Consider the following 44,873-nt stretch of genomic DNA (forward strand, 5'->3'; position numbering starts at 1 on the left):
GCGCATCCCGGAGGCGATCAGCAGCTTCAGCCGGGGCAGCCGTGCGAGGAGGGAGGCCGGGAAGGCGACCCGTTCACGGAGGGTGACGACGATCTCGGCGTCGGCGAGGGCGGCGGCCAGCTCGTCCTCGTCCGTGAAGTGCTGCGGGAAGGAGACCACCTCGACCCGGTCGGCCAGGGGTGACCAGTCGGCGGCGGTGGCCGCGGCGGACTGGAAGTCGTCGAGTACGGCACAGCGGTGGACGGTCATGGCGCGCGGCTCTCCCCTCGTGGGCGGATGCGGTGACCCGGTGCGGCACCGGCCGGACCCGGACACTGGGCAAGGATCATCCCTCCCGGGGCCCGGCGAGGGGCGACCGGGGTGCCCTTGCCCCTGCTTCGGGACCGTCACCGCAGGTCAGCGGCGTTGGCGGGCTGTGGGCGCGGGGGATGGCGGGCGCCTACAGTGGAGAGACGGCCCCGGCGGGCCGAATCCGGGACGGCCCCGGTCGTCCCGCCCCGGCAACCGCACATCCCGTCTTCCCGTCCGCCCGCCCCCGCCCGGCGGCGACCGGGGACCCGGGAGGGACGGAGCGGCCATGGACCCCAAGGCCTTCCTCAGAACGACCCGGCGTCCCCTCCCCCGCCGCCCGGCCCGGGAGCGGCTGGGCGACTGGCACGAGGTGGGGCCGTCGCTCTCCGGCCCCGGCGCGGCGCGCGGGGACCGGCCGCTGCTGCCGCTGGTACGGGAGCAGGCGGGGCGCTGCATGGACTGCGGGGTCCCCTTCTGCCACAGCGGCTGTCCGCTGGGCAATCTCATCCCCGAGTGGAACGCCTACGCCCACGCGGACGACTGGGTACGGGCATCCGAGCGGCTGCACGCGACGAACAACTTCCCCGAGTTCACCGGGCTGCTCTGCCCGGCGCCCTGTGAGCCCTCCTGTGTGCTGGCGCTGGACGACGTACCGGTGACGATCAAGAACATCGAGGCGGCCATCGCCGACCGGGCGTGGGAGCTGGGCTGTGTCCGGCCGCTGCCGCCGGCCCGGCGGAACGGACTGCGGGTCGCGGTGATCGGCTCCGGGCCCGCCGGTCTGGCGGCCGCCCAGCAGCTGACCCGGGCGGGGTACCGGGTCACCGTCTATGAGCGGGACGAGCTGCCGGGCGGGCTGCTCCGCTACGGCATCCCGGACTTCAAGCTGGCCAAGGAGCGGGTCGACCGCAGGCTGGAGCAGATGCGGGCGGAGGGGACGGAGTTCCTGACCTCGCTCGCGGTGGGCCGGGACCTCGACGCGGCGGCGGTACGGGACGGTCATGACGCGGTGATCGTCGCGGTCGGCGCCACCCTCCCCCGGGAGCTGCCCGTACCCGGCCGGGATCTGGCCGGGATCCATCAGGCGATGGCCTATCTGACCCGGTGCAACCGGGGCGGGGCCCCGGACCCGGCCCTGCGGCTGGGTCCCGATCCGCTCAGCGCCGAGGGCAAGGATGTGATCGTCGTGGGCGGCGGCGACACGGCGTCGGACTGTCTCGGCACCGCCCTGCGGCAGCGCGCCGCCTCGGTCACCCAGCTGGACATCAACCCGCTGCCGGACACCCGGCGCGGCCCGGACCAGCCCTGGCCCTCGGCGGTCCGGCTCCATCAGCTGTCGCACGCGCACGAGGAGGCCAGGGCGACCACGGGGAGCGACCCCCGGATGTTCCGGGCCACTACCCTCGGCTTCGAGGACGACGGCCGGGGCGCGGTGGCGGGGCTGCGGCTGGCCGAGGCGGACCCGCTGGACCGCCGCCGGGGCCGGCCCGGGACCGAGCGGGTGCTCCCGGCGCAGCTGGTCCTGCTGGCGCTGGGGTTCTCCGGGCCCGACCCGGGGGACGGGCTGCGGGACCAGCTCGGGCTGGGGGTCGACCCGTCGGGCGCCTTCCGCCGGGATCGCCGCTTCGGTGCGGGGGCGGACGGGGTCTTCGTGGCCGGGGACGCGGGCCGGGGCCAGTCACTGGTGGTCTGGGCCATCGCCGAGGGCCGCTCGGCCGCGGCGGCGGTGGACACCGCGCTGACCGGCGCCACGGCCCTCCCCGCACCGGTCTCCCCGGACGACGGCCCCCTGCGGGCGGCGGGCTGACCCGCTCCGCCGACGCCCCCCGACGGCCGGGTGCCGAAGCCGGTGAAGGGGCCGCCGGTACCCCGGTGCGCGGGCCCGGGAGCGGGTCCGGATGGCTCTTGTTGCACATCATGTGCAGTTACACTGTGTCAGCGAAAACAGTGCGAGGGAGTGGCCATGCCGAACGGGCGGATCGTGCTCGGGATCGAGTCGTCGTGCGACGAGACCGGGGCCGGAATCGTGTCGGACGGGCGGCTGCTGGCCCATGCCGTGGCGTCGAGCATGGACGAGCACGCGCGCTTCGGCGGCGTGGTGCCCGAGATCGCCGCCCGGGCCCATCTGCACTCCTTCACCCCCGTGGTCCAGGAGGCCCTGTCCCAGGCGGGGCTGCGGCTGTCGGACCTCGACGCCGTCGCCGTCACCACCGGCCCGGGTCTGGCGGGAGCGCTCCAGGTGGGGCTGGCGGGGGCGAAGACCCTCGCCTACGCCGCCGGGGTGCCGCTGTACGGGGTGCACCACCTGGCCGGGCATGTCGCGGCCGACACCCTGGAGCACGGCCCGCTGCCCGATCCCTGCATGGTCCTGATCGTCTCCGGCGGGCACACCTCGCTGCTGCTCGTCCGCGATCTGGTGCGGGATCCGATCATCCATCTGGGTGACACGGTGGACGACGCGGCGGGCGAGTGCTTCGACAAGGTGGCCCGGGTCTTCGGGCTGCCGTATCCGGGCGGTCCGGCGATCGACCGGGCCGCCCGGGCGGGGAATCCGTGCGCGGTGGCGTTCCCGCGCCCGCTGACCGGCGCGAAGGACGATCCGTACGCCTTCTCGTTCTCCGGTCTGAAGACCGCCGCCGCGCGGTGGGCCGAGAAGCACCGCATCGCCGGTGCGGAGCTGCCCGTGGCCGACGGGGCCGCCGCGCTCCAGGAGGCCGTCGCCGATGTGCTCACCCGCAAGGCCCTGGCCGCCTGCCGTGCGTACGAGGTGGGAACGCTGGTGGTCGTCGGCGGTGTGGCGGCCAACTCCCGGGTGCGGTCCCTGGCCGAGGAGCGCTGCGCCGCCGCCGGGGTCGAGCTGCGGGTGCCGCCGCTGACCCTCTGCACCGACAATGGCGCCATGATCGCCGCCGTCGGTGATCTGCTGGTCCGCGCGGGTGCCGCCCCCGCCCAGCTCAGCGTCTCGATCGACCCCTCCGCCCCGCTGGAGTACGCCGCGCTGCACCCGGCCGCCGTCCCCGCCCCGGCCCGCGCGGCCTGAGCCCCGCGCGGCCCGGGCCCTCGTACTGCGGCCGGTACGGGTCAGGCGCCGACGTACTCCGCGAGGTGCTCACCCGTGAGGGTGGCGCGGCCGGCGACCAGCTCGGCGGGGGTGCCCTCGAAGACGACGCTGCCACCGTCGTGACCGGCGCCGGGACCGAGGTCGACGATCCAGTCGGCGTGGGCCATCACCGCCTGGTGGTGCTCCACCACGATCACCGACTTGCCGGAGTCGACCAGCCGGTCCAGCAGCCCGAGCAGCTGCTCGACATCGGCGAGGTGCAGACCGGTGGTCGGCTCGTCCAGCACATAGACCCCGCCCTTGTCGGCCATATGGGTGGCCAGCTTGAGCCGCTGCCGCTCGCCGCCGGAGAGCGTGGTGAGGGGCTGCCCGAGGGTGAGATAGCCCAGGCCGACATCGGCGAGCCGGACCAGGATCCGGTGGGCGGCCGGGGTGTGCGCCTCACCGGAGCCGAAGAACTCCTCGGCCTCGGCGACCGACATCGCCAGCACCTCGCTGATGTCCCGCCCGCCGAGGTGGTACTCCAGTACCGACGCCTGGTAGCGCTTCCCCTCGCACTCCTCGCAGGGGGTGGCGACACCGGCCATCACCGCAAGGTCGGTGTAGATCACACCGACACCGTTGCACTGGGGGCAGGCCCCCTCGGAGTTGGCGCTGAACAGCGCCGGCTTGACGCCGTTGACCTTGGCGAACGCCTTGCGGATCGGTTCGAGGAGCCCGGTGTAGGTCGCCGGGTTGCTCCGCCGTGAGCCGCGGATCGGGCTCTGGTCGACGGAGATGACCCCCTCGTCGGCCGGGACCGAGGTGTGGACCAGCGAACTCTTGCCGGAGCCCGCGACACCGGTGATCACGGTCAGCACCCCGAGCGGGATGTCGACATCGACCTCGCGCAGATTGTTGGCGGTCGCCCCGCGGATCTCCAGCGCGCCGGTGGGCTTCCGTACGGTCTCCTTGACGGCGGCCCGGTCGTCCAGATGGCGGCCCGTGACGGTGTCACCGGCCCGCAGTCCGTCGACGGAGCCCTCGAAGCAGACGGTGCCGCCCTCCGTACCGGCCCCGGGACCGAGGTCCACGACATGGTCGGCGATGGCGATGACCTCGGGCTTGTGCTCCACGACCAGGACGGTGTTGCCCTTGTCCCGCAGCCTCAGGAGGAGATCGTTCATCCGCTGGATGTCATGCGGGTGGAGGCCCGTGGTGGGCTCGTCGAAGACATAGGTGACATCGGTGAGGCTGGAGCCGAGATGGCGGACCATCTTCACCCGCTGGGCCTCACCGCCCGACAGGGTGCCCGAGGGCCGGTCGAGCGCCAGATAGCCGAGGCCGATCTCCACAAAGGAGTCCAGGGTCTCCCCCAGCGCGGTGAGCAGCGGCGCGACCGACGGCTCGTCGAGTCCGCGCACCCACTCGGCCAGATCGCTGATCTGCATCGCACAGGCGTCGGCGATGTTGATCCCCTGGATCCGTGACGACCGGGGCGCCTCGCCGAGCCGGGTGCCGTCGCACTCGGGGCAGACGGTGAAGGTGACCGCACGCTCCACGAAGGCACGGATATGCGGCTGCATCGCCTCGCGGTCCTTGGCGAGGAACGACTTCTGGATCTTGGGGATCAGGCCCTCGTAGGTGAGGTTCACCCCCTCGACCTTCACCTTGGTCGGCTCCCGGTAGAGGAAGTCCTGCATCTCCTTCTTGGTGAACCGGCGGATCGGCTTGTCCGGGTCGAGGAAGCCCGACTCGGCGTAGAGCCGCACGGTCCACCAGCTGTCGGACTTCCAGCCGGGGATGGTGAACGCGCCCTCGGAGATCGACTTGGTGTCGTCGTAGAGCTGGGTGAGATCGATGTCGGAGACCGAGCCCCGGCCCTCGCAGCGCGGACACATGCCGCCGGTGCGGGAGAAGGTCTGCTTCACGGTCTTCCGGTCACCCCGCTCGACGGTGATCGCACCGCTGGCACGGACCGAGGGGACATTGAAGGCGAACGCACCGGGCGGGCCGATGTGCGGCGCTCCGAGCCGGCTGAAGAGGATCCGCAGCATCGCGTTGGCGTCGGTGGCGGTGCCGACGGTGGAGCGCGGGTCGGCGCCCAGACGCTGCTGGTCCACGATGATCGCGGTGGTCAGCCCGTCCAGCACATCGACCTCGGGCCGGGCCGGGGTCGGCATGAAACCCTGGACGAAGGTGCTGTACGTCTCGTTGATCAGCCGCCGGGACTCGGCGGCGATCGTGTCGAAGACCAGCGAGCTCTTGCCCGAGCCGGAGACTCCGGTGAACACCGTCAGACGGCGCTTGGGGATCTCGATGCTGATGTCCTTGAGGTTGTTCTCGCGGGCGCCGTGCACACGGATCACCGCATGGCTGTCGGCGGCGTGCGGCAGGGACGACCGTGTGTCCGTCTTCCTGGCCTTGCTCATGGTGTCTCCATCTGTCGGCTCACGGTCGGTCGGGCCGGGCACCCGCTCCGGCGGCGGCGAACAAGTATCGCAATTCCGCCTATGCCGACAAAATTCCACCGGTCCGGGCCGCGCCGTCGTCTTCCGTCACCCTAGGCGCACCCCGGTGACCAGGACTTCTCCATTCCTGACCGTCCCGACCGTCCTGACCGTCCCGCCCATTCCCGCAGGGGGCGGGTCAGACCTCCGCGCCGCCCCGGCGGTAGCCATGGGCCACGACCCGCAGCGCCGACGCACGGTAGTGGTCCACCTCCGGCACCGTGGTCGCCAGACCGCTGACATAGCGGTTGTACATACAGAACGACGCGGCGATCAGCACCGTGTCATGGATCTCGGTGTCCCCCGCGCCCGCCGCGCGGGCCGCCGCCAGGGTCTCCTCCGCCACCGGCGCCGCCGCGGACCGCACCTCGGCGGCGATCCGCAGCAGGGCCCGCAGCAAGGGGGTGATCGGCGCGGTGTCGGGGTCGGCGAGGACCGAGGCGACCAGGGTCTCGCCGCCCGGGAGCTGGGCCGCCGCGAAGGCTCCGTGCGAGCCGGCGCAGAACGGTGTGGCGTTGAGCTGCGAGACATAGGCGGCGATCAGCTCCCGATCCCCGCGACTGATCGGGGAGGGGCCCCGCAGCAGCACATCGGCGAGATGCCCCAGCGGCTCCGCCGTGTCCGGTCGGTGCGCCATCAGCCCGCTGATGCCGGGCAGGTCGTTGTCGAGGGCGATATGGGCCACGCGTACTCCTGTTCCAGGGTGGACGGGGGACGGCGCCATCGTCCGCCCGCCCCGTACCGCGACCCAACTCCCACCGTGCTCAGTCGTCACGCGATCCCGGGGGTATCATCGAGGAAGTTTTTGAACCCGTTCAAAAACATTCGCAGAAGGGGGACGCATTCACCATGCCCGCATCCACCGCACCGGGACGGGACGCCACACCCGCCACCCTGCTGGGCCCCACCGCGCTCGTCCTCGGCACCCTCGCCCTCTGCACGACCTGGCTGCCCCTGCTGATGGAAGATCTCGTGTGGCTATGGGCCCCGTTCCCCTTCATCATGCTCGCCGGGGCGTTCTCCGTCACCGCCGGAGCGGCGGGCATCCACTACGCCCGCCGGGGCGAGTGCCGGCTCTGGGACTCCGTGGTGGGCACCGTCTTCGGGGCGGCGGGATTCGCCGGCTGCCTCACCCTGGTCATGGCGATGTTCAGCGGCTGACCGCCCACACCCGACCGGCCCACCCTGTGCGGGTACTCAGTTCATCACGTGAGTAGCTGTGCGGATGTTGTCGATTCCCCATGGAGGAAGGGTGGACACTCATGGACGGGGCAGCCGCTTCACCGCGCGCCGTCCCGGATCCGCCTTACCACATCGTCTTCCGGAGGTATGTCATGCGACTCTTAGGACAAGCGGCCACCGCACTCACCCTCGCGGGTCTCACCCTCGTCGGATCGGCGGGAGCGGCCTGGGCCTCCTGCGGCCAGGTGGACAAGCCCCTCCCGGCCGCCGGATGTTCCACCCCCTGGGGAAGCGGAACCGAATCGGCCGCCGACTCGGACGCCGCGCCGCTGAAGAACATCAGGACCGGTACGCACGCCTGCTTCGACCGGGTGGTCTTCGACATCACCGAGGCCACCGGCAGGACCGGTTACCACGTCGGCTATGTCGACGCCTTCCACCAGGACGGTACCGGCGACCACATCCCCGTCAAGGGCGGTGCCATTCTCCAGATCTTTGTCAACGCCCCCAGTTACGACACGGCCACCGGACGGCCGGTCTATCCCGGAGTCGGCGGCCGGACCCTGCCCGGGGTGAACATATCCGGCTACCGGACCTTCAAGGACACCAAGTTCGGCGCGAGCTTCGAAGGACAGACCCAGGTGGCCCTGGGGCTGCGCGCCAAACTGCCCTTCCGGGTGCTCCAGACCGCCGACCAGGTGATCGTGGACGTGGCCCACAGCTGGTAGCCATCGCATGCGCCACAGCGGCGGACGGGCCGTCCGGGGCACTCCCGGCGGCCCGTTCGCCCGCGAGCGGCACCGCCGCTCCGGGACGGGGCACAGCACCCCTGGCCCGCCCTTGACGCTCCCCGCGCAGGGCTGATTGGCTGCTCACATGAGGACGCAGCGTCGGCTGTCCACCGCCGAGGAGCGACGGCAGACCGTGCTGCGCACCGCCATCGGGGCCTTCGCGGCCAAGGGGTACTTCGGCACCACCACCACCGAGGTGGCCAAGGCGGCGGGTATCTCACAGGCCTATGTCTACCGGCTCTTCCCCACCAAGGAAGCGCTGTTCGTCGCCGTCGTGGAGCACTGTTTCGTCCGGGTGCGCGCCTCGCTGGAGGAGGGCGCGGCACGGGCCACGAGCAGTGAGCCGTCGGCGGTCCTCGCCTCGATGGGCGATCACTACGCCAAGCTGATCAGCGACAACTCCCTGATGCTGGTCCAGTTGCACGCCCAGGCCGCCGCCGTGTCCGAGCCCGCGGTCCGGGAGACCGTACGGGCCGGGTACGCGCGCACCGTCGAGTATGTACGGGGGGTGTCGGGCGCCCCGGACGCGGAGGTGCAGCAGTTCTTCGCCGTCGGCATGCTCTGCCATCTCATCGTCTCCATCGACGCCGGGTCGGTGGACGCGCCCTGGACCCGTACCCTCGCGGCGGGCATCACCCACTACTGAGCCCACCGGGGACACCCGCCACGGGCAGTTGAGCAATCGACCACACACCCCACCGGGGGATGAAGGGACCCAGCGTGACGGACGACCACAGCGGCCACCAGGACGACACGGCCGGCGGGAACGGCACAGTCGGCGGGAAGGGCGGGGGCCGCGACGGTACCGACGCCGCGACCGTGTTCGACGCCCTGGGCGCGGAGTACGAGCGGGCCTTCGGTGAACTGCCCGCCCATCACGCGTCGCTGGACCGGCTGCTGGCCGGACTGCCGCCCGGCAGCCGGATCCTGGATGTGGGCAGCGGGACGGGCCGGCCGGCCGCCGCACGGCTGAGCGGGGCGGGCCATACCGTACTCGGCGTCGACGCCTCCCCGGTGATGGTGGATCTCGCGACCCGCCAGGTGCCCGGTGCGACCTTCCGTCATGTGGACATCCGCGAACTGCCCCTGGAGGAAGGGGAATTCGACGCCGTCTGTGTGTACTTCTCCCTCCTCCAGATGGACCGGACGGAGCAGGCGGCGCTGCTGCGGCGGCTCGCTCTGGCGCTGCGGCCCGGAGGGTATCTGGCGGTCGCCACCATCCCTCTGGACGTCGAGGGCCTGGAGGTGGACTTCATGGGGCAGCCGGTGCGGCTGACCAGCTTCGGGGCGGAGGAGTTCACCGCCCTGATCGAGGAGTCCGGGCTGACCGTGGAGTGGCGGCAGAGCGATGTGTTCGTCCCGGACCACCCCGAGGCGACTCCCGAGCCGCAGCTGTTCCTGCACGCGCGACGACCCGGCGGAAGGGTTCCCGCCGGGCCGTCCTGAGCCGGAGCCGTCCGGCGACCGCCCCCGGGGCGGCGGTCAGGCGATGTCGTCGGCGACGATCTCCGCCACCCGGGCCGGGGGGATCCGGGTGGTGTCGATGACCCTGGCCTCCTGACGGAGCCAGGGCAGGGCCTCCTCATAGGCGGCCAGATGGTCGAGGCGCCACTGCCGGGCCCCGGCGCTCTCCTCCTTGGTGTCGGTCTCGATCCGGTGCACCAGGGTGTCGCGGTCGGTGTGGAGCAGGACATGGTGGACGGGGACACCGGCCGCGGCCAGGCCGGCATGGATCTCCTGCCAGTACTCCCGCCGGAGCACGGTCTGGGTGACGACCAGGGTGCCGCCGACCTCGTCGAGGACCTGCCGGGCCGTCTCCACCACCAGTCCACGCCAGGCGCGGAAGTCCTGGAAGTCCCGCTCGGGGACCCCCAGTACATGCCAGAGCATCTCGCCGACCTTCTCCGTGTCGAGAACTCTGGAACCGCTGATACGGGAGACCAGCTCCTGCGCGGTGGTCGTTTTACCGGCGCCGAATGTTCCGTTCAACCAGACGATCATCCGGCAACCCTACCCAGGGCCACGCCGACCGGACGGCCCTGAAAGGTCTTCAGGCCACCACGGCCTCTTCGACCAGCAGTTTCACCCCGGCCACGATGGACTCGGCGTCGATGCCCGCATGCTGGAGCTGCTGGGCGGGGGTGGCCGACGAGGGCATGTTCCGTACGGCGAGACGGATCAGCCTCGGCACCGGGCGGCCGTCGGCGAAGGCGGCGGCGACCGCGTCCCCGAGACCGCCCTCGGGCCGGTGGTCCTCCACCGTCATCAGACACCCGGTGGCGTCCGCCGCCTCCTGGAGGGTCTCCAGGTCGACGGGCTTCACCGAGTAGAGGTCGATCACCCGCACCGGGATGGACGCGGCGGCCAGCAGATCGGCGGCGCGCAGCGCCTCGTGCACGGTGATCCCGGCCGCGACGAGGGTGATCCGGTCCGCCGCGCTCGCCCGCAGCACCCGGGAGCCGCCCACCGGGAAGTCCTCGTCCGGGCCGTACAGGACGGGGGTGGCGCCCCGGCTGGTGCGCAGATAGCCGATACCGGGCAGCCGGGCCATCTTGGGGACCAGCCGTGCGGTCTGGTTGGCGTCACAGGGGTAGAGGACGGTGGAGCCGTGCACGGCGCGCATCATGGCGAGGTCCTCCAGGCCCATCTGGGAGGGCCCGTCCTCGCCGATGGAGACCCCCGCGTGGGAGCCGCAGAGCTGGATCCCGGTGCCGCTGACGGCGGCCATGCGGATGAAGTCGTGCGCCCGGGTGAGGAAGGCGGCGAAGGTCGCGGCGAAGGGGAGATAGCCCCGGGCCCGCATGCCGACGGCGGCGGCGACGAGCTGCTGTTCGGCGATGTACACCTCGAAGTAGCGGTCGGGGTGGGCGCGTGCGAACGCCTCGGTCCGGGTGGAGTTGCCGACCTCGCCGTCGAGGGCGACCACATCGCGGCGTTCCGAGCCGAGGGCGGCGAGCGCGGCCCCGAAGGCGTCCCGGGTGGCGACCCGCTCGCCGATCCGGTAGCGGGGCGGCTCGACCGGTCCGGCCTCGTCGGCGGGGGGCGCGGTCAGCACGGCGTCGGGCGGCTGGGCGACCTTGACCCGGAGGGAGCGGACTCCGCCCAGTTCCTCGACGGCCCGCTCGGGATGGGGCAGCGGCACGCCGTGGAAGCCCTCCTTGTCCTCCACCTCGGCGACCCCCCGGCCCTTGTGGGTCCGGGCGAGGATCACCAGGGGCCGGCCGTGGGCGGCGGCGGCCCGCCGGTAGGCGGCGTCGATGGCGGCGATGTCATGGCCGTCGATCTCGACGGTGTACCAGCCGAAGGCGCCGAAGCGCGCGGCGTAGGCGTCGAGGTCCCAGCCCTCCCGGGTGGGGCCGCGCTGGCCGAGGCGGTTCACGTCCACGATCAGGGTGAGGTTGTCGAGCCGTTCGTACCCGGCGTGCTCGGCGGCCTCCCAGATGGATCCCTCGGCCATCTCGCTGTCCCCGCAGAGCACCCAGACGCGGTACGGAAGGTGGTCGAGGCGCTTTCCGGCGAGCGCCATGCCGACACCGACGGGCAGCCCCTGGCCCAGGGAGCCGGTGGCGACGTCCACCCAGGGCAGCCGGGGGGTGGGGTGCCCTTCCAGCGGGCTGCCGTCATGGCGGAAGGTGAGCAGCTCCGCCTCGTCGATCACACCCGCCGCCCGGTAGAGGGCGTACAGCAGGGGTGAGGCATGACCCTTGGAGAGGATCAGCCGGTCATTGCCGGGATGGTCGGGCAGGTCGAAGTCATAGCGCAGATGGCGGGCGAGCAGGACCGCGCCGAGGTCGGCCGCGGACATGGAGGAGGTGGGGTGGCCGGATCCGGCCGCCTCGGCCGCGCGGACCGCGTCCACCCGAAGCTGCTGGCCCAGCTCCGCCAGCATCGCCCGGTCCGCCTGGTCCAGCCCGTGTCCCTTGGCCGTCCCGTCCGCCCCGTCCGCCCCGTCCGTCGTGTTCGCCCTGTGGGTCTCGTCCATCTCGCTCCTCCTCGCTGACGGTGCCGCCGGGCGGGCGCGGGGCACGACCGCGTGCCCCGGGCGCACGGAACACCCGGGGGCTCCTCGCGGGACACCGGGGGCTCCTCGCGGGCGCCCTCCGGGTGCCCCCGCTCCCCCGCCGCAAACCCCGTCCGGGGCCGGGCCGGGCAGCGAAGAGGGTCACGGGCGGTCACTCCGTGTGTACGGATCACCCCTCGTGGGTACGGGAGGAGCCGCGCTCGTCGATCACCGGGGTCGCTCCCGGGACGACGACCCGGCGGCGGCGGGCGACGCTCGCGAAGACCACCGTGCCCAGCAGTCCGACCGCCATGAGGATCAGTCCGATCACATCGAGGTTGGCCCCTTCCACCTCCCAGTCGGTCGCGAACGTCAGGATCGCGCCGACGCCGATCAGGATGATGCAGCCTCCCAGACCCATCGTCTCCACCTTCCTGTGGTTGTGGGTTCTTCCGTGGACGCGCCTACCCGGGCCCCGCCGGACCATACGGCCGGTTCCCGGACCCCGGGGCCTCGGCCCGCCGGTCGGGGCCGTGACCTGCGGCGCCCGGCGGCGGGCGGTGCCGCGACGGGACATAGGCTGGAGCGGCGGACCGTCCTCGGCCCGCCGGTCGGGGCCTCGCCCGGTCGTGGCCCCTCGTACTGGAGCAGCACCATGGCCCCGCTCACCTACGGCGACATCACGACGGCCGCCGACCGGATCTCGGGCCGGATCCGTCCGGTCACCCTGGCCCCGCTGGACATCGACGTCCTGCGGCCGGCGCCCGGCACCGGATCCGTCGCCGGACCGGGCGTCGGCGAGGGAGCCCAGGAGCCGTACCGGCTGCACGCGGCGCTGGAGTTCCTCCAGCACACGGGCTCCTTCAAGGCGCGGGGCGCGGCGAACTTCGTCCGCGCCCACCGGGACGCCGGGACCCTGCCGGAAGCCGGAGTGGCCATCGCCTCCGGTGGCAACGCCGGTCTCGCCTGCGCCTGGGCGGCCCGCCTGCACGGGGCACGGGCCACCGTCTTCCTGCCGGGGACCGCCCCGGAGGTGAAACGGGCCGGGCTCCTCCGCTACGGGGCCGATGTCCGGCTGGTCGGTACGGAGTACGCCGAGGCGCTCGCCGCCTGTGAGGAGTTCACCGCCCGGACCGGGGCGCTGGCCTCGCACGCCTATGACCACCCGCTGATCGCCGCCGGGGCCGGAACCCTCCTGGAGGAGATCCACCGGCGCCTCCCCGACCTGGACACCGTGATCGTCGCGGTCGGCGGCGGCGGGCTCTTCGCCGGGGTCGCCACCGCCGCGCGGCACCATGGCGTCCGTACCGTCGCCGTCGAGCCGGAGGGCTGTCGTGCCCTGAACGCGGCGGTCGAGGCGGGCCGCCCCGTCGATGTCACCGTCCGGTCGGTCGCCTCCGACTCCCTCGGGGCCCGAAGGGTCTCCGCCATGGCGCTGGAGGCGGCCCTGCGGGACGGTGTCCGCTCGGTACTGGTCCCCGACGAGGAGATCGTCCGCGCCCGCCGGGGCCTCTGGGAGGAGTACCGCATCGCCGTGGAGCACGGCGCCGCGACCGCGCTCGCCGCGCTGACCGGCCCGGACCCCGCCTACCGGCCGGGCCCCGGCGAGCGGGTGTGTGTCGTCCTGTGCGGCTCCAACACCGGTCTCGGGAGCCTGGAACAGCCCGCGGGCCAGCAGCTCTGATCCGCGTCAGGGCGCAGGGCGCCGGGTCCTGAGCCCGCCCCCGTACGGCTCAGGACCCGGAGCGTGTCGCGCCCCCGGGGCGCGGTCAGGGGCGGATCCCCGGCGGGAGGATCATCGCCCGCAGCGGGGCGAGCAGTCGGTTGGCCTTCGCCACCCCTTCGAAGGTGCCGAGGTGGTACGACTGCTCCTCCACCGCCTTCACCGGCTCCCCCTCACAGCGGTCGCTGAAGAACACCACGGCGTGGTACGGGCGGTTGCGCCGCGACTGCCACACCATGCCCTGCGCGGCCGGCGCGTACCGCCGGATCTCCTGCGCCCAGTAGCGGGTGGCGCCGTACCGGTCGCTCTCGCCCTCCAGCAGCCAGGCGTCCTGGAACACGGCGGCGAGGTCGGCCTGGGAGACCAGCCGTACCAGCTTCAGATCCTCGGTGACCCGCAGCCGGGTCAGGGAGCGCTGGACGGCGGAGACCCAGGGCACCACCCGTGTCCCGGCGGCCGAGTAGGGGACATCGCGCAGCAGGGTCTCGGCGAGCGCGGTGAGCGGTTCCGGGGCGGCGTACAGAAAGCGGTACGCGTCGTCGGCGGTGCCGTCGAACCGGCCGCCGTCGAAGTACCGGTGGGAGAGGACCGGATTGAACCCCGCCGCCGGACACCCGGTGGGGTGGCAGCGCCACAGCCCGCTCCCGGCCGGCAGATCGGTCAGCACGGGCTCCATCGGCACCCGGGGCGGGACATGGGTCACCATGCGAACTCCCCCTGGTCCGTGAGGGCGCGGGCGGCGGCGGACAGGGCCTCGTCCGGGGCCCGGCCGATGAGGTCGGCGGGGATCCCGGCCAGCAGGATGTTCTCCCCCAGCCACCAGCCGGCCGCCCCCCAGGGGTCCTGGTCGGCGAGGAGCATCCGGTTGATCTTCGTGACCAGGTAGCGGGGTGCTCCGGTGCCCGGGTCGAACTGGAAGTCCGGATACCGTGCCCGTCCGTCCGGATCGGTCAATCGGATCAGCCCGGCCCCGGCCGGGTCGGCCGCCGTGGCCGTGTCGAGCCGGTCCGGTCCCCGCGCGGGGGCGGCCAGCAGGACCTGCTGGATCTCACGGAAGAGGGCCGCGCTCTCCGGGGCGAGGACGGGCCACTCGACCGAGTCCAGCAGCCGGACCAGCGCGGTCAGTTCGTCCTCGTCCGGCAGGACCCTGTCCGCCACGCCCGGAACCCGGAACTGCTCCAGCAGCCTGCTCAGTTCGCTGCCCGGCGGGAGGGGGCGCAGGCTCACCCGTACCCGGCGGAGCGCGGTCCGTACGGCGCGCGGATCGCCACCCGCCGCCCGGACCCCGAGCACCGCCCGGTGGTAGCGGGTGAACTGGTCGGCGGTGAGGGACGCGTGGATCTCGGGCTGATGTGCCCGCAGCAGTCCGAGGAGCTCATCGGTGCTCATGTCGGTCCTTCGGTGGTCCGGTCCCGAGGGGAGGGGATCGCCCCCGGCCGGCCCTGGGCACGGTGGCCCGGGCCGGCGCGGGGTGGGCGGGCCCGGCCCCCGTGTCGTCGCCCGGGGCCCGCCTCCTCCATCATCGGCACACCGGGCGGGACCGGAAGGGCGAAGGGCCGCCGGACCGGAAGGCGACCGGAAGACATCCGTGAACGGACCCGGTTCCAGCGCCCCTTGGCCACCGGGGGACACCGGAGCACCGGAGAGGGCCGGAGGGAACGGGCGGCGCCGGAGCCGGGCCGGGGCTCCGGCGGACGCGGATCCGCCACGGGTTCCGAAACCTCCCGCCCGCGACCGGAGGACATGTGATGCTGGACGGGCCGATCGCCCGGGAGCGGTATCACCCCGCGATCCGTGCGTCCGGTGTCATCGCCGAACAGGTCGGCACCCGGGGAGGAATGTGTGGAGAAGGCCATGCCGGAGGAGCCCGGGGACGGCGCACGGTCCGGTCCCGGCAGGGGATCACGTGCGGTGCGGCCCGCGCCGGACCACCTCCGTTCCCATGTCATCAGCTACACCGGGTACGAGGGGCAGGCGACCACCCGGCTGCATGTCCCCTCGGCCTCCGTCTCCCTCTGTCTGGCGTGGGAGGAACCGATCCTGCTCACCCCCTTCCGGGCGCGCCCGGCGCAGGGCGGCGACTGGCTGTCGGTGGTGGTCGGCTCCCGTACCCGCGCGGCGCTCAGCGAGACCCGCCGGCAGGGCATGGGCATCGTGGTGGACCTCACACCGCTGGGCGCCTTCGCCCTGCTGCGGACGCCGCTGCGGCACCTCGCCCAGGAGATGACCGCGACGGACGAGGTGATCGGCGCCGGCTGGAGCGAGCGGGTGACCGAGCGCCTGGCCACCGCCACGGACTGGGCGACCCGGTGGGAGGTGCTGGACCGGGCGATCGAGGACCGCTGTCTGACGGCACCCCGGCCGTCCCCGGTGGTCCTGGAGGCATGGAGCCTGCTGCGCGCCTCACGGGGCAGGACCCGGGTGGAGGAGCTGGCCCGCGCGACCGGGTGCGGCCGCCGGCGTCTGGAGGTCCTCTTCGGCGAGCAGATCGGTCTCCCGCCGAAGAGCGTGGCCCGGATACTGCGCTTCCAGCACGCCCTCGCCCATGGCCCGGCCCATGGCATGACCTGGGCCGAGACCGCCGCCCGCTGCGGCTATCACGACCAGGCCCATCTCAGCCGTGACTTCCGTGACCTCACCGGGCTCACCCCCACCGGGTCGCACACCCTGCTCACCGGCAGTCCGGTCATGGAGCGGACCCCGGTCGACGGGCGCATCAGCGCGCTCTCCGTCGCCCCGTCCGGCCCAGCGGCCCCCTGGGTGGCGCCGACCGGGCCGGTGCGGACGTGATAGCGGGGAGTGCGCATTCGTACAAGACTCCGCCAGGTCTCTTTGGCAGCCTGTTCGTCATACGGCGACAGCACCACCGGGCCCCAGCGGCCCGGACCGGGACCGGAGCCGTTACCGAGTGTTCGGTCTCGTAACGGATCGGGGTCCGGTACGGGACCGAACGCTCGCGGTTCCGGCGCGGAGTCGACACGACGGGAGCCCGCGCCGGAAGCGGGGGTCGCGGCCCGAGCCTCATCTCTCGGGGCTCGGGCCGTGGCCGCCCGACACTCCTCCCGCTCAGCCCGGCACTCCTCCCGCTCAGCCCGGCGCTCCGCCGGTCACGGCGGTACCGCGCCGTGCCCCGGCCGGGTGACGGGATGCGAGGATGGCCCGTATGGACATCCCGCGCAGGAACAACGTCAGGGTCATCGGTGACCCGGAGGGGCCTGCGGTGGTGCTGGCCCACGGCTTCGGCTGTGACCAGAACCTGTGGCGGCTGACCGCGCCGGCCCTGGCGGAGCGCCACCGGGTGGTGCTCTTCGACTATGTGGGCTGCGGCCGTTCCGACCTGGGGGCGTGGGACGAGGAGCGCTACTCCCGCCTCGACGGCTACGCCACCGATGTGGTGGAGGTCTGCGAGGCGCTGGACCTGCGGGACGCGGTGTTCGTGGGCCACTCCGTCAGCGCCATGGTCGGGGTGCTCGCCGCCCGTGCGGCACGGGAGCGGATACGCGCGCTGGTGATGGTGGCGCCCTCGCCGCGCTATCTGGACGACGAGGGCTATCGCGGTGGCTTCGGCGCCGGGGACATCGAGGAGCTGCTGGAGTCGCTGGACTCCAACTTCCTCGGCTGGTCCTCCGCGATGGCGCCGGTGATCATGGGCAATCCGGACCGGCCGGAGCTGGGCACGGAGCTGGCCGACAGCTTCTGCGCGACCGATCCCGACATCGCCCGGGTCTTCGCCCGCACCACCTTCCTGAGCGACTCCCGCGCGGATCTCCCGGGGGTCACGGTGCCCACCCTGATCCTGGAGTGCGTCCAGGATGTCATCGCGCCCCGCGAGGTCGGCGCCTATGTCCATGCGGCCGTCCCCGGATCCCGGCTGGTCACGCTGGACGCCACCGGTCACTGCCCGCAGCTCAGCGCCCCCGAGGCCACCTCGGCGGCGATTCTCGGCTTCCTCCAGGATCTTGGGTGATGTCCCGCACCGAGGAGGCCGGCGGCGATCCCGGCGCCGAGCACGACGGCTCGACCGGCGCCCGGTTCACGGCGCTGCTGGAGGACGACGCCGAGGATCTCTACGACGCGGCGCCCTGCGGATTTCTGTCCACCCTGATGGACGGCACCATCGCCAAGATCAACACCACGCTGCTCGACTGGCTCGGGCTCCGGCGGCAGGACGTGGTGGGCCGGATGCTCTTCACCGATCTGCTCACCGTCGGCGGCAAGCTGTACCACGAGACACACTTCGCCCCGCTGCTGCGGATGCGGGGCGAGATCAGCGGAATCGCGCTGGAGCTGCGGACCTCGGCGGGCGAGCGGCTGCCGGTGCTGGTCTCCTCCGTCCTCAAGCACAGCGGGGACGGGGAACCGCTCCTCGCGCGCACCACCGTCTTCGACGCCTCCGACCGGCGGGCGTACGAGGAGGAGCTGCTCCGCCGTCAGCAGGCGGCGGACCGGGCACGCGAGGAGGCGGAGGCCGACCGGCGGCAGGCGGAGGCCGACCGGGCCCGGCTGACCGACGCGCTCGCGGTGCTCCAGCGCAGTCTGCTGCCGGATGTGCTGCCGGCCGTCCCGGGGCTGGAGACCGCCACGTACTACCACACGGCGTCGCCGGTGCAGGTCGGCGGGGACTTCTACGATCTCTTCGCCCTCGACGGCTCGCGCTGGGCCTTCTTCCTCGGCGATGTGTGCGGCAAGGGGCCGCAGGCCGCCGCCTTCACCTCGCTGACCCGGTACACCCTGCGTGCGGCGGTGCTCCACGACCCCGATCCGGTGGCCGCGCTGACCACCCTGAACACGGTGCTCCACGAGCACGGCGCGGGGACGGAACCCCGGTACTGCACCGTCGTCTTCGGGGTGCTGGAGCCGGATCCGGCGACCGGTCGGGTCACCGTCCGGCTGGCCTCCGGAGGGCACCCTCCGGCGCTGGTGCTCCGGGCCGACGGCGGCGCGGAGTATCTGCGGACGCCCGGGGGCATGCTGGTCGGCATCCTGCCCGAGGCCCGCTTCGTCACGGCGGAGGTCACCCTGGAGCCCGGTGACACCCTGCTGCTGTACACCGACGGGCTCACCGAGGCACGGACCGGACCCGAGCGGAGACTGTACGGGGAAGAGGCCCTGCACGCCTTCGCGACGGCCCGCGCCCCCGCCCCTCCCGCGACCCTGATCGCGGCCCTGACCGGTCTCCTCGACTCCTTCGGCACCGGTCTGGACGACGACACCGCCCTCCTGGCACTGGGGCCGCCCGCCCGGTGAGGCGCGGAGCGCGCCGGGACCGGCACCCCGCCCCGCCCGGCCCCGCTCCGGAACGGGGCCGGAGCGCGGGCACGGGTCAGCGGGGGTCAGCGGGTCAGATGCCGAACTCCGTCGGGGAGAGGTTGAGCGCCGCGCAGACCTCGCGCAGGACCTGCTCCTCGGCCGGCTGGATGTAGCCGTCCGCGCCAGCGATGACAATGCCCGTCTGCACGACCGCACGCGCCTCCGACGCCTTCTTCGCGGCCTTGGCGACCTCCTGGAGCGCCTCGGAACGGCCCCGGGCGTAGTCGGTCAGCATCAGGTCGACATGCTTGTTGAAACGGCTCCGCAGCTGGTCCGCCGGGAAGTTCTGGAGGACATGGTTGGAGAGGATGAGCGACTCCACATGCTGCCGCTCGGCCTGGTCGACATGGCCGTCGGCGGCCGCCACCAGCGCACAGGTCGCCATGCTCGCGTCGCGGAAGGCACCGCTCTTCAGCTCGTTCTTGAGGGAGTCGAGCTGGGTCTTCAGCAGACCGACGAGCTGCGCCTTGTTGGCCCCGCCCGAGGAGCTGCCGCCGTGCCCACCGTGCCCGCCGTGCGCTCCCGGTGCGCCATGGCCACCGTGCCCGCCGGGCGCACCGTGTCCCCCCGGGCGGGACGACCCCGACCCCTGGGCCTGCTGCTGGATCGCCTTGGCCGCCTGGTCCTTGATTCGGTCCCACATCGCCACTGGAGTGCCACCTCGGATTTGCGTGTCGTTCGTCGCCGGACGCGTGAGAATACGCGTCGACCGTGCAACGCGTATGGTCTCCCCGGAGTTCCACCGGGATCAAGTCCCGGCCACTCACTCCCCGTACCGGACACCCCCCACCGGGATGAGTACGCGCACTCAGGCGGGCCCCCGGCCGCCGCGGCCAGCATGGGAGGCACCACCAGCCGCCCACTCCCCGAGGCCCTCATGCTCAGCCGTATCGCCGCCACCGTCGTCCCCGTCCTCGGCCGTCTCACCGTCAGCAGTGACGAGGGGACACCCCCCGGGCCGGGCACGATCGTCGTCGCCAACCACACCTCCCTCGCCGACCCCGGGGTGGTCCTCGCCGCGCTGCGGAGCCTGGGGATCGAGCCGGCCGTCCTGGCCGCGGCCGGGCTGTGGCGGATCCCCGTCCTGGGGAGCCTGCTCGAACGGGACGGCCACATACCGGTCCGCCGGGGCACCGAGCGGGCCGCGGAGGCACTGGACGCCGCCGCCGCCGTGCTCCGGGCGGGCCGCCCCGTCCTGGTCTACGGGGAGGGCGGCATCCCCGACCGCCGGGACGCCGCCGAGGCCGCGCCCGAGGCCTTCCGTACCGGACCCGCCCGGCTGGCAGCGGCCACCGGCGCGCGGGTGGTGCCCCTCGGACAGGCGGGCGCCCGGCGCGTCAGCTCCGGCGGTACGCCCAAGCAACTGGCCGGATTTCTGACCGCGCCCGTGCGGAGGCCCCGGCTCCATGTCCATCTGGGGCCGGCCCTGCGCCCCTCCGCCGATCTCCGGGCGGCCACCGCCGAACTCCACCGCGCCGTCACCGAGGCCTGGCGCGGCGCCGCCCGCCGCCTCGGTGAGCCGGCCGCCTCGGCGGGGTGAACGGGTGCGGCGCCGGGGGTATCGTTTCGGCCATGCACCGCCGTCGGGGGCGGAGTTCCGCCACGGGGACGTGCGGAGATCTACAGGGCGACGACAGGGGCGGGACACCATGAGAAGACTGGCTCCGCTTCTGCTGATCCCCGTCCTGGTGGGCTACTCGTCCTCGCCCGAGGATGTCGCGATATGCACCCAGAAGGGCGGCTCCTCGGGGGTGACCGTGGGCTGGGACCGTGACGACTTCCCCCGGGCCGCCACCTTCCGGGTGTGCGCGGGCGAGCGCTGCGAGCAAGCGGAGTGGACCGCCGGGGCGGACATGCCGATGGACGCGCTGCTGGTGGAGATGGACGAGGACATCGGCGGAATCACGGTGCCGGTGCGGCTGACGGTGACCTCGCCCCGGGGTGAGCGGATCGTCGAGGACAGCGCACGGGTCCGGCTGCGCGAGGACCACATCAACGGCCGGGGCTGCGATCCGGTGCTGTGGACGGCGGGGCTGACGGCCCATCCGGAAAAGGGGCTGGTCCCGGCGGACGGCCCTGCCGAACGGGGATAGGCCGTCTCTTTCGGATCTTGCTGGGCCCGCCTCAGGGGCGGGTGCCGCCGGTCTCCTTGATGAAGAAGCCCGCCAGCGCGCCGAGGACCAGCAGGATCGGCATCATCAGCAGCGCGTGACCGTAGTCGGCGAGGTCCGGCACATCGGGCAGCAGCCGGCCGGGGACGGCCTGGAGGATGCCGCCGACGATGAAGCAGATCCCGTTGACGATGGCGGCGGAGCTGCCGACCAGGGCCCGGGGGACGGACTCCCCGGCGACGGTGAAGCCGAGCATATGGGCGCCCGCGAAGAGACCGACACAGAACATGGTCACCACGGAGACGCTGTTGGTCTCCGTCGGCAGATAGATGAGCAGGGTGACGGCGACCGCCTGGAGCAGCACCCCGATGACGGCCGGGAGCCGGCGGTTGTTCCAGTGGTCGGAGAGCAGGTTGAACAGGGGCGCGCCGATGGCGAGGCCGAGCCAGGACATGGCGGTGAGGACCGCGGCGAGTGAGGACTCGGCGCCCCTGGCCTCCATCACCCGGGGCCCCCAGAGGACTCCCATGGCCAGCATCGACCCGAAGGAGACACCCGCCAGCAGCGCGGAGAGGACGACATTGCGGTTGCGGAAGCAGCTGCCGAGGTCCCGGAAGATGCTGGAGACCAGCGGGGGCCGGGGGGCGGTGGTGGCGCGCGCGAGCTGTTCGGGGCCGGGCGCGGGATTGCGGACCAGCAGCGCGAAGAGAACGATCAGTACGACGCCCGCCGCGCCGAAGCCGTTGAGCAGCTGCTGCCAGCTGACCAGGGTGAGCTGCCAGGAGATCGCGGGCTGGCCGAAGGCGGAGCCGAGCGAGGCGAGACACTGCACCAGGCCGAACATCAGGCCGTAGCGGGCGGCGGGGAACCACTGGCCGCCGATGTATCCCGCGCCGACGAAGCCGAAGGAGGAGCCGATCGCCAGGACGATCTGGGCGGCGATGAGCGTCCCCATGCTGTCGGTCTGCGCGTACAGAAAGGCTCCGGCGGTGACCAGGGCGACGGCGATCGTCAGCAGGGGTCGGGAGCCGAAGCGGTCGAGCAGCGCGCCGGAGAAGAACTGGCAGAGGGCGAAGGCCCAGGTGTAGATGGAGCCCGCGAGACCGATCTGGGCCACGCTGAGGGCGGCGGTCCGCTGGATCTCCGGGGAGACGACGGCGTACCCGGTCTGGATGGCGAAGAGCCAGACCACGAAGGTGGTGCACAGGCCCCAGACGATCCATGCCTCGACGCCGCCGATCCGCCGGTGCGGACCGTGCAGAAAGCGGGCGCCCGGGTGTTTGCGGTACTCGGTCCCGCCGCCGTGGGCGGCGGGTGCGGTGCTCGCCATGGCAGGTCTCCTGTCGTCGGCTCAGACGGCGGCGGTGTCGCGGTCGTGCGCCCGCTCCCCCGCCACATAGGTGGCCCGTACCGTGCGGTCGTCCCCCATCACCGCCAGTACGAAGAGCAGTTCCTCGATGCTTTCGGTCCGGGCGGTGCGCCGGGCGAGCAGCGGGGTGGCCCGGGGGTCGAGGACCACGAAGTCGGCCTCGTGGCCGGGTTCGAGGGAGCCGACCCGGTCGTCGATGCCCATCGCCTGGGCGCCGCCGAGGGTGGCGAGGTAGAACGCCTTGACCGAGTCGAGCGGGTAGTTGCTCAACTCGGCGACCTTGTACGCCTCGTTCATGGTGGCGAGCAGGGAGAAGCTGGTGCCCGCGCCGATATCGGTACCGAGGCCGACCCGGAGGGGCCGCCGGGGGTCCTTGGCGTCATGGACATGGAAGAGGCCGCTGCCGAGGAAGAGGTTGGAGGTGGGGCAGTGGGCGATGGCGGTGTCCGTCTCGGCGCAGCGGGCGCGTTCGGAGGCGGTGAGGTGGACCCCGTGGGCGAGGACCGCGCCGGGGCCGAGCAGTCCGTAGTGGTCGTAGACGTCGAGATAGCCGCGCCGGTCGGGGAAGAGGGAGCGCACCCAGGAGATCTCTCCGGTGTTCTCGGAGACATGGGTGTGCAGCAGGGCCCCGGGGTGCTCCCGGCGGAGGGTTCCCGCCGCCTCCAGCTGCTCGGGGGTGCTGGTGGGGGCGAAGCGCGGGGTGATGGCGTAGAGGTTGCGGCCGGTGCCGTGCCAGCGTTCCAGCAGCGCCTTGGAGTCCTCGTAGCCGGTCCGCGCGGTGTCGAGCAGCGCGTCGGGGGCGTTGCGGTCCATCAGGACCTTGCCGGCGGCCATGCGCATATTGCGGCGGGTGGTCTCCTCGAAGAGGGCGTCGACCGACTGCGGGTACACCGCGCAGAAGGTGAGGGCGGTCGTCGTGCCGTTGCGCAGGAGTTCGTCGCAGAAGACGGCGGCGGCCTCGCGGGCGTAGGCGGCGTCGGCGAAGCGCTGCTCCTCCACGAAGGTGTAGTGATTCAGCCAGTCGATGAGCTGGGAGCCGAAGGCGGCGATGATCCCGGTCTGGACGTAGTGGACATGGGTGTCGATGAAGCCGGGGGTGATCACATGCTCCGGGTAGTGGACGGGCTCCACTCCGGCGGGGATCCTCTCGCGCAGCTCTCCGTAGTCACCGGCGGCGGTGACCAGACCGTCCTCGCAGATCAGCAGGCCGTCGTCGACATGGACAAAGGCGTGGCCGGGGTCGGTGAGGAACGGGTCGTCCCGGAACCAGACGAGTTGGCCCCGGACGGCGGAGCGCTGTGCGGGCATGGCACCTCCTGAGCGGTGCCCCGCGCTCCGCGATCCGGTCGTGGCCGGGGCCGGGGCCGGGGGCTCCTGCCTCGGTGTGGGAGGCCCGGTCGTGGCGGATCCCGTACCGGGCGGGGCACGGACACCGCTCCCAGTCGACGCCGCTGTCGCCGCCGTCGCACGCGGGGTTGGGCCGCCTGGGTGAGTCATGCCGGGCCGGCGCGGTACGGAGAACCGAGCACAGTCATCCGTTCGTGTGACTTCGGGGTTGGTGGTATGGCCGGTGGGCAGCCCGTCTGCGGACGATGTGCGGCAGGGGATTCGACGGTGTGGGGGGCGGGACATGGCGGAGCAACGCGCGGGCCTGGGGTCCGAGGAGACGGTGCTGCTGATGGCGGGGGCCGTGGACATGGTGCTGGAGCAGGCGGAGGGCGCGCTGCGCCGGGCGCGCTCGCTGCTCAGCAGGTCCGATCTGACCGAGCTGGCGGCCGACGCCCGGCGGGACCTGGTGGCCCGTGGGCGGCACAGCGGGCTGCGGACCTCGCTGGTCACCCCCGGTGAGCCGCACCTGGAGCAGCTGGCGCGGCGGGCCGCGGAGCGGGCGGCACGGTCGGCGCGGGCAGCTCCGTCGGCGCGGCCCGCGGGGGCGCCCCCGGGGCCGGGCGGGGCGGGCGGTCCGGATCCGGCGGGTTCCGGGGCATCCGGCCGATGAGTCGCGCCATGGCCGGGGCGCGGGTCCCGGGACCGCCCGGCGCCGGAGCGGCGCCGCCGGCCGGGTCCGCGCCGGAGGGGTCCGGTGTGCTCGGGGAGCTGGCCGTGCTCAAGGAGCGCGTCGACGCTGTGCTGCGGGTCTTCGCCGAGGGCGAGTCCGCCCTCCTCGAAGCGGTGGACCCGGAGCTGAAGCCGGTCGGGGAGCAGTTGCGGGGTGCGGTCGCGGAGGGGAAGCGGCTGCGGGCCGCGTTCTGCTACTGGGGCTGGCGGGCGGCGGGGCGGGACGACGGGGAGGACATCGTCCGGGCCGCCGCGGCGATGGAGCTGGTGCACGCCGCCGCCGTCGTCCATGACGACCTCATCGACCGCAGCCCGGTGCGGCACGGGCGGCCCACCGCGCACCGGGCGCTGGCGCCGGGTCCGGCGGGCGGGAGCGGTGCGGCGGGGGCCTCGGCGGGCCGGTCGCTGGCGCTGCTCGTGGGGGATCTGCTGATCTCCTGGTCGGGGCAGCTGTTCGCCGACTGCGGGCTGCCCGCCGCCTATCTCCGGCGGGCCGGTCCGCTGTGGGCGACGCTCGCCCGTGAGCTGGTCGCCGGGGAGTGCCTGGAGGTGCTGCGCACCCGTCCGCCGGGCGACGGGCGGGCGGATCCGGAGAGTTCGTTCCAGATCATCCGGTACAAGACGGCGAAGTACACCGTCGAGCATCCGCTTCAGATAGGTGTGCTGCTCGGGGGCGGGCCGGTGGCGCTGCGGGAGACCTTCACCGCCTATGGGGTGCCGCTCGGGGAGGCGTTCCAACTGCGGGACGACCTGCTGGGGACCTTCGGGACGCCGGAGACGACCGGCAAGTCCAATCTGGACGATCTGGCCGGGGCCAAGCCGACGGTTCTGCTGGCGCTGGCCCGGCAGCGGGCGACGGCGGCGGAGCGGAGCGAGCTGCGGCGGCTGCTCACGTCCCCGGCGGCGGGGCCGGAGGCAGGGGCGGGAGCCGATGCGGGGCCGGGGCGGCTCGACCGGTTCCGGGAGATCGCCGAGCGGACCGGGGCGCGTCGCCGGGTCGAGGAGCTGATCGCCCTCCGTGCCGAGGCGGCGGCCGACGCCCTGGACCGCGCGCTGCTGGCGGGGGTGCTGCCGTCGCACGCCGCCGAGACCCTGCACGCCCTGGCCGGGCGCTCACTCGCCCGCGCCGCCTGATCCGCACCCGTCTCCCCCGTGCCCGTACCTGTATCCGTATCCGCGGCACCGCCGCCCGGCCCCCGCATCCGTCGTCGTCCCATGGCGCCCGAGAGGAACGAGGAAGAAGCGTATGACCACCACTGGAGCCGACGGGACGACCGGACCGACGGCCGCGCCCGCCTCCCCCGTCTCCCCTGCCTATACCGAGCACTCCCTCGACGCCCTGCGCGGGCTCGGCGACGAGCTGGCGGACGCCACCGTCGAGGCCCTGTTCTCCCGGGGCGAGGCCGGCCGGTTCAACACGCTGATGCGGTGGTTCTCCACGGCGGGCCAGGAGCTGCCCCGGGGGCTCCCGGAGGTGGCGCGGGAGTATCTGGAGGCGACCGCGATGCCGCCCTCCTGGGTCGACTGGGGCGAGATGGAGAAGGCCCGGCTCTTCTTCATCGACAACAATGTGCACATCTCGACCGCGCTCTCCTTCGCGTCGATGCCGGCCTGCTATGTGGTGCCGCATGTGGCGAAGCTGCTCAGCGCGACCCACGCACTGGAGTACCCCTCCCGGCGGATGGCGGAGACCGGGCAGTTCACCGTCTATCTGATGCAGCCGGGGGCCTTCGAGGCGGGGAGCCGGTTCATCCCCGCCGCGCAGAAGGTCCGGCTGCTGCATGCGTCGATCCGCTATCACCTGCGGCAGGAGAACCGCTGGGATGTGGCCGCGCTGGGGACGCCGATCTGTCAGGAGGACATGATCGGCGGGCAGATGATGTTCTCGATCCAGGTGCTCGACGCACTGCACCGGCTCGGCATCCATATGTCCAACGAGGGCGCGGACGCCTACTTCTACGCCTGGCGGGTGGTGGGGGCGATGCTCGGCATCGACCTCGCCGCTATGCCGAAGGACCTGGCGGAGGCGCGTCTCTTCTCCGACCTGTACATGAGCCGGCACATGGCCCCCTCCGAGGAGGGGGTACGGCTCACCCGGCAGCTGATGGACCTGTACGAGGAGGTGGTGCCCGGGACCGTCTTCGACCCGGTGGTCCCGGCCATGATCCGGTATCTCGTCGGGGACACGGCGGCGGACTGGCTCGATGTCCCCCGCTCCGCGCTCTGGGACTCGGCGATCCGTACCGCGCCCGCGCTGCTGGGTGTGCTGGAGACCCTGGAGGACCGCTCCCCGCTGGCCGCCTGGGCGCTGGACCGGGTGGGGCACTACACCAGTGTCCTGGAGCTGAGTTCACTCACCCGGGGCCGGATCATGCAGTACGCCATTCCGGAACAGCTGAAGAGCGAGTACGGGGTCACCTCGGCCAAACCCCGGCTGGACCGCTGGACCCCGCCGCCGCTGACCCCCGACCCCCGTGCGAGGGTCTGAGGCCGCTCCGAAGGGGTGCCCGGGGGCCGGACCGGCTCCCGGGGGTGTCCCCGGGAGCCGGTACCGGATCCGGCGGGGCCACCGGGCGGGCGGCGGCCCCGGTGGGCTCACTCGTTGAAGGTCCAGCCCAGCTGGGCCCTGATCGCGGGCATCCCGAGTTTCCCGGCGCCGAAGGTCCAGGAGCCGTTCACGGTGGGACCGGCGGCGCTGTCCGGGAGGACCCACACCGAGCCGTTGCCCGCGTTCTCGTCGACCGCCGCCGCCAGGAGTTCGGCGCGGCCGTCGCCGTCGGTGTCGGCCAGCGAGGTCGCGGAGCCGAAGTGGTCGGCCCGCTCCGCCGCCCCCGGCACTCCCTGGGTGTCCTGGGTGAAGACCTTGGCACCGGTGCCGGTGGGGCCGGTGCGGGTGCCCCGCAGGACCACGGTGGCTCCGGCGTCCTTGAGGGTGCCGAGATCCTCGCCGGGGACCCCGACCGAGATATCGGGGTAGCCGTCGCCATTGGTGTCCCCGACCGACACACCCCGGCCGAAGAAGTCGCCGTCCTCGGCGGTTCCGGGCACCCCCGCGCTGTCCTGGTTGAGGGAGCGGGTACGGGACTTCTCCGGCCCCCGGGCGGAGCCGGGGATCCAGCTGACCATGCCGCCCTTGGCGGTGGGGATGGTGTGGTCGCCCTCGTTGCCGTCGATCGAGCGGCCCACGACCAGATCGTCGTAGCCGTCCCGGTCCAGGTCGCCGATGTCGACATTGTCGCCGCCCTGCGGCTCGGCGCCGACGGCGGTGACGGGACCCGGGCCCTGCGGGGTGCCCATCAGCACCCCGGTGGTGCCCGCCTCGTCCACATCGCCGTTGCGGTACCAGGTCGCCGCGATGTCGCTGCGCCCGTCCTTGTTCAGATCCCCGGCGGCGAGGTCCCGGACCTCGGTGTCGGGAAGGGTCGCGACCGTGGTGGAGGCGGTGGGGGCGCCGGCCCGGGTGAACGGGCCGGAGAGCACCCGCAGTTCGTCCGCCTCCATGCTCGCCACGTCCTGGTCGCCGTCGCCGTCGAAGTCCCCGGCGGCGATCTGCTCACCGAGCTGCCCCTGGGCGACGGTGCCGTCCCGCAGCACGGCGGCGGAGTTGAGCCCTCCCGGGCTGCCCCAGAACACATACAGCGCCCCTGTGTCACGGGTCTGGCCGATGTCCTCGTGGGAGGCGCCGACGACAAGGTCGGTGTGGCCGTCGGCGTCCAGGTCGGTGGCGGTCACCGCGGATCCGAAGCGGTCGCCGTACTCGGAGGAGCCCGGCACGTACAGCATGTCCTGATAGACCATGTGCTGGTGGTCGGTCAGCTTGCCGCCGCCGCTGCCGTACAGGATCCCGACATAGCCGGTCTCCCAGACACCCGGGATCCGTGACGTGGGCGCGGTGACCACCACGTCCCCGAAGCCGTCACCGTTGAAGTCCGCCTTCGGCGCCTTCGCGGACGCGGCGCGCGGCTGCCGGTCCTGACCGCTCGCGGGCGCGGCGAGCGCCATCGGTGCGGTGAGGCCGCAGACGACCGCGACCGCGACGGCCAGCGCCGGGACACGGGCGACTCCACGTGCGTTGATCATCAGTAACTCCCCTGGGAGGAACGCCCCGGTGCCCGGGGCGGCTGCGGGACGCCCACTACTGGTTGAAGCTGTTGCCGAAGTAGTCCGACGCGTTGGGGTAGAGGCCGAGGGTCGACTGGCTGATGGCGACCGAGCCCTTGGCGGTGGCTCCGGTGGCGGTCGGCTTGAAGACCCAGACCGATCCGGCGTGCCAGTTCTCGCCCACGGCGGAGACCAGGAGTTCGCCCCGGCCGTCGCGGTTGGTGTCGACGACCTTGGCGGTGCCGCCGAAGCCGTCCCTGGCCTCGGCGGTGCCGGGGACTCCGGCGGTGTTCTGGCTGAACGCCTGGGCGCCGGTCCCGGTGGGGCCGCTCTTCGTGCCCCGCAGCACGACGACCGCACCCGCCTCGTCCCGGCCGTCCAGCTCCTCGCCGGGGACACCCACGACGATTTCGGCGTAGCCGTCGCCGTTGATGTCGCCGACGGTGACCCCGGTGCCGAAGCGGTCGCCGTGACGGCGCTGGTCCAGCCCTTCGGCGGCGCCCGGGATCCCGGGGCTGTCCTGGTTGAAGGCACGGCCCTTGGCCACCACCGGCCCCTGGGCGGAGCCGGGGATCCAGGTGACCTTGCCGCCCTTGTCGATGGGCTGGTCGCCCTGGTAGCGCTCCTCGGGACGGCCGAGGACGAGATCCTCGTACCCGTCCTTGTTCACATCGCCGACGGTGACCTGGTCCGCCTGGGTGTTCCGGCCCTCGACATAGCTCCCGGTGGCGCCCAGGCCCTGGGCGGTGCCGCGCCGGACCATCAGCATATGGGTCCGGCCCTCGACGGATTCGTCGTCCCGCCACTCCTGCTGGATGGTGACGAGGTCGTCCTTGCGGTCCCCGTTCACATCACCGGCGGCCAGGTCGCGGAGGTAGATGGCGTTGTCGTCCTGGAGGACGGCGGAGGCGGCGGGGGTGCCGTTCCTGCGGAAGGGGCCGGAGAGGGTGTGGAGCACCGAGCCGGACGCCTCGCTGAGGACGAGGTCGGCGTCGCCGTCGCCGTCGAAGTCGCCGACCGCCATCTGGGCGCCGAGTTCACCGCGCTCGCGGACTCCGTTCTTCAGGGTGGCCCCGCTCGTGAGCCCCTTGGGACCGCCCCAGAGGACGGCGACGGTGCCCGCGTCCCTCACCGCGCCGACGTCCTCGGAGCCGGCGGAGACGACCAGATCGGTGTAGCCGTCCCGGTCGAGGTCGCCGGTGGCCGAGGTGCTGCCGAAGGAGTCACCGGTCTCGGCCGTCCCGGGGACCCCGGGGCTGTCCTGGTGGATGAGCGTGCGCCGCTCGTGGAGGGGGCCGGAGCGGCCGCCGTAGAAGACGGCGAGGTACCCCGGCTTCAGGGTGTCCTCCATATTCGCCCCGGGGGCGGAGACGACGACATCGCGATAGCCGTCGCCGTTGAAGTCCTCCGGCTTCGCCTGGGGCTTGGCCTTCGCCGGCACGGGGGCGGCGACGGGGGCCGTGGCGGGCGCCCGCTCGGGGACGGCGTGCGCCACGGGTGCGGTCAGGGCGGCCACCACCGCGACGGCGGCGGCCTGACCCAGACCACGGGTCACTCGGCGTGAAGTCATGAATCGGTCCTTCTGTGATGTACGAGCGGTTACGAGGGCGGTCGCGCGGCGGGAGCGGTCAGCGGGTCAGCGGGGGAAGCCGCCGCCGAGGACGCCCTTGGCCGCATGGGTGCCGAGCGATCCGGCGCCGAAGGTGACCGCCCCCTTCGCGGTGGTGCCGGAGGCGGTGCCGTCCAGCACGGTCACCGCGCCGGAGCGGCGGTTCTCGTTCGGGGCACCCACGAACAGCTCGCCGCGCCGGTCACCGTCGATGTCGACGATCGTGGTGGCCCAGCCCATGCCGTCCTCGGCCTCGGCGACGCCCGGCACTCCGGGGGTGTCCTGGCTGAAGACCCGCGCGCCCTTGCCGGTGGGGCCGTCCTTGGTGCCCCGCAGCACGACGACCGCGCCCGCGTCCCGGATGCCGTCGAAGCTCTCGCCGGGAACCCCGGCCGCGATGTCCCCGTACCCGTCGCCGTCGACATCGCCGATGGAGACCCCGGCGCCGAAGTTGTCGCTGTAGTCCGGGCCGCCGGGGCCCTCGGCGGCCCCGGGGACGCCCGGGGAGTCCTGGTTGAAGTGGCGGGCCCGCGCCGGGATCGGCCCCTTGGCGGCGCCGGGGATGTAGGTGATCATCCCGCCCTTGATGTACGGCAGTCCGACGGACGCGTCGCTGCCGTCGTCGTTACGGCCGATGACGACATCGGCGTAGCCGTCCTTGTTGATGTCGCCGATGTCGACGCTGCTGCCGCCGAACTTGTGGTCGCCGAAGCCCTTGGCGGCGCCCAGTCCGCGCGAGGTGCCCATGCGGTAGACGGAGCCCACCCCGTCGAAGTCGCCGAAGTAGTACTGGTTGGCGACCAGGTCGGTCCTGCCGTCGGCGTTCAGGTCACCGGCCGCGAGGTCGCTGATGCCGAAGTCCTTGAACTCGTTCTCCTCGATCACCGTCCCGGCGGTGGCGCCGTCGCGTCCGAACGGCCCGAAGATCTGGCGCAGATCCCTGTTCCGCTCCGCGACGACCAGATCCTGGTCGCCGTCGCCGTCGAAGTCGCCCGCGACCCCGATCGAGCCGAGGCGGTCGGCCGCCGTGGCCCCGTTCATCACGGTGGTGGCGCCGGAGAGCCCCTTCGGGCCGCCCCAGACCACCGCGACCGTCCCGGCGTCGGCGGTGGTGCCGATGTCCTCGCCGGGCGCCGCGACCGCCAGATCGGTGTAGCCGTCGCCGTCGAAGTCGCCCGTGGTGGTGGCGGCGCCGAAGCCGTCACCCGCCTCGACCTGGTCCGGGACGCCCGCCGAGTCCTGGTGGACGATCTGCTTCTTCGCCAGCGGGCCGCCCGACCGGGAGCCGTAGAGGACAGCGACATATCCGGCGCCCTCCCGGCCGTTCACCGTCGCCCCGGTCGCGGGGACGACGACATCGCGGTACCCGTCGCCGTTGAAGTCCTCCGGCTTCGCCTTCTTGGCCTTCGCCGGTACGGGCGCCACCGCCGGGGCACCGGCGGGCAGGGCATGGGCGACGGGCGCGGTGAGGGCACCGGCCACCGCTATCGCCACGGCCACTCCCGAAGCACGACGGGTACGGCTTGCCTTCATGATCAGATCTCCCCTGTCTCCGCTGGTCCACTACGCGGCGGCCCTCGGGCGCGCCCTGCGGCCACACCGGTGCGGATCGTTCCGGTGTGCCCCTGCTTGACCCATGAGGCGGCCGAAGGGTTGCACCGTCCGGAGGAATTCCCGGAGATGGTTCCGCGCCCCCGTTCACGGAGGGGCGCGCGGGGTCCCGTACCGGACAGTGAGCGGCTTTCGCGACACCGTCGAGCGTGTTTCGTTACCCAACGGCAGGTCGTCCGTGAGGTTTCCGCCCTACCGTCCGGTAGTCACCGGGGACGCACCGCGGCGTGCCCTCCCGTACCACCGCCCAGAAGGCAGGAACTCCCATGCGCCCGCGCACCGTCGGCCCGCGCCGCTGCCCGCGGCCGGGACGTGCCCCCCGGTCCGCGCCCACCGGCCGGGCCCGGACCGGACAGGACGGGCGGGCGGGCCGTCTCGTCCGGAAGCGGGTCCGTCACTACAGTGGCCCCGGGGACCGGAGGGGCGACGGGGGCCCGGCGGCGAAGGGGGCACATGGCGAGGTCACTCGGCGAGGGGCCGCACGGGCGGCGGTCGCGGGGGATCGTCGGGGCGCTGGCGGTGGCGCTGGCCCTGCTGGTGGGGGTGGGAACGCTCACGGGGTACGGAGGCGGGTCCCCGGACATCGTCCACCACGGCCCGCTCCCCGACGACCTGCCGTCCTATCTGCCGGAGCCGGAGACCCTGTGGGGCTTCCTCGCCACTCCGGACAGCGCGGACGCGGACGAGGAGGACCCCACGGCCTCGATGACCGACCGTCCGGCGGCCGTACCGGGTGTCCTCCTCCCCCCGGGCTCGGACCCCCGGGTCACCGTCGACCCCCGGAAGGTGATCGCCCGGGACCCGGGCATCCGCCCCGATCTGCGGGAGTCCGCCCAGGGGTGCTGGGTGGGGTGTGAGCGCAGTCGGCTGCTCTGGCGGGACATCACCGGCGACAGCCGCCATGAGCTGCTGGTCTTTCTCGCACCGCGCCCGGAGCGGATGCGGGAGGGCCGGCTGCCGCCCAGCGGTCTCTATGTCTACTGGGTGCACCGGCAGCGGATCCACCAGATCCTGGACATCCCCCTGACCCACGGCAGCCGGGTGGACCACCAGCCCTCCTCGGCGCTGCTCGTCCGGGCACCGGCACCCCGGGACCGGCGGAACGGCCCGCAGATCCGATCCGACCGCTACACCTGGAACGCGAAGACCTGGCGGCTCGAACTGACCTCCCGGTTCATCCGTCCGGCCAACTCCGTCCTGCCACCCCGGATACCGCATGGCGAAAGGTGACATGAGCCAGCCCCCCGCCCCCGAACCGCGTGTGCTCGTCGTCGAGGACGACGATGTGATCCGCGAGGCGACCTCGGTCTCCCTGTCCCGGCTCGGCTTCGCCGTGACCGCCGCCGCCGACGGGGCGTCCGCCCTGAACAGCTTCCGGCAGGAGCCGGTGGACGCGGTGATCACCGATGTGATGCTGCCCGAGCTGGACGGGGTGAGCCTCACCCGGGCGATCCGGGAGAGAAGCACCGTACCCATCCTGATGATCTCCGCACGGGGCGACGACATCGATGTGATCGCCGGCCTGGAGGCGGGCGCCGACGACTATGTCACCAAGCCGTTCCGGTCGAATGTCCTCGCCGCCCGGCTGCGCGCGCTGATGCGCCGGGCCGCCCTCGGCACCCCGCCCGACCCCGTACCCGTACGGGACATCAGAACCGTCGGCGACCTGACGGTCGACCTCGACGCCCGGGAGGTCAGGGTCGCCGGGACGCTGCTCTCCATCACCCCCACCGAACTGCGGCTGCTGATCGAGCTGACCGCCGCGCCCGGTGTGGTCCTCAGCCGCGAGAGCCTGCTCAGGGAGGTCTGGGACTACGCGTGGGGCGGGGACACCCGGGTGGTCGACGTCCATGTCCAGCGGCTGCGGGCCAAGATAGGCGCCGAACGGATCGTCACCGTCCGCGGCTTCGGCTACAAGATCGTGCGATGACCCCCCGTACCCCCCGCGCCTCCCTGCCTCCCCCGGGTCCCACGGATCCCTCGGGCACCTCGGGCACCTCGGATCCCCCAGCCTCCCGGACCGGCGCGCCCCTGCGCCGGCTGATGGAGGGACTGCCGCTCCAGCTCGCGGCCGTCGTCGCCATCGCCGCCTTTCTGCTCGCCGGCGGTCTCGGCCTGCTCACCGTCACCGCCTCCGGCGACCAGCGGCTCGAACTCAACCGCGCGCTCCTCGCCGAGCAGTTGGAGAGCGCGGCCTACACCTACGCCCGGGTGATGGTCGTGACGGAGACCCAGGTGGCGATCGACGACCCCCGGCTGCCGGCCGGGCTGCGCCGGGAGACCGCGCACCGCCAAGAGCTGTTCACCCAGCTGGTCGAGGGGGACCGGGGACCGGTCCTGTGGGCGGTCACCTATGTCGGCGGGCACAGCCTCTCCATCCGCTCCGACTACCGGCGCGAGCGCGCCGCCGACGAGCGGTTCGCCCGCACGGTGCTGTGGCTGGCGACCGGCAGCGCGACCGTGGTCTCCCTGGCCGGGCTGCTCCTCGCACGGCCGATGAGCGCACGGCTGCGCCGGGTGGCACGGACCGCGCGGCGGATCGCGGACGGGCATCTCGACGCCCGGATCGGCCCGGTGCCCGGGGCGCGGGAGATCACCGAACTCGCCGCGTCCGTCGACAAGATGGCCGCGACCCTCCAGGACCGGCTCCGGATCGAGCAGCGGTTCGCCGCCGATGTCACCCATGAGCTGCGCACCCCGGCGGCCGGGCTGCTCGCCGCCGCCGAGATCCTGCCCGAGTCCCATGAGACGGATCTGGTACGGGGCAGGGTCGAGGCGCTCTGCGAGCTGGTGGAGGATCTGCTGGAGGTCTCCCGGCTGGGGGCGGGCGTCGACTCGGTGACGCTGGAACCGCACCGGCTGGCGGAGCCGCTGCACCGGGTGGTGCTCTCCACGGGGCTGCCCTGCACGGTGGTGGTGGACGACGACTCCACCGTGCTCACCGACCCCCGGCGGCTGGCCCGCATCGTCGCCAATCTGCTGGCCAACGCGCACCGGCACGGGGCGCCGCCGGTGGTGCTCGGTCTCGACCGGGGCACGATCACGGTACGGGACCACGGCCCCGGCTATCCGCCGGATCTGCTCGCCGAGGGGCCCCGGCCCTTCCGTACGGGGACGGCGGGCCGGGGCCGGGGCAGTGGGCTCGGGCTGACCATCGCCGAGGGGCACGCCCGGCTGATCCGGGCGGAGCTGGCGTTCGACGGGGCGCCGGGCGGCGGTGCGCGGGCCGTGCTGCGGCTGCCGCTGGACGCCGAGCCGCCCCCGCCGCCGAGCGCGCGGCGACCCTGAGCGCGGGCCCGGGCCGGGCGGCCGGCCCGTCCGTCGGTCGGTCGGTCGGTGGCGGATGACCGCGGGCCCGGCGGTCAGTCGCGGACGACCACCTCCCGGAACGGCCCCGGGACGGCGGTCAGCTCCGCCCAGGTGCCCTGCTGGACCACCCGCCCGTCCGCGAGATGGGCGATCCGGTCGGCGTGCCGGATGGTGGCCGGGCGGTGCGCGACGATGAGGGTGGTACAGCGCGGCAGCGCCGCCCGGACCTCCGCGTCGCCGACGCCGTCGAGCTGGGCGGTGGTCTCGTCCAGGATCAGCACCCTCGGGCGGGTCAGCAGCGCGCGGGCGAGCGCGACCCGGGCCCGCTGGCCGCCGGAGAGGGTCGTCCCCCGCTCCCCGAGGAGCGTGGCGTACCCGTCGGGCAGCGCGGCGGCGATCCGGTCGACCCCGGTGGCGGCGGCGACGGCGCGCAGCTCGGTGTCGTCGGCCCCGGGAGCGCCGAGGCGCAGATTGTCCGCGAGGGTGCCGTGGAAGAGGGGGGTCTCCTGCCCCACCAGGGCGATGGTGCGCCGCAGTTCGGGGTCGGCCACCTCGCGGAGGTCCACGGCGCCGCCGTCGGCGCCGACGAGTTCGATCCGGCCCCGCTCGGGGTCCCAGAACCGGGCCAGCAGATGGGCGCAGGTGGACTTGCCCGCGCCGGACGCCCCGGTGAGGGCGAGCGAGCGGCCCGCGGGGATCTCCAGGTCCAGACCGTCGAGGACGGGTCCGGAACCGTACGAGAACCGTATGCCCCGCAGCCGTACCGTCAACGGGCCCTCGGGGACGGGCAGCGGCCGGGCGGGCCCGGGGGCGAGCGCGGGGGCGCGGACCGCGGACCGTACCCGGGCCGCCGCCGCGCGCAGCCCGTTCGCCTGGCCGGCGGCGGCGGTCGCGTCGGCCACCGGGGCGAGGGTGCCCAGGGCCAGCGCCATCGCGGCGGGGGCCCATGCCCCGGCGACCTCGTGCGCGGCGACGGCGACCACGCCGACGACCGCGGCGGAGACCAGCAGATCGCGGACGGCACCGGAGCGGGCCTCCCCCGCGCCCTCGGCGAGCTGGGCCCGCCCCAGCTCCCCGCCCTCCGCGCGGAGCCGTTCCCGGGCCCGGTCCAGGGCGCCGAAGGCGAGGAGTTCACGGAGCCCGTCGACGGTCTCGACGGTCCGGGCGGAGAGCCGGGCGGTGCTCCGGCGGGTACGGGCGGCGCGCGCGGCCCGGGTCCGCCCCTCCGCGAGCGGCACCAGGACCAGCAGGCCGGCGGCGGCCAGGACGGGGGGCAGCAGCCCCGGTTCGACCGCGCCGAGCACGGCGGCACCCGCGCCGAAGACCGTTCCCGCGGCGACGACCTGGGCGACGGCGTGCGCGTAGAAGAACTCCAGCGCCTCCACATCGGTGAGCGCGGCGGCGGCGAGATCACCGCTCTCCCGGCCCTCGACCCGGGCCGGGGCGCTGCGGGCGAGCCCGTCGAAGACCCGCACCCGGAGCGCGGCGAGCACCCGGTAGGCGAGGTCGTGCGAGAGATCCATCTCCCACCAGGTGACCACCGCCCGCACCACCACCAGCCCGGCGAGCCCGGCGACCGTACCGGCCCCGGGCGCGGCGCCCCGGACGACGGCGGTGCCGACGGTGTACGCGGCGAGGGTGACCAGAGCGACGAGCGAGAGCTGCCCGAGGAGGGCGGCGACGAACGTCCGGCCGGTGATGCCCCGGTGCTCGACCAGCACCGGCATGAGCGAACGGAGCGCGCCCCGCTGCTCGGTGACCTCATGTGTACGTCCGGGCCTCATCCGCCGCTCCTCGTCGTGCCGGTGCCGTTCGTCTCCGCCCCGCAGCCGCGCGCGGGGCGGTGGGCCCCTGCGGCGGCGGCCCGGGAATCCGGGCGCCGTACCGTGCGGACCGGTCCCGGTCCCGGTCCCGGCCCCGGCGCGCGGAGCCGTCCGTCCGCAGAGCCCCACTCGGTGCCCCGGAATCCGGGTGGCCGCGACCGCCGTGCACCCCGGGCCGACACCCCGCCCCGGCCCACCGGGCGACCACCTGTCAGGAACGGCACCGGTACGGGCGTACGGCACCCGGTACGTACCGGGCCACGTACCCCACCGAGCGGGCTGCCCCGGCGCGGGGACAACGCGGCGCCGTCAGGCACCGGAAGGCGGAAGCCACCGGCGACAGGCCGACACGCACACCGGCCCGGCACGACAACCGGGCGGACCCGCGGACCGGATGGTCGCGACGGCCGTACACCATGGCCGGCGACCTTCCGGCGGGGACGGTGAACGGGCACCCCGGCCGCCGGGCGGCCACCTGCCAGAAACGGCACCGGCAGCAAGCGCCCGGTGCGGAAGGGGGCACGCGCGAGGACGCCGACAGCAGGTGGACGGGCGCGCCGGCCCCATGCGTCGGCCCACGTGGTCGAAGGAGCGGCCGGCATCGGCGGGCGCGCACCACATCCGGCGGGGAAACGGCCCCGCGCCGGGAGACGTACCCCGACGGTGGCGCACCGAACCCGTACACCTGCCCGGAGGGCGGACGGCGGGGGAAGGGTGGCGTGCGCGGAGGTAACGGAGGAAGGGGTCATGCCGCGGGCCCCGCCTTCGCGAGGCGGGCGTAGACGCCGTCGGCGGCGAGGAGTTCCGGGTGGAGGCCGGTGGCCTCGACCCGGCCCCCGTCCAGGACCACGATCCGGTCGGCGTGCCGGACCGAGGCGAGGCGGTGGGCGACGACGAGGCAGGTCCGGCCCCGGGCGGCGGTCGCCAGTTCGCGGACGATACGGGCCTCACCCCGTTCGTCCACCGCGCTGGTGGCCTCGTCCAGGATGAGCACGGGGGCGTCGGCGAGCAGGGCGCGGGCGAGCGCGACCCGTTGCCGCTGGCCCCCGGAGAGGGTGGCGCCCCGTTCGCCGAGGACCGTCCCGTACCCCTGCGGCAGACGCAGGATCTCCTCGTGGACCCCGGCCGCCCGCGCCGCCGCGCGCAGTTCGGTGTCGGTGGCGTCCGGCCGGGCCAGCCGCAGATTGTCGGCGACGGACGCGGGGAAGAGGTAGGTCTCCTGGGAGACGACGGCGATGCCCCGGCGGAGCGCGGCGAGGGTGTACGCGGTGGTGGGCGCGGCGTCCACCAGGATCCTCCCCCGGTCGGGGTCGGCATGGCGCAGCAGCAGCCCGAGGAGGGTGGACTTGCCCGCCCCCGAGGGGCCGACGATCGCGGTGGTGCGTCCGGCGGGAGCGGTGAAGGTGACCCCGGTGAGGGCGGGTCCGGCCGCGCCCGGGTGGGTGTGGTGGACGTTCTCGAAGCGGATGGCGGGGGCGCCGGGCCAGGTCCCGTCCCGGGTGCCGGTGTCCGGGACGGCCGGGTCCGCGGTTCGCAGCGCGGCGATGCCGTCGGCGGCGGAGAGGCCGAGGTGTCCGGCGTGCCATTCGCGGGCCAGGTCGCGGATGGGGCGGAAGCATTCGGAGGTCAGCATGAGCAGGAGATAGGTCTCGGTTCCGGTGGTGGTGCCGCCGGTCGCGGAGGCGCAGGCGACCAGGACGGCGGCGACGGTGCCGCCCTGGACGGCGAGGTCGGTGAGGCCGGTGTCGACCAGGGAGACCCTGAGTTTGGCGACGGTGGCGCGGTGCAGGGCGTGGGAGCGTTCGGCGAGCCGGGCGCGGGTACGGCCGGTGGCCCCGGCGGCCCGGAGCGCGGCCATGCCCTGGAGGGCCTCCAGATAGTCGGCGGCGAGGGCCTCGTACGCACCCCAGTGCTGTGCGCCGCGACGCGCGAGCAGCCGGTCCCACCAGCGGGGGGCGAGCAGCGCGAGGAGCAGCGCGGGGGCGAGGACGGCGACCGCGAGGGGTTCGACGGTGGCGACGGCGGCCAGCAGGAGGGGCGGCAGCAGGCAGGTGACGGCGAGTTGGGGCAGATAGCGGGAGACATACGCGTCGACGCCTTCGACGCCGTCCACGAGGACGGCGCGGAGGGCTCCGGCGCGGTCCGCCCGGTCGCGTACCGGGCCGGTCGCGCCGAGGCGTTCCAGCAGCCGGTCGCGGAGGCGGGCGCGGACGGTGGCGCCGGCCGTGACGGCGTGGTGCCGCCCGGCGACCGTGAGGAGCGCGCGGATCAGGACGGTCGCGGCGACGGCGGTGAGCAGGGCGGGCAGCGGGCCGGTGGCGCCCCGGGCGAGGGCGGCGAGCGCGTGGGCGAGCAGCACGGCCTGGCCGAGGTGGGTCAGGGCGACGGCGAACAGGAGCGCGGTGGCGACGGTGAGGGGCCGGCGCGCGGTGCGGGCGGCCCGGGCGAGTTCGGGGTGGACCATCATGCGGGGTCTCGTTCCTTCGGGGTCCCGGCGTCCGGTGCCGGGGGGTGTGCGGGGCGGGCCCGGTGGCGGGGCGGGGCGCCGAGGGCGAGTCCGTGGACGATCCACTCCCGGCCGGGTTCGCCGCCCAGGGCCGCGCCGAGGTCGGCGTTCTGCCAGCAGCCGACGGGGCGGGCGGCGAGGCCGAGGGCCGTGGCCATGAGGTGGGCGTGGCCGGCTCCGTAGCCGGCGAGGAGGTGGTCCCGGCGGATCCGGGCGGGTCCGGCGTCGCCGGGGCAGCCGACGGAGAGGAGGACGGCGCCGGTGGTGGCGAGCCAGCCCTGTCCGGCGGCCCAGGCGGCGAGGGTCGGCAGGACGGGGCCGGTGGCCCCGGTGGCGAGCCGGCCGGCCCGGAGGACCCGCAGGGCGGGGCGGGTACCGCCGGTGGCGAGCCACCAGCGGGGGCCGCCGGGCGTGGCCGCGTGGGCCGCGCCGATCACCCGCAGCAGGTCGGTTTCGGAGGGCCGTTCGGCGGCGGCGAGGGTCTCCAGAGGGGCGCTGCGGCGGTCCCGGATCACGGACCGGGGGGTGCGGGCGGGGGCGGTGTGCCAGGTGCCGTGGGGGGTTCCGGCCGCCGCGAGCAGCCGCAGGATCCGCCGGGCGTGGACGAGGTCGGGGTGGTCCCCGGGGGCGGGCTCGGTGTCCGCCGTGGTCGCCGTGGTCGCCGGCCAGTCGGCGAGGCGGGCGGCCCCGGTGAGCCGTACGGCCGCGAGCGGCACCCCGCCGTCATGGCCCGGTCCGGCCAGGACGGCATCCGGGGTGTGGGCCGCCGCGCCGGCCGCGACGAGTGCGGCGGCGGTGTGTCCGGTGTCGAGCAGGACGAGCGGCCAGGCCCGGTGCCGGTAGTGGGCGACGGTCCGCTCCGGCGCGGCGATGAGCAGGGCGAGGGTTCCGGGGGGCGCGGGCAGGGCGCGGGGGCGGTGGAGATGGAGTCGGTGGGCGCCGGGTTCATAGGTGTACTCGCCCGGGGGCAGCCCGGAGTCGGCGCCGGCCAGGATCCGTACGGTCACGGGGTGGAGCGCCCCGGCGGACGCGGCGGGCCGCAGCCGCCCGCCCGCGACGGAGTGGCGCAGCAGCGGATCGAGTACGGCGGGTACGGCCACCCCCGCCGCCTGGCTCGGCCGGGCCCTCTCCGGCCACGGCAGATCGGGACCGGGCACCTCGCCGGAACGGGCCCTGGCGAGGGCGGCGGTGACCGGTGACGGCCGTGATCGCATCGGTGCGTTCGTCCTCTCATGGGGTCGGCGGAGGGGCGGCGGTATCGGGTGGGCGGTGGCTCGGTGCGCTCCCGGACACCGGTGTCCCACCGGTTCGGTGGCTTCGGGTACGCGGCCGGCGCGGGCGGCGTCGCATGAGGGCGGCCCGGGGCGCCGATGGGGTCGCCGGCGCTCGGGCCCACGCGGGGGCCGACGCCCAACAGCCGCGGCACGGGCGGCCGTCCCACCGACCCGGTCGGGGTCATCACCCTCTGGCGCATGACCATGGGCCGTCGGCCCCGCCCCCGAGGTGGCCGAGGCCAGGAATCCGGGACGCGCGGCCGTTCACCGTGCTCCGCTCCCGGGCGGCACCCCGGGGAACGCCTCCGGCGCGGCGGCACCGGCCGGGCGGCTCACATGTGCGGGGGTGGGGCGAGGGTGAAGTCCGCCGCATCCGCCGGGGGCCGGGTGCGCCAGCCGCGGGCGAGGGCGGCGTGGGCGAAGCGCGGGCAGCCGAAGTGGCCGAAGGCGGCGGGGGCGTTGGGGATCAGCCCGGTGACCAGGACCCGGGCGACCCGGAGCGTGGTCAGGGCCACGTCCTCGGTGGTCAGGTCGAGGGTGAGGACCCGGTGCCCGCCCGCCGCGAGGGCGGTGTCGAGCCGGGCGCGGCTGCCGGGCTCGATCGCGTCGACCGGGACGGTTCCCCCGGCGGGGTGGGTGAAGCGGCGGGCGAGCGGCGCCATGCGCGGGTCCAGCCAGACCTGGACATGGGCGCCGAGGTCGCGCACCGCGGCGAAGTCGTCGCCGCTGGAGTCGAGATAGCGCCGGTCGGGCCGGTGGTCGAGGTAGAGGCCGCGGGCGAGCAGACCCGCGTCGACAGCGCGGAAGACCCAGCCGTCGGGGTCGGTGGTGCCCTGGGTGAAGACCCAGGTGTGGACGGCTTCGAGGACGGCCTTGCGGACCGCTTCGGCGGGGTCGTACCGGCAGGCGAACCCGGCCGCGTACAGTCCGCGCGCCGGGTCGTGGACGAGGGCGGCGGCGCAGGGGGCGAACTCGGAGGGCAGTTCGACGGCGCTGACCTCCAGGGCGCAGCCGGCGAGGTCCTCGGCGAGCCCGGGGACGGTGGCGAGGTCGATGCCGCGGGTGGGTCCGTCGAGGTGCCACCACAGCCCCAGCGCGTCCCGTTCGACGACTTCGAGGAGTCCGCGTTCGACGGCGTCGTCGAGGCCCTGCCCGGTGGCGATGCCCGCGTAGTTGAGGTGGTGGGTACGGGGCAGGCCGCGCCAGGGGCCCTGCCGCCAGTTGAGGTGGCTGAGGGCGACCGGCACCCAGTGGGGACCGTCGTCGGCGGTGGCGCGGGCCCAGAGCGCGGGGGTGTCGGGGGTGAGCGGCCGGTAGGGGAAGCCGGGCCGGCGGTACTGCCAGGGGGCGTACGAGGGGACCTCGCCGGGGCCGTACACCCGCTCGCCCTCGGCGCGGAGTTCGGCGGCGGTGGCCCGGCGGGGGGCCGCCGGGTGGCCGGGGGGCGGGAGCCGGTTGCCGCAGTAGCGTTCCACGGCCTCGGCGACGGCGGCGGTCCGGGCGCCCGCGGGGTCGGCGAAGGTGGTGCCGAGGGAGACCCGGTCGGCGGGCCAGGCGCCGAAGCGGCGGGCGTCGGCGACCTCGGCGGTCATGGCGGTGTAGCGGGGCGGCGCCCCCTCGGGGTGGGGTACGGGTCCCACCCGGCGGACGATGCCGCAGACGGGGTCCACGAGGTGGTCGAGCGGGAGGGGTGCCGGGGCGGCGGTCGTCATGCGCAGATCTCCTCGTAGAGGTCGGGCAGGGCGTCGGCGGGGCGCAGCCGGGTGGTGGGCAGCAGCAGGGCGCCCCGGTCGGCGCGGACCGTACGGCGGGACGGCAGGAGCCGGGTCGCGGTGACGGGGTCCTGGCCGGTGTGGGGGTTGCGGGCGTGGGCGGGGAAGTGGTGGCCGCTGATCTCGATCCGCAGCCGGGTGCCCGCGCGGAGTCTGCGGGCGAGGAGTCCGAGGTCGACCTGGACGGTGTGTTCGGTGCCGGGTGGACGGGTGGTGCGGGCGGTGCCGAGGGCGAGGGGTTCGGCCCGGCCGCCGGGGTCGAGGGCGACGAGCCGGACGAACCAGTCGGCGGCCGGGGTGTCGGCGGTGACGGTCAGCCGTGCGGCGGCGGGCCCGAAGAGGTCCTCGGGGCGTTTCAGCGGCGGGGTGAGCAGCAGGGCCCGGTCGGTGCGGTGGGGGTCGGCCGTCAGATCGTCGGAGCGTACGGGGCGGTCGGGGTCGGCGAGGAAGCCGGCGCCGTGCAGCAGCCGGGGTCCGTGGGGCGTGCCGAAGGGGAGCCCGCGGACGGCGGCGGGGGCGACGGTGGCACCGGCCGGGTACCAGTGGGGGGCGCCGCCGAGGGCGATGGCGCCGCGTGTTCCGCCCTCGGCGCGGCCTTCGCAGACGGCGCGGGCCCAGCGGGCGGTGAGGTCGCCGAGGTCGATGCGGTGGCCGGGGCGGGCCCCGGCGCCGGGGTCGTGGGTGAGCCGGTGGCCCCAGGGGCCGAGGACGAGCCGGGCGGGGCCGCCCCAGGCGCGCCAGAGGGCGAGGGTGTCGGCGGCGAAGGGGTCGTGGACGCCTCCGACGGCGAGCAGTGGTATCCGTGCGAGGGCGGCGCGTTCGGGGAGGCGGCCGGTGCGGCGGGCGTGCCAGACGGCGGGCCAGGAGGGCAGCGGGCGGCCGAGGCGGGCCGGGAGCGCGGCCACGGGGAGGTGGGTGAGGAGGCCGGGGTCGGTGGCGAGGCGGCGGTCGAGGGCGGTGGGGTCGGAGTCGGGGCGGTCGCCGTGGGCGGCCCACCATCCGGCGCGGCCGAGGAGGCGTTCCACTCCGGAGGGTTCGCGGGCGGTCTCGGCGGTGCCGAGGGCGGGTACGGCGGCGATGACGGCGTCGGGGCCGTCGGCGGGCCGGGGCGCGGGGGTCGCGGTGTCGCCGGTGGCGGCGGTGAGGGCGCAGTACGCGGCGTAGGAGGCACCGGCGGTGACGATCCGTCCGTCGCTCCAGCCGCGGCCCCGGATCCAGCGGAGGGTGGCGACGGCGTCGGCGGCCTCCTGGGCGTAGGGGCGCCAGGGGCCCGCGGAACCGTACCGTCCGCGGACGTCCTGGACGGCGACGGCGAAGCCCCGGGCGGCCCAGGCGCGGGCCTCGTGGTGGTGGGCGCGGCGGCCGTAGGGGGTGCGGATGACGACGGTGGGGTACGGCCCGGGGGCGTGGTCCCGCCCGGTGCCCGGGAGGTGGATGTCGGTGGCGAGCCGGGTGCCGTCGGCGGGGATGCGGACGGTGGTGGTCATGGTGTCTCCCGGGCGGTGGGCAGCGGCAGACAGCCGGGGACCGGCAGGACGGGGTGTTCGGTGAGGCGGAGGTCGCGGAGGTCGAGCCGGCGCAGCAGGGGGCGGTCGGGGGTGCGGCCGGGGTGCGCGATCAGCTCTCCGAGCAGCAGGGCGGCGGTGTACGCGGCGGTGAGCGGGGTGTGTGCGGGGGTGTCGTCGGGGGTGCCGGATCCCGCCCAGTAGGCGGTGAGTTCGCGGTGGGCGGGGGTCGCGGCGAGCCGGCGCAGCCGGATGTCGGCGGCGGTGACGCCGTGGGGGCCCCGGGCGAGGGGTTCCAGCCAGGCGTGGGCGCCCTCGCGGTGGCAGCGCAGCCAGCCGGGGCCGTCGCCGTGGCGGGAGAGCAGGTCGGGGAGGTCCCACAGGCCGGGGGGTACGGGGCCGTCGAGGCACCAGACGACGGTGGTCCCGGGTCCGGCCCCGGTGGTCCGGGCGGCGAGGGTGGCGGGGGCCACGGGGCGGGCGAGGGCTCCGGCGGCGCGGGCGAAGCGGGCGAGGGGTTCGGTGAGGACCGGGTCGCCGAGGAGGAGCAGGGTGGTTCCGGTGAGGGGGCCGGGTGTCTCGGTGGCCGGGGCGGGGCGGCGGGTGGCGTATCCGGCCTCTTCGAAGGCGGTGACGAGCCGGTGCACGGCGGCGGTGGCCCCGGGGCCTTCCGGGGCGGTGTCCGGGGTGGTGCGGGGCGGGGTGTCCAGGGCGTGCAGGAGGTCGGCGGGCGGTACGTCCCCGGTGTCGACGCGGAGGAACTCCCCGTCGGGGGTGCGGAGCGCGAGGCCCCGGCCGGGCACGGTGACAAGGACGGCGCCGGGGGCGAGTCGCGGGGGGTTCACGTACGGCTCCTCAACTGCGGTGGCTGGACGGGGGCGGGGCGGGGCCGGGGCCGCCCGGGGGCAAGCGGGGGGCCCGCGGGCCCCGGGGGGCCGTGGGGGGACCGGGGACGGGGCCGGGCGACCCCGCACGGGG

The 44,873-nt window shown here is 74.3% G+C and carries 38 protein-coding genes (1 of these 38 cut by a window edge); 18 read left to right on the forward strand and 20 right to left on the reverse strand.

What is annotated here, in order from left to right; translation table 11 throughout:
* Positions 1–249, reverse strand: the beginning of a protein-coding gene (locus tag ABT354_RS13955) for a D-2-hydroxyacid dehydrogenase family protein (protein ID WP_351493098.1). 714 nt of this gene lie to the left of the window's left edge; 249 of the gene's 963 nt are visible here — the first part of the coding sequence; the start codon lies at positions 247–249; its stop codon lies beyond the left edge, outside the window.
* Between the two features lie 328 nt (positions 250–577).
* On the opposite strand from ABT354_RS13955, the gene ABT354_RS13960 reads away from it, so the two are divergent.
* On the forward strand, positions 578–2,098 hold the full coding sequence (locus ABT354_RS13960) for a glutamate synthase subunit beta (protein WP_351493100.1): 1,521 nt from the start codon (positions 578–580) through the stop codon (positions 2,096–2,098).
* A gap of 156 nt (positions 2,099–2,254) precedes the next feature.
* Positions 2,255–3,331 carry a tRNA (adenosine(37)-N6)-threonylcarbamoyltransferase complex transferase subunit TsaD gene (gene tsaD / locus ABT354_RS13965; protein ID WP_351493102.1) on the forward strand — a complete coding sequence of 359 codons (1,077 nt, stop codon included), beginning with the start codon at positions 2,255–2,257 and terminating at the stop codon, positions 3,329–3,331.
* 41 nt (positions 3,332–3,372) lie between these two features.
* Here the strand turns inward: tsaD and ABT354_RS13970 are convergent, their stop codons facing one another.
* Positions 3,373–5,763, reverse strand: a complete 2,391-nt coding sequence (locus ABT354_RS13970) for an ATP-binding cassette domain-containing protein (RefSeq protein ID WP_351493104.1) — start codon at positions 5,761–5,763, stop codon at positions 3,373–3,375.
* Between the two features lie 217 nt (positions 5,764–5,980).
* Positions 5,981–6,526: a carboxymuconolactone decarboxylase family protein gene (locus ABT354_RS13975; RefSeq protein ID WP_351493106.1), complete on the reverse strand. Its 546-nt coding sequence runs from the start codon at positions 6,524–6,526 to the stop codon at positions 5,981–5,983.
* A 164-nt stretch (positions 6,527–6,690) separates the two neighbouring features.
* Between ABT354_RS13975 and ABT354_RS13980 the strand changes: the two genes are divergently transcribed.
* The 4 genes from ABT354_RS13980 to ABT354_RS13995 all read left to right on the forward strand — a co-directional run bounded on the left by ABT354_RS13980 (position 6,691) and on the right by ABT354_RS13995 (position 9,260).
* Positions 6,691–7,002 carry a hypothetical protein gene (locus tag ABT354_RS13980; RefSeq protein ID WP_351493108.1) on the forward strand — a complete coding sequence of 104 codons (312 nt, stop codon included), beginning with the start codon at positions 6,691–6,693 and terminating at the stop codon, positions 7,000–7,002.
* Between the two features lie 173 nt (positions 7,003–7,175).
* The gene (locus ABT354_RS13985) at positions 7,176–7,751 is read left to right on the forward strand and encodes an AMIN-like domain-containing (lipo)protein (protein WP_351493111.1); all 576 of its coding nucleotides are present in this window, start codon (positions 7,176–7,178) and stop codon (positions 7,749–7,751) included.
* Positions 7,752–7,899: 148 nt separating this feature from the next.
* A complete protein-coding gene (locus ABT354_RS13990) occupies positions 7,900–8,460 on the forward strand; it encodes a TetR/AcrR family transcriptional regulator (protein ID WP_351493113.1) in 561 nt (186 codons plus the stop codon).
* 173 nt (positions 8,461–8,633) lie between these two features.
* On the forward strand, positions 8,634–9,260 hold the full coding sequence (locus ABT354_RS13995) for a methyltransferase domain-containing protein (protein WP_351493185.1): 627 nt from the start codon (positions 8,634–8,636) through the stop codon (positions 9,258–9,260).
* 36 nt (positions 9,261–9,296) lie between these two features.
* Here the strand turns inward: ABT354_RS13995 and ABT354_RS14000 are convergent, their stop codons facing one another.
* From ABT354_RS14000 to ABT354_RS14010, 3 genes are all read right to left on the reverse strand, one after another.
* On the reverse strand, positions 9,297–9,815 hold the full coding sequence (locus tag ABT354_RS14000; protein ID WP_351493115.1) for a P-loop nucleotide/nucleoside kinase family protein: 519 nt from the start codon (positions 9,813–9,815) through the stop codon (positions 9,297–9,299).
* A 49-nt stretch (positions 9,816–9,864) separates the two neighbouring features.
* The gene (locus tag ABT354_RS14005) at positions 9,865–11,703 is read right to left on the reverse strand and encodes a transketolase (protein ID WP_502983409.1); all 1,839 of its coding nucleotides are present in this window, start codon (positions 11,701–11,703) and stop codon (positions 9,865–9,867) included.
* A 301-nt stretch (positions 11,704–12,004) separates the two neighbouring features.
* Positions 12,005–12,235, reverse strand: a complete 231-nt coding sequence (locus ABT354_RS14010; protein WP_351493119.1) for a DUF6458 family protein — start codon at positions 12,233–12,235, stop codon at positions 12,005–12,007.
* 234 nt (positions 12,236–12,469) lie between these two features.
* Between ABT354_RS14010 and ABT354_RS14015 the strand changes: the two genes are divergently transcribed.
* Entirely contained in the window at positions 12,470–13,498 is a 1,029-nt protein-coding gene (locus ABT354_RS14015; protein ID WP_351493121.1) for a threonine/serine dehydratase, read from the forward strand.
* An 85-nt stretch (positions 13,499–13,583) separates the two neighbouring features.
* Here ABT354_RS14015 and ABT354_RS14020 read toward each other — a convergent pair whose 3' ends face one another.
* Positions 13,584–14,243 carry an RES family NAD+ phosphorylase gene (locus ABT354_RS14020; protein ID WP_351493123.1) on the reverse strand — a complete coding sequence of 220 codons (660 nt, stop codon included), beginning with the start codon at positions 14,241–14,243 and terminating at the stop codon, positions 13,584–13,586.
* A complete protein-coding gene (locus tag ABT354_RS14025; protein ID WP_351493125.1) occupies positions 14,237–14,926 on the reverse strand; it encodes a hypothetical protein in 690 nt (229 codons plus the stop codon). Before ABT354_RS14025 ends, ABT354_RS14020 begins: the two co-directional genes overlap by 7 nt.
* 453 nt (positions 14,927–15,379) lie before the next feature.
* On the opposite strand from ABT354_RS14025, the gene ABT354_RS14030 reads away from it, so the two are divergent.
* From ABT354_RS14030 to ABT354_RS14040, 3 genes are all read left to right on the forward strand, one after another.
* Positions 15,380–16,327 (forward strand): helix-turn-helix domain-containing protein, encoded by a 948-nt coding sequence (locus tag ABT354_RS14030; protein WP_351493128.1) that lies wholly within the window; start codon positions 15,380–15,382, stop codon positions 16,325–16,327.
* 373 nt (positions 16,328–16,700) lie between these two features.
* Positions 16,701–17,504 (forward strand): alpha/beta fold hydrolase, encoded by an 804-nt coding sequence (locus ABT354_RS14035; protein ID WP_351493130.1) that lies wholly within the window; start codon positions 16,701–16,703, stop codon positions 17,502–17,504.
* On the forward strand, positions 17,504–18,784 hold the full coding sequence (locus ABT354_RS14040; protein ID WP_351493132.1) for a SpoIIE family protein phosphatase: 1,281 nt from the start codon (positions 17,504–17,506) through the stop codon (positions 18,782–18,784). Before ABT354_RS14035 ends, ABT354_RS14040 begins: the two co-directional genes overlap by 1 nt.
* A gap of 94 nt (positions 18,785–18,878) precedes the next feature.
* On the opposite strand, the gene ABT354_RS14045 is transcribed toward ABT354_RS14040, so the two are convergent.
* Entirely contained in the window at positions 18,879–19,496 is a 618-nt protein-coding gene (locus ABT354_RS14045) for a tellurite resistance TerB family protein (protein WP_351493134.1), read from the reverse strand.
* 228 nt (positions 19,497–19,724) lie between these two features.
* Here ABT354_RS14045 and ABT354_RS14050 point away from each other — a divergent pair, with 228 nt between their 5' ends.
* On the forward strand, positions 19,725–20,387 hold the full coding sequence (locus ABT354_RS14050; RefSeq protein WP_351493187.1) for a lysophospholipid acyltransferase family protein: 663 nt from the start codon (positions 19,725–19,727) through the stop codon (positions 20,385–20,387).
* A gap of 109 nt (positions 20,388–20,496) precedes the next feature.
* Complete coding sequence (locus ABT354_RS14055) at positions 20,497–20,940, forward strand: hypothetical protein (protein ID WP_351493136.1); 444 nt, start codon at positions 20,497–20,499, stop codon at positions 20,938–20,940.
* Positions 20,941–20,971: 31 nt separating this feature from the next.
* Here the strand turns inward: ABT354_RS14055 and ABT354_RS14060 are convergent, their stop codons facing one another.
* Together ABT354_RS14060 and guaD are read right to left on the reverse strand one after the other, a co-directional pair.
* Positions 20,972–22,288, reverse strand: a complete 1,317-nt coding sequence (locus ABT354_RS14060) for an MFS transporter (RefSeq protein WP_351493138.1) — start codon at positions 22,286–22,288, stop codon at positions 20,972–20,974.
* A gap of 21 nt (positions 22,289–22,309) precedes the next feature.
* A complete protein-coding gene (gene guaD / locus ABT354_RS14065) occupies positions 22,310–23,635 on the reverse strand; it encodes a guanine deaminase (RefSeq protein ID WP_351493140.1) in 1,326 nt (441 codons plus the stop codon).
* Between the two features lie 322 nt (positions 23,636–23,957).
* Between guaD and ABT354_RS14070 the strand changes: the two genes are divergently transcribed.
* From ABT354_RS14070 to ABT354_RS14080, 3 genes are all read left to right on the forward strand, one after another.
* A complete protein-coding gene (locus ABT354_RS14070) occupies positions 23,958–24,326 on the forward strand; it encodes a hypothetical protein (RefSeq protein ID WP_351493142.1) in 369 nt (122 codons plus the stop codon).
* Positions 24,323–25,519 carry a polyprenyl synthetase family protein gene (locus ABT354_RS14075; protein ID WP_351493144.1) on the forward strand — a complete coding sequence of 399 codons (1,197 nt, stop codon included), beginning with the start codon at positions 24,323–24,325 and terminating at the stop codon, positions 25,517–25,519. The genes ABT354_RS14070 and ABT354_RS14075 overlap by 4 nt, the downstream gene beginning before the upstream one ends.
* A 112-nt stretch (positions 25,520–25,631) precedes the next feature.
* Positions 25,632–26,873, forward strand: coding sequence for an oxygenase MpaB family protein (locus ABT354_RS14080; RefSeq protein ID WP_351493146.1), 1,242 nt, complete (start codon positions 25,632–25,634; stop codon positions 26,871–26,873).
* A gap of 107 nt (positions 26,874–26,980) precedes the next feature.
* Here ABT354_RS14080 and ABT354_RS14085 read toward each other — a convergent pair whose 3' ends face one another.
* From ABT354_RS14085 to ABT354_RS14095, 3 genes are all read right to left on the reverse strand, one after another.
* Complete coding sequence (locus tag ABT354_RS14085) at positions 26,981–28,465, reverse strand: FG-GAP-like repeat-containing protein (protein WP_351493148.1); 1,485 nt, start codon at positions 28,463–28,465, stop codon at positions 26,981–26,983.
* Positions 28,466–28,520: 55 nt separating this feature from the next.
* Complete coding sequence (locus ABT354_RS14090; protein WP_351493150.1) at positions 28,521–30,056, reverse strand: FG-GAP and VCBS repeat-containing protein; 1,536 nt, start codon at positions 30,054–30,056, stop codon at positions 28,521–28,523.
* Positions 30,057–30,122: 66 nt separating this feature from the next.
* Positions 30,123–31,628: an FG-GAP-like repeat-containing protein gene (locus ABT354_RS14095; RefSeq protein WP_351493152.1), complete on the reverse strand. Its 1,506-nt coding sequence runs from the start codon at positions 31,626–31,628 to the stop codon at positions 30,123–30,125.
* A 531-nt stretch (positions 31,629–32,159) separates the two neighbouring features.
* Here ABT354_RS14095 and ABT354_RS14100 point away from each other — a divergent pair.
* The 3 genes from ABT354_RS14100 to ABT354_RS14110 are packed head-to-tail and all read left to right on the forward strand — an operon-like array spanning position 32,160 to position 34,994.
* On the forward strand, positions 32,160–32,936 hold the full coding sequence (locus ABT354_RS14100) for a hypothetical protein (protein WP_351493154.1): 777 nt from the start codon (positions 32,160–32,162) through the stop codon (positions 32,934–32,936).
* Position 32,937: 1 nt separating this feature from the next.
* A complete protein-coding gene (locus ABT354_RS14105) occupies positions 32,938–33,636 on the forward strand; it encodes a response regulator (RefSeq protein ID WP_351493157.1) in 699 nt (232 codons plus the stop codon).
* Positions 33,633–34,994: an ATP-binding protein gene (locus ABT354_RS14110; protein WP_351493159.1), complete on the forward strand. Its 1,362-nt coding sequence runs from the start codon at positions 33,633–33,635 to the stop codon at positions 34,992–34,994. Before ABT354_RS14105 ends, ABT354_RS14110 begins: the two co-directional genes overlap by 4 nt.
* A 74-nt stretch (positions 34,995–35,068) precedes the next feature.
* Here ABT354_RS14110 and ABT354_RS14115 read toward each other — a convergent pair whose 3' ends face one another.
* From ABT354_RS14115 to ABT354_RS14140, 6 genes are all read right to left on the reverse strand, one after another.
* Positions 35,069–36,799 carry an ABC transporter ATP-binding protein gene (locus tag ABT354_RS14115; RefSeq protein WP_351493161.1) on the reverse strand — a complete coding sequence of 577 codons (1,731 nt, stop codon included), beginning with the start codon at positions 36,797–36,799 and terminating at the stop codon, positions 35,069–35,071.
* A 784-nt stretch (positions 36,800–37,583) separates the two neighbouring features.
* Complete coding sequence (locus ABT354_RS14120; protein WP_351493163.1) at positions 37,584–39,305, reverse strand: ABC transporter ATP-binding protein/permease; 1,722 nt, start codon at positions 39,303–39,305, stop codon at positions 37,584–37,586.
* Positions 39,302–40,558: a nitroreductase gene (locus ABT354_RS14125; protein WP_351493166.1), complete on the reverse strand. Its 1,257-nt coding sequence runs from the start codon at positions 40,556–40,558 to the stop codon at positions 39,302–39,304. Before ABT354_RS14125 ends, ABT354_RS14120 begins: the two co-directional genes overlap by 4 nt.
* Before the next feature lie 392 nt (positions 40,559–40,950).
* Positions 40,951–42,330, reverse strand: a complete 1,380-nt coding sequence (locus ABT354_RS14130; RefSeq protein ID WP_351493168.1) for a YcaO-like family protein — start codon at positions 42,328–42,330, stop codon at positions 40,951–40,953.
* Positions 42,327–43,877 carry a CocE/NonD family hydrolase gene (locus ABT354_RS14135; RefSeq protein ID WP_351493170.1) on the reverse strand — a complete coding sequence of 517 codons (1,551 nt, stop codon included), beginning with the start codon at positions 43,875–43,877 and terminating at the stop codon, positions 42,327–42,329. Before ABT354_RS14135 ends, ABT354_RS14130 begins: the two co-directional genes overlap by 4 nt.
* On the reverse strand, positions 43,874–44,740 hold the full coding sequence (locus tag ABT354_RS14140; protein WP_351493172.1) for a hypothetical protein: 867 nt from the start codon (positions 44,738–44,740) through the stop codon (positions 43,874–43,876). Before ABT354_RS14140 ends, ABT354_RS14135 begins: the two co-directional genes overlap by 4 nt.
* Positions 44,741–44,873: the final 133 nt, after the last annotated feature.

Source organism: Streptomyces sp. NPDC000594 (genome assembly GCF_040299965.1).
Lineage (GTDB): Bacteria > Actinomycetota > Actinomycetes > Streptomycetales > Streptomycetaceae > Streptomyces.

Bases quoted from the DNA above. Each gene is read 5' to 3' on its own strand.
- ABT354_RS13960 (WP_351493100.1), top strand. From the start codon at position 578: ATGGACCCCAAGGCCTTCCTCAGAACGACCCGGCGTCCCCTCCCCCGC.
- tsaD (WP_351493102.1), top strand. From the start codon at position 2,255: ATGCCGAACGGGCGGATCGTGCTCGGGATCGAGTCGTCGTGCGACGAG.
- ABT354_RS13970 (WP_351493104.1), bottom strand. From the start codon at position 5,763: ATGAGCAAGGCCAGGAAGACGGACACACGGTCGTCCCTGCCGCACGCC.
- ABT354_RS13980 (WP_351493108.1), top strand. From the start codon at position 6,691: ATGCCCGCATCCACCGCACCGGGACGGGACGCCACACCCGCCACCCTG.
- ABT354_RS13985 (WP_351493111.1), top strand. From the start codon at position 7,176: ATGCGACTCTTAGGACAAGCGGCCACCGCACTCACCCTCGCGGGTCTC.
- ABT354_RS13990 (WP_351493113.1), top strand. From the start codon at position 7,900: ATGAGGACGCAGCGTCGGCTGTCCACCGCCGAGGAGCGACGGCAGACC.
- ABT354_RS14000 (WP_351493115.1), bottom strand. From the start codon at position 9,815: ATGATCGTCTGGTTGAACGGAACATTCGGCGCCGGTAAAACGACCACC.
- ABT354_RS14005 (WP_502983409.1), bottom strand. From the start codon at position 11,703: ATGCTGGCGGAGCTGGGCCAGCAGCTTCGGGTGGACGCGGTCCGCGCG.
- ABT354_RS14010 (WP_351493119.1), bottom strand. From the start codon at position 12,235: ATGGGTCTGGGAGGCTGCATCATCCTGATCGGCGTCGGCGCGATCCTG.
- ABT354_RS14015 (WP_351493121.1), top strand. From the start codon at position 12,470: ATGGCCCCGCTCACCTACGGCGACATCACGACGGCCGCCGACCGGATC.
- ABT354_RS14020 (WP_351493123.1), bottom strand. From the start codon at position 14,243: ATGGTGACCCATGTCCCGCCCCGGGTGCCGATGGAGCCCGTGCTGACC.
- ABT354_RS14025 (WP_351493125.1), bottom strand. From the start codon at position 14,926: ATGAGCACCGATGAGCTCCTCGGACTGCTGCGGGCACATCAGCCCGAG.
- ABT354_RS14035 (WP_351493130.1), top strand. From the start codon at position 16,701: ATGGACATCCCGCGCAGGAACAACGTCAGGGTCATCGGTGACCCGGAG.
- ABT354_RS14040 (WP_351493132.1), top strand. From the start codon at position 17,504: ATGTCCCGCACCGAGGAGGCCGGCGGCGATCCCGGCGCCGAGCACGAC.
- ABT354_RS14050 (WP_351493187.1), top strand. From the start codon at position 19,725: ATGCTCAGCCGTATCGCCGCCACCGTCGTCCCCGTCCTCGGCCGTCTC.
- ABT354_RS14055 (WP_351493136.1), top strand. From the start codon at position 20,497: ATGAGAAGACTGGCTCCGCTTCTGCTGATCCCCGTCCTGGTGGGCTAC.
- ABT354_RS14060 (WP_351493138.1), bottom strand. From the start codon at position 22,288: ATGGCGAGCACCGCACCCGCCGCCCACGGCGGCGGGACCGAGTACCGC.
- guaD (WP_351493140.1), bottom strand. From the start codon at position 23,635: ATGCCCGCACAGCGCTCCGCCGTCCGGGGCCAACTCGTCTGGTTCCGG.
- ABT354_RS14070 (WP_351493142.1), top strand. From the start codon at position 23,958: ATGGCGGAGCAACGCGCGGGCCTGGGGTCCGAGGAGACGGTGCTGCTG.
- ABT354_RS14075 (WP_351493144.1), top strand. From the start codon at position 24,323: ATGAGTCGCGCCATGGCCGGGGCGCGGGTCCCGGGACCGCCCGGCGCC.
- ABT354_RS14080 (WP_351493146.1), top strand. From the start codon at position 25,632: ATGACCACCACTGGAGCCGACGGGACGACCGGACCGACGGCCGCGCCC.
- ABT354_RS14085 (WP_351493148.1), bottom strand. From the start codon at position 28,465: ATGATCAACGCACGTGGAGTCGCCCGTGTCCCGGCGCTGGCCGTCGCG.
- ABT354_RS14090 (WP_351493150.1), bottom strand. From the start codon at position 30,056: ATGACTTCACGCCGAGTGACCCGTGGTCTGGGTCAGGCCGCCGCCGTC.
- ABT354_RS14095 (WP_351493152.1), bottom strand. From the start codon at position 31,628: ATGAAGGCAAGCCGTACCCGTCGTGCTTCGGGAGTGGCCGTGGCGATA.
- ABT354_RS14100 (WP_351493154.1), top strand. From the start codon at position 32,160: ATGGCGAGGTCACTCGGCGAGGGGCCGCACGGGCGGCGGTCGCGGGGG.
- ABT354_RS14105 (WP_351493157.1), top strand. From the start codon at position 32,938: ATGAGCCAGCCCCCCGCCCCCGAACCGCGTGTGCTCGTCGTCGAGGAC.
- ABT354_RS14110 (WP_351493159.1), top strand. From the start codon at position 33,633: ATGACCCCCCGTACCCCCCGCGCCTCCCTGCCTCCCCCGGGTCCCACG.
- ABT354_RS14115 (WP_351493161.1), bottom strand. From the start codon at position 36,799: ATGAGGCCCGGACGTACACATGAGGTCACCGAGCAGCGGGGCGCGCTC.
- ABT354_RS14120 (WP_351493163.1), bottom strand. From the start codon at position 39,305: ATGATGGTCCACCCCGAACTCGCCCGGGCCGCCCGCACCGCGCGCCGG.
- ABT354_RS14125 (WP_351493166.1), bottom strand. From the start codon at position 40,558: ATGCGATCACGGCCGTCACCGGTCACCGCCGCCCTCGCCAGGGCCCGT.
- ABT354_RS14130 (WP_351493168.1), bottom strand. From the start codon at position 42,330: ATGACGACCGCCGCCCCGGCACCCCTCCCGCTCGACCACCTCGTGGAC.
- ABT354_RS14135 (WP_351493170.1), bottom strand. From the start codon at position 43,877: ATGACCACCACCGTCCGCATCCCCGCCGACGGCACCCGGCTCGCCACC.